This is a genomic window from Methanothermobacter sp. (genome assembly GCF_030055425.1).
In the GTDB taxonomy this organism is placed as follows: domain Archaea; phylum Methanobacteriota; class Methanobacteria; order Methanobacteriales; family Methanothermobacteraceae; genus Methanothermobacter.
The window spans coordinates 1-56,759 of record NZ_JASFYE010000002.1 but is presented as its reverse complement, the minus strand read 5'-3'; the positions used below and the strand labels follow the sequence as shown (position 1 = coordinate 56,759).

Genomic DNA, 56,759 nt, shown 5'->3' with positions numbered 1-56,759 from the left:
CAACCTCTTCAGTATGGACGTGAATGATCTGCCCCTCAGCATAGTCCTCAGCTGGATGGAGCAGAAGGCCGCTGCAATACTCTGGAGCCTCCTATCACTCAACCTCAGGGGCATGTACATAGGTCCCATACTGCCTGGATGGGCCAACGACGACATCATAAATGTGCTCGTTGATAACTATGAACTCACACCAATAGGTGACCCTGAAGAGGACATGAAGAAAATGATGGGGTGATGAAAAATGGAGATTAAGGGAAAGGTTCTGAAACTGAATGAGCTCATTGACTACCAGGACGATTCAGTTGTGAGCAGGGAGATCATCAGAAAGGACACCGGTACAGTGACCCTCTTTGCCTTTGACAGGGGGCAGGGCCTCAGTGAACACACTGCGCCCTTCGATGCCATGGTCCAGGTGATCGAGGGTGAGGCAGAAATTACAATAAGTGGAGAGAAGAACCTTGTGGCCGCAGGGGAGATGATAATAATGCCGGCCAACGAGCCACATGCAGTGATGGCGAGGGAACCCTTCAAGATGCTCCTCACCATGATAAGGTCATGAGTTTGTGGTGGATTCAAATTAAAAAAGGTGCCAACACCATCAAGCCTAACAAATCAAAAGTAACTAGATACCATAAGGCCAACCGCCACGAGGCCTGTGCCAACAATGACGAGGAAGAGGGTCCCCACCCTTTTCCCGAACATTCTTGTGCCAAGTGCAAAAGCCAGTCCGCCCTTTATAATTGTATTTGAGACTCCTGCAAGGGTTATGGCAGCTGCAGCTGTTGAAGAACTTAAAGAACCCCCTGCTGCCAGTAAAGACATGCTCACAGTTATGGCATCCACATCAGCAACCCCAGAAATCACAGCCGCAGCCAGGACACCCCCACTGCCAATGTAGACGTTCGCTGCCTTGGATAGGAATAGAATAGCCATGAAAAGCGCCCCGAATATGAGTGCAGGCTTAACAGAGAATGGGTTTTGAATTTTAATATCCTGATCAATCTTCGATGGTGACCTGATGAACAGAACACCCATGGCCATCCCGGTTACCCCCATTGCAAGCATTGGGGGTGCAACGTATCCCATAAGTGAGGGGTTTATAACGGAGACCTCCAGCAGGATCCTGAAAAACATCATTGAACTTGAAACGACCGATGCGAACACCGCAGGCCTTATGAGATCATCAGATTCCCTAACCCGACCTGCCATTGCCGTAACCACAGCTGTACTTGACACCAGTCCCCCTATTATTCCCGTGGCGCTAAGGCCCCTGTCTGGACCTGCTATCTTCATTGCAATGTAACCTGAATAGCTTATGGCTGATATGAACACCACCATCAGCCACACCTGATAGGGGTTGAAAACCCCCCACGGGCCAAGCGATGTATCCGGAAGAAGAGGGAGAATCACAAAGGCTATTACAAGGAATTTTATTGTATCTATCATCTCCCTCTCACTTATCCTCCTTACGGCAATGTGAATGTACCTTTTGAGGGCAAGGAGAGCCGTTACAATGATGGCAAGCATTGCTGCAAGCCTGTAATCACCTGAAAAACACATGGCCCCAAGCATGAAGGTTACAAACGCTGCAACCTCACCTGTTATCCCAATATCCCCATCATCCCTCGTGCTCACAATGTAACTCGCAGATACTATGGCAACCAGACCCAGAAAGGCAAGAGGAAGCATCAGAGGGAAAATCTCTGATAGATATGCTGAAAGGGCCCCCATGAGTGATATCAGGATGAAGGTCCTTATACCCGCAAATTCAGTCCCCTGGGTCCTCCGCTCCCTCTCAATACCCACCAGGGCTCCTATGGCAAGGGCTATCAAAAACTTAATTACAGGGAAATCCATGTTATAATATATGACAGTTAAATTAATATTATTTATTCCATGATAATTAATAATAATCAGGGTGATGATAATAACGGTGATTCCATGAAAAGTGATACCATAAAAAGGGGAATACAGAGGGCGCCCCACCGCTCCCTCCTCAGGGCATGTGGCCTGACAGACCATGACTTTGAAAAGCCATTCATAGGGATAGCCAACAGCTACACGGATATCGTGCCAGGCCACCTCCACCTTAGGGAACTTGCAGATGAGGTCAGGGCCGGAATCAACGCTGCAGGTGGAGTTGCATTTGAATTCAACACCATGGCCATATGCGACGGAATAGCCATGAACCATGAGGGCATGAAGTACTCCCTTGCATCAAGGGAGATAGTCGCAGATACCGTGGAGAGCATGGCAATGGCCCATGCCCTTGACGGACTTGTCCTTCTTCCAACGTGTGATAAGATAGTACCGGGTATGCTGATGGCCGCTGCAAGACTTGACATACCATCAATAGTGGTCACCGGTGGCCCCATGCTACCAGGAGAGTTCCAGGGAAGGAAGGTTGACCTCATAAATGTATATGAGGGTGTAGGCGCAGTGAGTGCAGGTGAAATGAGTGAGGATGAACTCGCCGAGCTCGAAAGATGCGCCTGTCCAGGTCCAGGTTCATGTGCAGGACTCTTCACAGCCAACACCATGGCCTGCCTCACAGAGGCATTGGGAATGAGCCTCCCTGGATGCGCAACTGCCCATGCTGTAAGCTCAAAAAAGAGGCAGATTGCAAGGCTCTCAGGTCACAGGATAGTGGAAATGGTGAAGGAAAACCTCAAACCCACAGATATAATGAGCAGGGAGGCCTTTGAAAACGCGGTGATGGTGGACCTTGCACTTGGGGGGTCAACCAACAGCGCACTCCACATCCCTGCCATAGCAGCTGAGATGGAGGGCCTTGGCATCAACCTTGACGTCTTTGATGAGCTGAGCCTCAGAATACCCCACATAGCATCAATATCACCGGCAGGTGATCATATGATGATAGACCTTGATAGGGCAGGGGGAATACCGGCCGTCATGAAAACCCTCATGGATCACCTCAACACCAGCTGCATAACCTGCACAGGAAAAACCGTCGCTGAGAACATGAGGGATGCCAGGGTGAGTGACACCACAGTTATAAGGCCCCTGGATGACCCGGTCCACCGGGAGGGTGGCCTCGCCATACTCAGGGGTAACCTGGCACCCAGGGGCTCCGTGGTGAAACAGGGGGCCGTTGCAGAGGATATGCTGGTCCATGAGGGCCCAGCCAGGGTATTTGAGAGTGAAGATGAGTGTGTTGAGGCAATATTCAGTGGAGATATAGCCGAGGGTGATGTCATCGTAATAAGGTACGAGGGCCCCAAGGGGGGCCCTGGTATGAGGGAGATGCTGAACCCCACCTCTGCAATTGCAGGTATGGGGCTTGAAAGGGTGGCCCTCATAACCGATGGAAGGTTTTCAGGTGGTACCAGGGGGCCATGCGTGGGACACGTCTCCCCCGAGGCAATGGAGGATGGTCCCATAGCGGCTGTGAGGGATGGGGACACAATAAGGATAGATATACCCTCAAGAAAGCTTGAGGTTGATCTGACAGAAGATGAGATCAGAAGAAGGATTGAATCTGCAGAAAAACCAGAGCGCCGCGTTAAGGGATGGCTTGCACGCTACAGGAAACTCGCAGGTTCAGCAGATACAGGTGCCATTCTGAGATAGGTGTGAGCATGAGTGATGATAAAAGGGAATTGATTGAAGCAGCAGCATACATTCTCCTCCTCTTACTCGCTGTTGTTGCATCACAGCACATGAACGTGGTTGTATCAGGAAGCATGGAGCCCGTATTCTACAGGGGCGACATAGTGATAATCGAGAAGAGCAACTTTTTTGGCATAAATGAACTGGACCCTGAAAACGTGCAGAAGGGTGACATAATAATCTATGACGCCACATGGTTCCCCGAACCGGTCATACACAGGGTTATAGCCGTCGAAAAGGATAAAGCAGGTCAAAAATACTACATCACAAAGGGTGACAACAACCCATCACCTGACCCCGCACCTGTGTACCCATCACAGGTTGAGGCAAGGGTTATAACGGTGGGTTCAAATCCGCTAATGATACCCAAGGTGGGCTACATAACACTCTGGCTTAAGGGACTCTGAAGGCAGGTGAGGAAATTGTTCAGATACATTGAAAACAGTGCAAGGGATTCAATAATTGAGGCGCTTGAGAAGCTCCAGCTACCAGTACCATCAGAGATCAAACTGGAGGAACCACCAAACCCCCAGCTGGGAGATCTTGCATGCACGGTGGCCTTTGAACTTGCAGGTGAACTCAAAAGACCGCCAATGGAGATAACCTCCGATATAATGTCGGTGATTGAAACTCCTGGGATCTTTGAGGCCGTTGAATCAAAGGGGCCCTACATAAACTTCTTTGTTGACTATGGAAAGCTTTCAGGAAAACTCCTTGAAATCATGGATGACGACTACGGGTCCCATCCAGAGAGGGGTGAGAGGATAATCCTTGAGCACACCTCTGCAAACCCCAACGGTCCCCTGCACATAGGGCATATAAGGAATGCCATCATCGGGGACTCACTTGCAAGGATACTCAGAATGGCAGGATACCAGGTTGAAACCCAGTACTACGTTAATGACATGGGGCGACAGATAGCCATGATTGTCTGGGGCCTTCTGAACCTCCAGAAAACCCTGGATGACTACCCCGGGGATAAGAGGGACCACAGGGTTGGAAGGCTCTACCTTGAGGTTAACCAGAAACTCAAAGAGGATCCTGGTATAAAAGATGAGGTGGATGAACTCCTGAGGAAATACGAGGCCGGTGAGAACGAGGACACCTTCAGGGAGGTTGTGGAGTACTGCCTTGATGGAATGAAGGAGACCATGCAAAGGCTACACGTCCACCACGACAGGTTCGTGTGGGAGGGGGAACTGGTAAGGGATGGGACGGTTGGTGAGGTTATAGAATCCCTCAGAAAAACGGGACTCACCAGGGAAAATGAGGTCCTCTACCTTGACCTTGAGGATTTCGGCATTGAAAAGGAACTTGTGCTCACCCGTTCAGATGGAACATCCCTCTACTCCACAAGGGACATAGCCTACCATCTCCAGAAATCCCGTGAAGGGGATATTCTCATTGACGTCCTTGGATCGGACCATAAACTTGCAGCGGAGCAGGTGGGAATCGCCGTGGATCTCCTTGGGGGTAAGAAACCAGAGGTCATATTCTACGAGTTCATAACACTCCCTGAGGGCTCAATGTCCACAAGGAGGGGCGTATTCATATCGGTGGATGAACTGATGGACGAGGCCCATAAAAGGGCCTTTGAGGAGGTTAAAAAGAGGAGAGAACTTCCAGATGACGTTGCAGACGATATCGCCGAGGCCATCGGCAACGGGGCCATAAGGTACTATATAGCGCGCCTTTCCCCCGAGAAGCACATTGTGTTCAGGTGGGATGAGGCCCTCAGCTTTGAACGTGGCTGTGCATCGATACAGTACGCCCATGCAAGGGCATGCAAACTCCTCAAGAAGGCATCCTTCAATGGCTATGAGGATATCGAAGACACCTGGGAACCTGAAAACGATGAAAAAGAACTTGTCCGTCTCCTTGCCCGTTTCCCTGTGGTTGTTGAGGAGGCCGCCATGGCAAGGAGGGTTCACCCTGTGGCACAGTACGTGCAGGACCTTGCAAATGCCTTCAACAGTTTCTACAGATCCACACCTGTCATCGGGTCTGAATTTGAGGGTGCAAGGCTGAGGCTCGTTGATTCTGTCAGGATCGTGATCAGAAATGCCCTTGGTCTTCTGGGTATACATGCCCCGGAGACCATGTAAATTAATTTTTGGTTAAACAGGAACTCAGAAAAATTCATGTGCACATAATGTATTGAAGTCTGACATTCAGTCGGCGTTGGATAAAAGAAGGATGCTGTGAACAGAGAAGCCCTCCCTGGACTCCTGTTCATGCCTGCCTGAGCAGTCCATCACCACAGGCAACACCCTCAATCATCCCATGAGCCAGTGCATTATCGCCTTCTGTGCATGTAGCCTGTTTTCTGCCTGATCCCAGACAACTGACTGCGGCCCGTCGATGACCTCAGAGGTCGTTTCCTGCCCCCTCACAGCAGGAAGACAGTGCATGAATATGGCGTCGGGGGATGCGAGTTTCATGAGCTCTGAGTTCACCTGGTATGGCCTGAATACCCTGAGGCGTTCATCCGCCTCTTCCTCATAGCCCATGCTGACCCAGACGTCGGTGTAGACAACATCCGCGCCATCAACAGCTTCCCTAGGGTCATGGAGCACCCTTATCTCCGAACCACTTTTTCTGGCGATTTTTTCTGCCATTCCAGTGATTTCCGTGTCGGGTTCATAGCCTGGTGGGCAGGCAATGTCCATGTCCATCCCCAGCATTGCTGTTATGAGGAGCAGTGAGTTGCAGACGTTGTTACCATCACCCACGAATACCAGTCTACCACTGAAGTCCCCCAGTTTCTCCCTTACAGTCTGCATGTCAGCCAGCGCCTGGCATGGGTGTTCAAGATCCGTGAGCCCATTTATAACAGGTACAGAAGACTCTGATGCAAGTTCAACCACATCTAAGTGCCTTATGGCCCTTATCATGATCCCATCAACGTATCTGCTGAGGGTCCTTGCGGTGTCTGCTATTGGCTCCCCCCTTCCAAGCTGCAGGTCTGATGCTGATAGATAGAGGGGCTGTGCACCCAGCTGGGATGCCCCAACCTCAAAGGAGACCCTGGTCCTTGTTGATGATTTCTCAAAGATCATGGCAAGGGTCCTGCCCTCAAGTACCTTTCCCGGGATTTTTCCTGCCTTGTAGTCATCTGCAAGGTCAAGGAGTGCCACCACGTCTTCCATGTCACATACAGATAGAAGATGCCTCATCTGCCCAACTCCTCAGGACCGGAGGTCCTCCATGTGCTTCACCCTCTTCTCAACAAGCTCCCTGGTACCTATATCTCTCCGGTGGTAGAGCCTTCCCTTCACGTGTCCTGTGGCGTTCTCACAGAGCTCCTCTGCAGAGTATATGTTCTCTGCAAGGGCCACCAGTGCAAGTGCCCTGGATGAGGAGGTGTATATGGTGCTGTTCTCCTGGTTAACCGCTGCATAGTACGTTATAACCCCCATGTCCTCTATTTTATCCTCTTCAACCCTTATTTCAGAGCCTGCAACCCCCTTATCAGGGTATCCCTCAGGTACAAGGTACTTGCAGACCGTTGCAAGGTTCCTGAACCTTGCCCCGCTGAGACTTCCGTCCACGATTCCCTCACAGATCTCAAGCATGCTGGACTCAAGTAGTGGGAGCACATTCATTGCCTCAGGGTCCCCGAAACGTGCATTGTACTCTATGAGTTTCGGTCCGTCGGCTGTGAGCATGAACTGACCATAGAGAACTCCCTTATAGGGCCCTGCCTCACTTTTAATTGCATCGATTGTCTTCTGCATTATCTCAACTGCTTCATCATAGTCCTTCTGTGTTAGAAACGGTAAAAGACCATCTGAGTCTGAGTAGGAACCCATCCCTCCTGTTATTGGGCCCTGGTCACCCTCATATGCGTGGGGGTGGTCCTGTACTGCGGGCATTGGTACGATACGGTCGCCGTCAGAGAAGGCCTGGACGGTGAATTCCTCCCCAACAACCCTTTCCTCTATAACAACACTTGCATGGCCGCCTATACGATTGTCTATTACCTCACAGGCGTATTCAATTGCCTCTGAGTTGTCCTGGAGGTGTTCGCCGACTATCTTAACACCCTTTCCGCCTGTGAGTCCCACCGGCTTTACCACAGCCTCGCCCTCAAAGTCATCCATGAACTCCCTGAGTTCCTCCCTGTCATCAAAGACACGGTAGGTTATTGACCCGGGGATACTGTAACTTTCAAAGAGTCTGCGCATGAATGACTTGTCTGTCTCAATTCTGGCAGCCTCCCTGGTGGGCCCCACCGATAGTATGCCTGCTTCCTCAAGGGCATTGACCAGCCCTGCCTCGAGGGGTGCCTCAGGACCTATGAATGCCAGGTCAACGCCCTTACTGAATGCGAAATTGACCACCCTTTCTGTGTCAACCTCAGGAGCAACCATGAATTCACTGGCAAGCCTTGATATACCTGGGTTCCTGTTACCCATCACAGAGTATATTGTTGCCTCATCTGCCAGTGCACTGCATATGGCATGTTCCCTTGCTCCTGTTCCCACAACAAGTATTTTCATCGGATAATCCTCCCTGAAATTGATAAACTTAAATCTCCCTATTGTTTTATATAACCTTACCACTTACCTTTATTATGTATTTATAAGAAATATGTCATTAATAATAATGATAGATTTTCAAGGTGTTTCCAATGAAAGGTGGCCAGGCAATAATCAGATCACTTCTGGATCAGGGAGCAGACACCGTATTCGGATACCCCGGTGGACAGTTACTGCCACTCTATGACATGCTCTATGATTCCGAACTCAAACACATCCTTGTAAGACATGAGCAGTGCGCAGCCCACGCCGCAGATGGATATGCAAGGGCCTCAGGCAGGGTGGGGGTCTGCATAGCAACCTCAGGGCCAGGGGCCACAAACCTTGTAACCGGTATCGCAACAGCCTACATGGACTCCTCACCCATAGTTGCAATTGCAGGTCAGGTCCCCACCCACCTCATCGGGAATGATGCCTTCCAGGAGGTGGACATGATAGGCATAACCATGCCCATCACAAAGCACAGCTTCCAGCCAGCTGATGCAAGTGAAATCCCTGCAATGGTAAGGGCAAGCTTTCACATAGCAAAGACAGGACGCCCTGGCCCCGTTGTCATAGACCTTCCAAAGGACATACAGGAACAGGAGGTCCAGGATCCCCTTGATGAGCTGGACCTTCAGGGTTACAGGCCGACCCTCCGGGGCCACCCGCTCCAGATAAAAAGGGCCGCAGAGCTCATAAAGAGGTCAGAAAAGCCAGTTATACTGGCAGGTGGTGGAGTGATAATATCAGGTGCCTCAAAGGAGATCATGGAGCTATCAGAACTCATAAAGGCCCCTGTGACCACCACACTCCTCGGTAAGGGTTCTTTCCCTGAGGACCATCCTTCGGCCATGGGTATGCTGGGTATGCACGGCCGCAAGGTTGCAAACCTAACAGTGGACGAGTGTGACTGCCTCATAGCGGTTGGATGCAGATTCTCAGACCGCACAACCGGTAATGTTGCAGAATTCGCCCCCAATGCCAGAATAATACACGTGGACATTGACCCCGCCGAGATAGGTAAAAACGTGGCCGTTGATGTTCCCATCGTCGGTGACGCCAGGAATGTCCTTGGGGAGCTTATAGCAAAACTCAAAAAACACGGTGAAAGGGATGATGAGTGGCTGAGGGGTGTTCAGAAGTTCAGATCGGACTGCATGCCAAGGATGAGTTATGAAGAAGTCCCCCTGAAACCCCAGCAGGTTATAAAGGAGATAAGCCAGGTCCTGGATGATGAAACCGTTGTCACAACAGACGTTGGACAGAACCAGATGTGGATGGCCCACTTCTACACATCAAGGGCCCCCAGAAAATTCATATCATCAGGTGGCCTTGGGACCATGGGTTTCGGTTTTCCTGCCGCCATAGGGGCAAAGGTTGCTCTTCCAGAGAATGACGTTGTGGCTGTCTGTGGCGACGGCGGATTTCTGATGGTCTGCCAGGACCTTGCAACCATAAGGGAATATGACATACCCGTTGTGATATGTGTCATGGACAACCGCCACCTTGGTATGGTTGCCCAGTGGCAGCGCCTCTTCTATGATGAGAGGATGTCCCATACACACCTCGGCGAGGTCCCGGATTTCGTTAAACTGGCTGAATCATTTGGAATTGAGGCTGAAAGGGTCGAAAAACCGGGTGAAACATCTGAAGCCCTTTCAAGGGCCATAAGATCAGGTGAACCAGCCCTTCTGGATATAGTTATAGACCCGGAGGAGATACTCCCAATGGTCCCACCAGGTTGCGGTCTGACCGAAATAGTGGGGGAGTACAGGGTTGAAAGGGAGGATCCCCAGGAAATAAGATACTCTGGAGTGAAGGCGGACGGTGATTAAGATGAAACCCGACACACACATCATCAGTGCCCTTGTTGAGCACAGACCCGGTGTCCTTCAGAGGGTTGCAGGACTCTTCACAAGGCGTGGATTCAACATCGAAAGCATCACTGTAGGGGAATCCGAAACACCTGGAATCGCCAGGATGACCATAATAGCCAGGGGCGACGACCGCGTGCTTGAACAGATAACCAAGCAGCTCAATAAGCTGATAGACGTTATAAAGGTCCGTGACCTTGAACCATCATCCACCGTTAAGAGGGAGCTATGCATGGTTAAGGTACACGCCCCATCAGAGAAGGAGAGGTCAGAGATAATACAGTACACCAACATCTTCAGGGGGAGGATAGTGGACGTGAGCAGTGAGGCACTTACAGTTGAGGTCACCGGGGACTCAGAGAAGATAGACGCCTTCCTTGAGCTCCTGAGGGTCTTTGGAATCAAGGAACTTGCAAGGACCGGGCCAACTGCAATGTCCCGTGGTGGGAGAACCATCTGAATCCAGATGAACACAAATTTTATTTTTAATGACCCTGTTAATTAGAGATGAGGAGGTTTTTCATGAAGATCTACTATGAAAATGACATTGACATGGAGATACTGGCAGATAAGAAGATAGCCGTGATAGGTTACGGCAGTCAGGGAGAAGCCCAGGCCAGGAACATGGCCGACAGCGGACTTGATGTTATAGTTGGGCTCAGAAGGGGTGGAGCCTCCTGGAAGAAGGCCCATGATGATGGTATGAACGTCATGACAGTTGAGGACGCCTCAAGGGAGGCCGACATCGTACACATACTCATACCCGACGAGATACAGGAGACAGTATTTGAGCAGTCCATAAAACCATACCTCAGGGAGGGCAACACCATATCCTTCTCACATGGCTACAACATACACTACGGCTACATAAGGGCCCCTGAGGGGGTAAACGTCACCATGGTGGCCCCCAAGGGTCCCGGTGCAATGGTGAGGAGAACCTACCTTGAGGGCTTTGGAATACCTGGTCTCGTGGCTGTTGAGGTGGATGCAACCGGAGACGCCCTTGAACAGGCCCTTGCCATGGCAAAGGCATGCGGACTTGCACGTGCAGGTGTCCTTGAGACCACCTTCAAGGAGGAAACAGAGACCGACCTCTTCGGTGAACAGGCCGTGCTCTGTGGTGGTGTAACAGAACTCATAAACACCGCATTCAGAACCCTTGTGAAGGCCGGTTATCAGCCAGAGATCGCCTACTTTGAGACATGCCATGAACTCAAACTGATAGTGGACCTCATCTACGAGAGGGGATTCCAGGGCATGTGGCACAATGTGAGTAACACAGCAGAGTTCGGGGGCCTTACAAGGAGAAAGAGGGTTATAACAGAGGAAACAGAGAAGGAAATGCATAAAATACTGGAAGAGATCCAGAACGGTAAATTCGCCAAGGAATGGGCCCTTGAAAACAGGGCCGGTGCCCCGATGCTTAAAAGGATGAGGGCCCTTGAGGGAGAACTGGAGATAGAGAAGGTGGGCTCAAAGCTCAGGAAACTCTGCGGCCTTGAAAAATAAACTCCGCCGATAAATCCCATATTTTTCTTTTAAAAGGTGATTGGCTTGGTATTTGTGGGTATGGACCATGGGACAACAGGAGTGTCCTTCACAATCCTTGGGGATAAGGTCGAGCACTTCAAGATAGGGAGGGAGGAACTCTCGGCGGGCAGGGTTTCCGCCCTTGAGGAGCTTGAAGGAAGGGTGTCCCCTGAAGAGATAGAACTCATGGCAATAACCTATGCAATGGGTGACGGTATAAACAGGATAAAGCCCATTGATCGGGTGAAGAACAGGGGTATCATCTCCATTGGAGGGGCCGGTAAGGTCACAGGTGGCGGGACAGCCGTTTACAGTGAAATAGAGTCCTCTGGAATACCCACTGTACTGATACCTGGCCTTCACCGCAACACCCCCTGTCTTGATGAGAGGTTCCGGGCAGCCTACTCCCACCACGCAAGTCCAGAGAAGGTGAGCATATGCTACAATGCATACCTGGATACCGGCTGGGAGAACATGATAGTTTCCGATATAAGCTCCAATACTGTGACCATGCTCATACAGGACGGGAAGATAAGAGGTGCGATGGATGCCTGTATAGGTGCCATGGGGGTTATACATGGGCCTCTTGACCTTGAAATGCTCAGGAAAATAGATGATGGTGAAAAAACAGCAAACGAGTGTTTTTCTCATGCGGGGGCTGTTAAGATAGCCGGCATAGATACGAGGGTATCCCGTGCAAGGGATGAACTCCTTGATATGTACCTTGAGGGAAGGAGGGAAGCGGCCCTTGCACTTGAGACCATGATAATGACCATAGCCATGGAGATATGGGGGCTTGCAGGCATCTCAGAGCGTGTTGATGGGATCGTTCTCACCGGATCCATGGGTGCCATGAGGGAACCCTACGATTTCCACGGAAAACTTGCAGATATGGTGAATGAACTGGCCCCTGTGAAGAGGCTGGATGCAACCTCCGGTTCCATGGGGAGTGCCCAGATAGCGCGTGATATACACGGGGGAAAAAGAGAGATTCTGGGAATAGAGGTTGATATCTAACTATTCCATTGCAATGAACGCTATCTTGGTTCCCTTAATGAACCTGATGCCCTCCTCAGTCTGAAGAACTGTGTTGAGGTAATTATCTATTGATATGAGTTTTCCCCTTGCCTCTTCATTGTTTTTGAGTGTTAGAAGAACATTCCTGTTTTTAAACTTCAGGAACTGCTTGTTAACCCTGAACTCCTTATCATCGCCTTTCATCAGAATCCCCTTAAAGATTTAGTAATGCTATAATGATTCGCCTATATATACTTCACATATCCTCCATCCTTCAGTTAAACTGCAGGGCTACTCCCAGGTTATCCTGAGGAGAACCAGAAGCGCGGCAAGCTGACAGAGGTTAACACTGAGAACAGGAAATCCCAGTCCATGTCCCCTGAAACCCTCCCGTATCAGCATGAAAATTATGAATATGATGTTCTGCAGGAGCAGCAGCATGGAAAACCCTATAAGTCCAAGTGTAAAACTGGACCGGATCTTCCTGTAGCCTGAAACATAGACCCCCAGAAGGATGAGGAGGACGAACACATTCAGAATCCCCACTACAACCGCCAGGAATGTGAGCCCGGGATCTGCCATGAAATTACGGGCATGAACTCCCCTCATACATCCACCCCCCTGATCCTATCCATTATATCCTCAAATAAGTCGTAATTCTCCTCCATTGCATCTGAAAGAAAGTACATCTTTCCGTACCTCTCACCTGATGATACTATGATTTTATTCTTCTCAAGAACCCTTAGGTGATGCTGAACAGTCTTATAGTCAAGTTTAAGCGCCTCTGCCAGCTGGTTGGTATTGTATGGCCTCTCATGCAGCATCCGGATTATCCTTGCACGGTTCACTCCCCCACGTGTCGCTGCAATAAGCCACCACAGGAGCCTCTTCATGGAACCACTCTTATACCTATGGGGGTAAACACTGATAATTTTTTGGCACTGACCCATTCAGTGATTTACCTTTGAATACCTGAGAGTCCACACATCATACTAATAAATGGAATTTTAAAGGTGGGGAGTGGGGATTCTGAAGCCCATCATGATTCTTCAGTGGTGATCTGCTTCACCATCAGGATGCGCCCCTCATCAGCTGGCTGAACATGCCCTTTAAAGGCTTCCAGTATATGTGGGCATGTATCAGGGTACCTGTAACCATCAGAATTGCAAGTTCAGCATGCCAGTAGGTCACAGATGGATTCATGGCCGTTTTTACACCAAGGCGTATGAATATGAGGAGGAGTATACCTGTAAGTCCTGTCCCGGCATATCCCACAGTTATTAGCATGTTCCACAGCCTTCTGTACACTGAACCCCTGATGTAGCCGCTGCGCATGAGGTAAAGCGTTAGGAGGTACGCCCCCACTATAATGAGGCTCACAGGTATTAAATGGTAATCTGTTTCATGGCCGCTGAACTCTCCAATGGTACCGTCTGAAACATCTCCACTCACGTTATGTTCAGGGGTGTGATTCTGTGTCCTGTTGATTTCAGAAGTTTCTGCTGGACTGTAATCATCGCTACCGCTGGATGAAGAAGCCCCCTGGTCAGATGAAGAAGCTTCCTTATCCTCAGATGCTGCGTAATCTGTTGTGGATGCTGTCTGTGAGAGGTCACATATGCCGTCACCGTTGAGATCCGTGAACCTTGGGCACTGTCCAGGGTAGGGGTCGTTCACAAGACCATAGGGGCATGAAGCGGCGCATGAAATGCCGGAAGTGGATATTGCGGCTGCGAATGGTAAAATTCCGGTCAGAAACTTAAATCCTTTCTTCAGGTTCATTTACCAACCCCCAGGATTCTGTTTAAGCTGCCTGTGTAGCAGTGGAAGTGAAAAACCGTTACAAGCACGAGGGCCAGGCCCGCCTCCACATGCCAGTAGAGAAGCTGTGAGTTCAGTGGAAACCTTATACCGTTCTCCACCAGGAGGAGAAGGACGAAACCTCCAATCCCTGATATCAGAAATGCGATGAGTATGATCAGGTTCCAGAGGTTCACATGAAAACTTCTTCGTATCCTACCATTCCTGTAAAGCGTATAGGTTAATATATAAAGCCCTATTAATGGAAGAGTCACGTTAAAAATAGTGTATTCCATTTAAGGTCCTCCAATCTTTTATTTTAAATTGGACCTTCTCTTAAAAGAAATTTTTCCGAATTTACACCCAGATCTCCACCAGATTATGGAGACCAAAGTAAAAAGAAATTCCTCCAAATAATTACATCTACACCAGAAAGCGACCAGAAAAGTAAAAAGAAATTCTTAGGCCAGAACTCAGGAGATATTCAGAGATCAGAAGCGTGGATGTATGGTCAAAGGGAGTTATCGATGATCTCGAGCCACTAATCAAGCCATCCCCTCATTGAATCAAGGGGTGCGGTGCAGTCAAGGGATACCGGTGTGAGGGTTGCAGTGTTTTCAGCCTTCAGGGTATGGACATCTGTTCCAGGGGCGTCCCTACCTGCAGGGTCACCATCAATCCAGTAGTAGGGCCTTCCCCTTGGATCCAGTCTCTTCTTGATGTGGACATTGTACATCCTGTCCCCAAGTCTTGTGATACGTATATCGTTTCCTGAGGGGTGTGATGGGATGTTAAGGTTGAGGAAATCAACACCATCAGGTAAGCCTTTCCTGAGTATCCTGGATGCAACCCGTTCCGTCAGCTCAGATGCCAGTGAAAAGTCCACATCCACATGGCCATCATGAAACTTGATGTCACCCCTCCTCACCTGGAGTGAAACTGCAAGGGACGGTACACCATGAACCGCCGCCTCCATTGCGGCACCTATTGTCCCTGATGTTGTGAGTTCAGATTTTCCGAGGTTTTCCCCCATATTTATACCAGATATTACAAGGTCAGGTTTCTCATCCATCAGCTCGAATATCCCTATTATCACGGCGTCTGTTGGTGTCCCTGAAACCGCGTAGGCCTCTGAACCGTCCCTGAGGGTGACCTCGCTAACCCTTATGGGTTCAAAGAGGGTGAGGGCATGACCTATGCCGCTCTGCTGGGTGGCTGGAGCCACTATAATGGTCTCTCCAAGGTTTTCAACAGCCTTCCTGGCCGCTAGAATCCCGGATGAGTTCACTCCGTCATCATTTGTTATGAGAATCTTCATCGGTAACCATCTCTATCCTTTTGCTAGCATTTATATCAAATTTTAAGTATATCTTATAACATAGCTCTATTAAGTCTAACCCCGGAGGGTGGAGGAATTGAAGAAGCAGAAACTCGTGGATTTCATCGCCAAAGTCATGGAGGATTCTGGTTTCAAGGTTTACAAGGATTTCAGAACCTCCCAGCACATAGTGGACATATATGGTATTCTCCCCACCACCCTCGGGGATATAGGGGTTGTGGTGGCCTGTAAAAACTATGATGAAAACTGGAAGGTTGGTATGGACGTTTTAAAGGAAATGGAAATGGCTGCAAAGACCCTGAAGGCCTCCAAGGTAGTTATTGTTACAACATCCGATTTCTCATCCCAGGCCAGAAACTATGCCGTCAAGAGAAACATGAAGCTGATAGACAGGAATGGCCTCATAAAAATTGCTGAGGAGTTTTCAAAGAAAATTCAGGTTCCTGAAGAAGGAGAGGAAGAGGATGAATACTACGAGGAGGAAGTTGAGGTATACGGTCCCCCATCAACCATATTTCACACAGGGCACACAGGGTCCCAGCGGGGACTTCTATCAAGGAGGGAAAGACGCCAGCCCCTTACCCCCATTATAAGGGGTCTTCTGCAGAACACCATCATACTCATAATAACCGTTGTGGTGGTTTCCTTCCTGATTGCAACCATACTGCAGATGGCCGCAGGCCTGGGGACAAGCATCACGGGTATCGTGAAGATAATGATTGCCGCCGCCCTCTCCTATGGTATACCCTACCTTGTTGAGGATGACGGTGCCGTTATAATGATAAAGGGGACAATAGTGTTCTTCAGTTCTCTCCTCCTCCTTGTCATACTGATACTGATCTAGTAATCTGAATAAGCGACCTCTGCAACTTAAAAACTGAATAATAAGATTAGCTGACTGATCCAAAAAATAAATGGTTATCTTCTTGAGATAACCAGCCCCGCGCCAAGGATGAATATCCCTGCCACGATTAATCCTGCGGATGCGCCTGTCTCCTGCATGGGAACCATTTTTGCTCCTGTTACCTGTTCAGGCCCTTCAGATGATTCAGTGACATCGATGGTTGCCGTATCCTGGTTATTGGTGGCATTTATATCAGGTAGAGCACCTGAGATGGTTGCAGTGAACTGCGCTGTTCCAGTTGCCACGGCCCTCTGGTGTACAACGAGTTTATAGACTGCACCGGCTGGCAGGTTCCCTATAGTCCACTCACTGGTTGATGGATTGTATGATGGGTCATTGTAGATCCATGTGACCCCATTGTCCCAGGATACCTCATGTTCAAGGTATTCAAAGGGATAATTGCTGCTCCTTGTGATGGTTACCTTCACTCCAGTTGCAGTTGATGGTAAATTGTTTGTGACTGCCACTCCCTCAAAGACCTCATCTCCAACAGAGGCGCTGTTTATAATGTTTTCATCAAGATCAAGGTATTCTGCATCCACTGCAAGATCCGTGGTGATCTGTACATTGTCCTCTGTTTCCTGGGCACTCACAGTCCCCAGTGCCATGAATAGCAGGGCAAGGACAAAAAATCTGTGCATTCTCACCCCCCCCTCAGTTCAGCATCGACAAGAAAAATTTCGACACTTTATTGAGTTTATGTTTTTCACCGGTGATAAATGTTCTGAAAAGTGGTAGGTCTTGATTGATGATCATTAAGAACTCATGAAAAATTAACTGCTGCATTCATGAAATAAATCCAGTGGGCCGGACGAGATTCGAACTCGTGACCACCTCGGTGTGAGCGAGGTATCATACCCCTAGACCACCGGCCCCCCAGGACCCTTCAATAATCAGATGGGCCGGACGAGATTCGAACTCGTGACCACCTCGTTGTAAGCGAGGTATCATACCCCTAGACCACCGGCCCTCAGTGTGACTTTAAAGTCTTACCATATATAAACTTTTCCGGTTATGGGGGCAATATATAAACCTTGGAGTATAACTAAGGTAGTGAATATCATTCTGAGGTTATTCTCATGTCATGCGAAGCCAGTGGAAAGATATGGTTCAACGGTGAAATGGTTGATTGGGAAGACGCCACTATACATGTACTTTCACATGTTGTGCATTATGGATCCTCAGTATTTGAGGGAATAAGGTGCTACAGGAACAGGAAAGGATCCGCCATTTTCCGTTTGCGGGAGCATGTAAGGAGGCTCTTTGATTCTGCAAAGATATACAGGATGGAGATACCCTACACAGAGGAACAGATATGCGATGCAATAATTGAGACCGTCAGGGAGAACGGACTCGATGAGTGCTACATAAGGCCAGTTGTCTACAGGGGGTACGGAGAGATGGGAGTTCACCCCGTTAACTGCCCTGTTGAGGTTGCCATAGCTGCCTGGGAATGGGGGGCCTACCTGGGGGCCGAGGCCCTTGAGGTGGGTGTGGACGTGGGTGTTTCAACCTGGCGGAGGATGGCCCCAAACACCATGCCAAACCTTGCAAAGGCCGGTGGAAACTACCTGAACTCCCAGCTGGCCAAGATGGAGGCTGTTAGACATGGCTATGACGAGGCAATAATGCTGGACTACCATGGCTATGTCAGTGAGGGCAGTGGCGAGAACATATTCATCGTAACCGACGGTGAACTTCAGACCCCACCTGTATCCTCATCCCTCCTTAAGGGTATAACAAGGGATTCTGTGATGAAGATAGCCAGGGCCGAGGGTGTCCCTGTACGTGAAGAACCTATTACAAGGGAGATGCTTTGCCTTGCAGATGAAATCTTCTTCACAGGTACAGCCGCAGAGATAACCCCTGTGAGGTCTGTTGATGGTATAGAGATAGGTTCAGGTCGAAGGGGGCCTGTGACAGAGATGCTGCAGAATGAGTTCTTCAGGATAATCAGGGCCGAATCAGAGGACAGCTTCGGCTGGTTAACCTACCTCTAGTATTTCAGCATTATAAGTGAAAACTTGGAAGTTATAAGTTAAAAGTTATAAGTGATTTCCATGGATGTTCTTCAGGCAATAATAATCGGAATTTTTCAGGGGCTCACAGAGTTCCTCCCGATAAGCAGCTCAGGCCACCTTGTGCTTGTACCTGAAATAATGGGTGTTAAATCCAGCCTTGCATTTGACACCCTGCTCCATGTGGGAACCCTGGTGGCTGTTGTCACCTACTTCTGGAGCGACATAATCCACATGATAAGGTCATTCATCTCAAGTCTTACAGATATTCCCAGGGGCAATTTCAGGCGTGGGATAGAGGAGGACCCATTTAAGAGGCTGGCCTGGATGGTCATCATAGGTACCATCCCCGCCGGCCTTGCAGGTGTACTGTTCAAGGACTTCTTCGAATCCCTGTTCAGCAGCATAACAGCCGTTGGATTTTTCCTTATAGTAACGGGTCTTCTCCTGTGGGGTTCGGAAAGGATCAGCGCAAGGATAAGGGAAAAACTTCCTGTTGAAAAACTTGGTGTCAGGGATTCCCTCATAATAGGGGGTGCCCAGGCACTGGCAATAGCCCCAGGTATATCCCGTTCCGGTGCAACCATATCTGCAGGTCTCTTCCTTGGATTTGAAAGGGAGCTTGCAGCAAGGTACAGCTTCCTTCTATCAATACCCGCCATACTTGGGGCCGCACTCATCCAGGTGAAGGATATCAGTGCAGGTATGGACCTCCTGGGTGCCAGTATGATTGCAGGTTTCGTGGCATCCGCTGTATCAGGTTACATTGCAATAAAGTTCCTGTTGAAGCTCATAAGGGAAAGGGATCTATATATTTTTGCCTACTACTGTTTTGTGCTGGGCATACTGATCATGGGGGCATCTATAATCTGAATTTACCATCTAAACTCCCATATTTTATTTTTGCTTATAAGCCGGGGCAACCAGCTCTTTCTCGTAATCTGTAATTAAACTCACAGCTCCACAGAGGCAACATGGCTGTGGAAATAGGTCCATGAAACCTGTCTCTCTGTGAATATATAGACCCACCAGGTGCTCCAGAAGACCTCAATAATGGCCGCAATTGCGAATATGATAGAGATCAGTACTATCAGGAACAGGAGCCTTTCTTTTACCGTAACTATCAGTGGTTCTGCCGAGCCTCCGGAGATGGACTTCAGAATTGAACCAATAAAAACCCTGGCGGCCTGCAGTGAGAACAGGCATCCCATAACCTCAAGGTGAAGGTGCACCGTACCTGCATAGATCAGAACTCCCCTCAAACCCCACGTGGATACGAGATTGTGGAGTAGCGCCCCGGATAGAACAATTAACTTCAAAACCTGAATGGTGGTTGCCAGTGTGAATATGAAAATCAGTACCTGGGTGATGTTCGATACGAATATCCAGAAAGCTGTTGCGCCCAGATAGTCAATGAACTGCTCCCTGAAGCCAGGGAAGGAGGAAAAATGGACCACCATATTCCCGTTGAGAAACCCATATGGTGGTGGCATGCCAGAAGCGTCCAGTAAAAAACCTGAAATATAAAGGAGCATTGCTACCATGAGGATTGGAGGGCCAGGTATCATGCCATCCAGACCCTTCCTGCCCATGGATAACAGAATATCACCCCTTAATCAGAGTATTGTGTTGCAGAGCTCCTCAACCCTCTCCCTTATGCTCTCAACAGGTATTCCATGAAGAAGTGCCAGGAGCATTGCACCCCCGGCACCCACGCCCTCCTTGACCGAACCATTGAGGTACTCGTGAAGACCCCTGTGGGATGCCCTCTCAAAGCCGGGGTCAACTGCGTAGATATCGATTTCACCTATCTGTTCAGCGATCCTGTTTATATCTGAGGTTTCATCCTCTGCAACGAATATGGTTGTTGCAATTGCCGTGTCTGAAAAGTCGAATGCAGGATCAATTGCCTTCATGAGGGCGCACACCGCGGTCATCTGGGTCCCCCCTGCAAGTGTTACAGGGACACTGCTTCCCATGCACATGCCTGCAACGGCGGGTATCATTGGGTCACCGACTGCAGCAACAGCCCTGAATGGATCTTCACGGCAATCGCCCTTCTTAAGGCCTGCGTTCCTTAGGCCCTCCATTACAACATCCCTCTTGAGGTTGTGGGGATTTTCAGGGAGACTTGCGCTGACCCTGAAATCAGCGTCGTAACCAAGGGCCGTCAGGACTCCCAGGGCGGTTGTTGTACCGGCCGGTGTGCTTTCGCCAACCACAAGGTGCTCTGTAAGTTTCGAGAGCGTCATCCCAACCATGAATCCCCCCTCATATATTCTCTCAGGATTATCCACGGCCCTTCCTGTTCTTATATCCCCCCCATGCCCTGAGTTGATGTTTATATAGGGCACGTCGGGTTTCACCGATGCCCCTGCATCCGCAACCATGAAGGGTACCTCAGCCAGTTCAAGGGAGGCCTTTGTTATAACCGCAGGTGTGGGTGCAGATTCACCCTCCACAATTGTCTGGGGTATCTCAGGAAGACACCTTGGGGCGTCATGTACTATTAGTTCAACATCAGCCGCGGGTGTGTACTCAGTCAGGTCTGGACCGGCCCCGGCCCCTGTTATTCCAGGAATCCTTGATGTCTCGGTTGTTGCAACTGCACATATGAAGAGGGATTCCCTGTCAAGAACCCCCTCCAGGTGGTCGCCTGATCCATAAATCCTAAGTCCATCAAACATTGCCATTCACCTTTTCACCGATACAATAGTTATAACCGTGAATAAATAAAGTAGTTACAGTTCTGGTGACCTTACGCACCTCAACCGGTGGTGATCAATAAAATGTTGTGTCTCGGTATAGAGGGAACCGCAGAGAAGACAGGTGTTGGTATCGTTGACGACAGTGGAAGGGTGCTCTCGCTTAGGGGCAGGCCACTCATACCTGAAAGGGGAGGCATACATCCCAGGGAGGCCGCTGAACACCACGCCAGGTGGATACCTGTGCTTGTGGAGGAAGCGCTGGAGGATGCCGGGGTGGATATGGATGAAATAGGACTCATATCATTCTCCAGGGGGCCTGGTCTGGGGCCGGCCCTCAGGACAGTTGCAACAGCCGCAAGAACCCTGGCAATTTCACTTAAAATACCAATAGTGGGTGTGAATCACTGTATAGGCCATATAGAGATAGGTAGGCTAACAACAGGTGCATCAGACCCTCTTTCACTCTATGTGAGTGGCGGGAATACTCAGGTCATCGCCTTCAACCAGGGCAGGTACAGGGTGTTCGGTGAAACCCTTGATATCGCTGTGGGAAACATGCTGGACCAGTTCGCAAGAGAGTCCGGCCTCGGCCACCCAGGGGGTCCCATCATTGAGGGACTTGCAGCCGAGGCATCAGAGTACGTGGAGCTTCCATACAGTGTCAAGGGGATGGACATCTCATTCTCAGGGCTTTTGACGGCGGCCATCAGGAAACTGGAGGCCGGTGAAAAGCTTGAGAACCTGGCGTACAGTCTGCAGGAGACAGCCTTCTCCATGCTCGTTGAGGTCAGTGAGCGTGCTCTTGCCTACACAGAAAAGGGCGAGGTCCTTCTCTGTGGAGGGGTTGCCGTCAACAGAAGGCTCCGTGAAATGATGGAGACCATGTGCAGGGAGCACGGTGTGGACTTCCATATGCCACCCCCTGAATACTGCGGGGACAACGGGGCCATGATAGCCTGGCTGGGACACCTTGTCCACAAACATCAGGGCCCCCAGAGGATAGAGGAAACATCTGTTGTGCAGCGCTACAGGACAGATGAGGTGGATGTCCCCTGGATGCGGGAGTCAGAACATGTGGTCAGACTTCAGGGAAACCTCAGGGCCAGGGGTGCCGAAGCCAATATTTACAGCGGTGAATGGATGGGAAGACCGTGTATTGTTAAGGAAAGAATATCAAAGGGTTACAGGATCCCTGAAATCGACCATAAACTCAGATCATCCAGGACAAGGAGGGAGGCCCGCCTTATCAACCAGGCAAAGAGCGCCGGTGTACGCACACCCATACTTTTTGACGTGGATACAGAAAAGGGAATCATCATCATGGAGGAGATTGATGGTACAAGGTTCAGGGACGCTGTTGAAAATAAGGAACTCTGTTCAAAAATCGGTGAGGCCGCTGGAAAACTGCACCGTGCAGGTATAATACATGGAGACCTCACAGGGTCCAACATAATCCTCAGGGGGGATGAGGTGGTCCTCATAGACTTTGGCCTGGGCATGTTCTCAGATGAAATTGAGGACATGGGGGTGGATCTCCTTGTGCTGAAAAAATCCCTGGAGAGCACACACTACCAGCTTGCATCAGACTGTTTCAGGAGCGTGCTTGAGGGCTACAGGAAGTTCACAGACGCTGATATCTCATCAAAGATAGATGAAATAGAGGCAAGGGGTAGATACACAACCAGAGAGAGGGATGGGTGAATCTTATAAAATGAGAGAAAACCCGAAGGTGATTCCCATTGAAGGTAACATTTATAACAGGCAATAAACACAAATTATCTGAGGCAGAAAAGATCTTCCATGATACCGGAATAGAACTTGAGCATGCTGATTTGGGCTACCCTGAACTTCAGGGAACCCTTGAAGAGGTGGCCCGGTACGGTGCAGAGCATGCGGCGCGGATCATGGACGGTCCTGTTATCGTAGAGGATGCAGGACTATTTATAAGGGCCCTTAAATGGTTTCCAGGACCCTATTCTGCCTATGTACAGGATACCATTGGAAACAGAGGTATCTTAAAGCTCATGGAAAATGTTGAAGACCGCTACGCTGAGTTCAGGTCGGCTGTTGGGTTCTGCACCCCCAGCTCCGAACCCGAGGTTTTTCTGGGCGTGGTGAAAGGACGTATAGGTACTGAGGAGCGTGGAACCAGGGGATTCGCATTTGACCCCCTGTTTTATCCTGAAGGTATGGATAGGAGCTTTGGAGAACTCAGTACCATTGAAAAGAACAGGTTTTCACACAGGAGCAGGGCCCTTAAGAAATTTGCACAGTGGTATACTGAAAATTATGAGGTGATTTAATGGCTCTAAAACCTGAATGGGTTGAATATTCAAACGAAGAAATCGAGGATCTCATAGTAAAGTTATACAGGGAGGGTAACTCCACAAGCAGGATAGGAATCATACTGAGGGACCAGCACGGCATACCAAGCGTTAAGGCCGTGACCGGACTCAAAATAACCCAGATACTGGAAAAGCATGGTATGAATCCTGAATACCCTGAGGATCTCATGAACCTCATAAGAAAGGCTGTTAACATAAGGGACCACCTCAAGGAGCACCCAAAGGACCTCCACACAAGAAGGGGTCTGCAGATTGTTGAATCAAAGATAAGGCGCCTTGTGAAGTACTATGTGAGAGAAGGTGTCCTGCCTGAAGGATGGAGATATGACCCACAGAAAGCAGCCCTACTCGTTAAGTAAACTCCCCGACTCAATCTTAAAGAGGGGGTCAGAGGCCTCAAAACTCCTCGAGGAGCACCTGGAGAAGGGGAGCATAATAAGGGTCATATCCCACAACGATGCCGACGGCCTGTCTGCTGCAGGAGTTGTTGCACGGGCCATTTCATCAAGAAACGGCCAGTTCCACATCTCCATCCTTTCAAGACTCAGGAAGGAGTTCATAAAAAAACTTGGAAGGGAGAAGTACTCCCTCTTCTTTTTCTGTGACATGGGAAGCGCCTACCTTGAGGAGATATCAAGGCTCAAGGCCGATATCATAGTTGCCGACCATCATCAGCCCTCTGAATTTGAGGCAGATTCCAACGTTGTACACGTCAATCCCCACCTTCATGGCCTTGATGGAAGCAGGGACCTCAGCGCCTCGGGGGCAGCCTACCTGGCAACCAGGAACATCAGCAGGAATACGGGGCAGCTGGCCCTTGTTGGAGCCCTGGGCGATATGCAGTACAGTGATGGGTTCACAGGTGCAAACCGTTTCATAATGGATGAGGCGATTGAAGCAGGGGTCCTGCAGGTTCACAGCGACCTCAAACTGGCATCACGATACACCGAGCCCCTTTACCGTTCCATTGCATACACATTCAATCCTCCCCTCCCCGGATTAACAGGAGACATTGAGGCTTCAAGGGGCTTTCTTGAGCGTATAGGAGTCTCCTATGGAATAAAATACGCTGACATCTCACCCGAGGAGAGGGACATCCTCAGGGATGAACTATCAAGGATAAACACTGATATATTCGGTGAGGTTTTTACTTCAAGGGAGTTTCAGCCAGCCGTTGGTGACCTGTCTGATTTTGCAGGGATTCTTGATGCCTGTGGAAAGAACCGTAAATACGGCATTGGAATAGGACTATGCCTTGGTGAGGGTGAAGGTGCCCTTGAAGTGGGCCTTGAACTTCAGAAAAACTACCGTGAAGAGCTCATAAGAGGTCTTGCATGGATCAGGAGGGAGGGCTCCACTGTAATGGAAAATATACAGTACATTTACAGTGAGGACAAGGTCTTTAAGGGGATAATGGGAACCATAGCAAGCATATCACTCTCCCTTAAACTGCTGAACCCTGATATTCCACTCCTTGGTCTTTCAAGGATGGACCAGCATGTGAAGGTATCTGCAAGGACCACCAGACCTGCTGTTGAGAGGGGTGTTAATCTGGGGGCTGCCCTCAGGGATGCAGCATCCAGTTTTGGAGGTACAGGTGGCGGGCATGATATAGCGGCCGGTGCCATGGTACCCTACAGGGATATGGAGAGTTTCCTGCAGCTGGTGGATGAAATAACCGGTGCACAGATTAAATCGTGAGTGCTGCCATTGGTGTTGATTATGTACCTTGATGGAATCGAAGAGAAGATGTATGACGGCGAATTCGGTGAAACCGTCCAGAAAAGTATGGAGATACTGGTGGCCCTGGGTGACATCTACGGGGCTGAGAGGATGGTTGAAATATCATCCGCCCAGATCTCAGGCGTGTCCTACAAGACCATAGGGGACGCAGGCCTTGAATACCTGGAGGACCTGAGTGATGGTGGTGCCAGGGTCAGGGTCCAGAGTACACTCAACCCTGCCGGCATGGACCTGGAGAGATGGAGGGAGATGGGTTTCTCAGAGGAATTTGCCAGGAGACAGCTCAGAATAGTGGAAGCCTACTCATCAATGGATGTTATGAACACCTGCACCTGCACCCCCTATCTCATAGGGAACGTGCCCCTCAGGGGGTCCCATATTGCATGGTCAGAGTCATCTGCGGTGTCCTATGCAAACTCGGTTCTCGGTGCCAGGACAAACAGGGAGGGCGGCCCGGGGGCGCTTGCAGCTGCAATATGCGGAAGGACACCTGAATACGGTTACCACCTTGATGAAAACAGAAAGGCCACCCTCCTGGTTGAGGTGGAGTGTGACCTTTCAGGTGCAGACTACGGTGCCCTCGGTTACATTGCAGGTCGAATTGCAGGGGAGGGTGTCCCGTACTTTAAAATAAGGGGTTTACCAGCGCCCGAGGATCTGAAGGCCCTTGGAGCTGCCATGGCGTCATCAGGTGCTGTTGCACTCTACCATGTTGATGGCATAACACCTGAGTACAGGGATGCTTCCATGGAGGATGCAGACGAGAGGATCAGTGTGAATGCTGATGACATATCAGAGGCCCGCGAAGAACTTTCCACAACCTCTGATAGTCCTGACTTAATCTGCCTTGGATGCCCCCACTGCTCCCTTGATGAGATAAGAAGGATAGCCTCCTTTGTGGGTAAAAGGGGCGCTGACTGTGATCTCTGGGTATGCACATCTGCAGCCATAAAAAGTGCCGCGGACCGTATGGGCTACACAGATGTGATAGAGGCTGCCGGGGGAATGGTTGTATCCGACACCTGCATGGTGGTGGCTCCTGTGGAGGAACTGGGCTATGAGGTCCTTGGTGTTGACTCTGCAAAGGCAGCCAACTATGTCCCGGGTATGTGCGGCCTTGATGCAGTCTATGATGACTGGATGAATCTCCTTAAATTGTAAACTGCCTGAAATAACTGCCCGGCACTCTAACCCTTTATTTTTCTGATGGCACTTCCAAGCTGAAGCCCGATGGATGAGATATTTTCAAGGCTTATCCTGTTATAGGGCTTCACACTGTAACTTGCAAGGTTCAGTATCCCGATTATTTTCCCTGAAAACCTGATTGGGATCATTAAGATAGTCCTTATATTATTTTTACGTATTGAATCGTGTATGATGCGGTATTCAGGGGATTCGGCGGTTATATATATTACCCGCTCATCCTCAATCGATCTGCTGAAGAGGTCCGTGAATACCCCTGCCATGCACATCCGGCTGAGGGTCTCGGGCAGGTTCCTCTGGACCCTGAGTTTGAGTTCCTTCTCCTCTTCCATGAGGTAGATGCATCCCATTTCGAATTCAAGGGTATCTATAACCGCTTCAATTGATTTCTCAAGTATCCTGTTCTCTTCCTCATTGCTGTTTATAATCTCAGAGACCTTGTTCATTGCAAGGAGTGTCCTTATAAATTCATCGTTCTCCCTTCTGAGCCTCTCAAGTTCAATGTACTCTGAGACCTCATCGGCAAACATTTCCATGATTTCAAGTGCCCTGGATGATATGGAGTCATCGGAGACCTCAAGTATCATTGCCCCCCTTGCCCTTTCCTCTGTTATGAGGGGAACCGACAACATGAGACCCTTATTCGAGCTCCATGAGACAGTTTCAAGTGTTTCGATGCTTCTGTATATGAAATAATCAAATTCTTCAAGTTTAATTGATGATGGATGGTCATAGACCCTGTTTAAACCTGATGCATCTCTCAGGACCACTGATATCTGTTTGATATCCAGAACTCCTGCCAGTTCCTCCCTTGCAGACCCAAGAAAGTCCTCCAGGCTATCGGATGATGTCCTGAGCCTTGTGATTGTGAGGAGGACTTCAAGTTCATTCTTTGAGAATGATGAGCTTGCCATATCCTTTGCGATAATCACCCAGAAGTTATTCACTGGGCTTATGAAGAGGCTGTAGGTTCTCCTTATACCATCCCTTCCCCTGAGATCCGCCTGTATTTTACCAGGGGCATGCATTTTGCTTTCAAGAAGTATTATACTTTCCCTGTCCATGATATCCTCAAGGTTTCTGGCGCCGGGGAATATTCTCCTGAATGATTCATTGGATACAACTATGTCAAGGAGTGTGTTCACTGTGAAAACCAGTTTATCAGGGTCATCTATTTTTCTTTCAAGTTCCAGGAGCCTGAGAAGTGTCTGGTGAATCTCCGAGGCATTCTTTATGATCTCCGGGTCCCTTGAGGTGTCATCCCGGTACTCCACTGACTTAACATCTGCATCCCTTGTTGGCATCCATAGTTTACTTCTCCCCACCATCCTGTAGGTCACAAGGCCCCTTGCCTCCAGGATGTGGAGGTATTTGAGTACGGTGGCCCTGCTGCGGTTTATTCCCCTGGTTATCTTATCCAGCATGCACTCCTCTGGCGGGTTCGATTCAAGGTAGGACATTATCAGCTTCTCGGTTTCAGAAAGTTTCTCCAAGACCTCACCCCATTTACCTATGGTATAACCATGAATTATAATTTTATAGAAATATTTAAATATAAGTTTTTTATACTTTATTGTATAGTTATACTATAATGTTGAGGTGGTTGTATGGATTACAAAAAAATCGCGGGTGAACTCAAAGAACTCCTGCAGATGGAGGGCAGCCCCGTGGCTGTCAAACTTGTTAAGGCAGATGAAGAAACATCAGGTCCCAGACTTGAAAAAAGGAGGCACTGCGAGTTCATACAGGAGGCCAGATTAAAGGGGATGAAGGGCCATGCGACAGCAGAGGAACACCTCTGTAAGGGTGGCGCCGCTGCCATGGGCCTCTGCAGCCTTCCAGCGCCTGTTGCAGATGGGAGCATGTACCACAAACTCGGAAACTACAGCACCCCTGAAGCGGCCCATGAAACCGTGAAGGCTGTGCCAATGCTAGATGAGGAATATTATGCCTCAGAGTACGCTCCACTTGAGGATGCTGACTTTGAACCCGACGTGGTTGTGCTGATACTCAAACCTGCCCAGGCACTGAGACTCAGCCAGGCATACCTCCATGAGAGGGGTGGCAGAATCACAGGGGACTACTCAGGTATACAGTCACTCTGTGCAGATGCAGTGGCTGCGGTCATCCAGAGGGGCCTTCCAAACATTACAATGGGATGCAACGGGTCAAGAAAATATGCCGGAATAAAGCCAGAGGAACTTGCAGTTGGAGTCCCTGCAGAGGAACTTGAGGGAATAGTGGATGCCCTCAGAAAATTCAGGGATAAATGGGGGTAAACATGAGGATCAACCTCAGAGGAGTAAACAGGTACGCTGCAGCCATAATCACAGACAACATCCTGAAGAATGGCCAGGAAAACCTCCAGCTGATACTCAGGGAGAACTATGAAGAGATTCAAAAGGTTGCAGCCAGGTACGGAATGAATTATTCTGCTAAAAAGGGACCTGATGGTGTGGTGGTTGATATTTCACGTGGAGAGATTGAAGAGGTGGACGTCACCGGTGAAACCTGTCCTGGACCCCTTATAATCGTAGGCGAAAAACTATCATCAATGAAACCGGGGATGAGGATAAAAATAAAGTCCGGAAGTGAGGACGTTATCGATGACCTTGCGGTTTCAGCCCCTGAAATGAACGCCAGGGTGATAGAAAAATCAAATACCAGCCTTATACTTGAAAAAATAGAAAAGACCGAGAAAAAGGAATTCAGAGGAAGGGACAGGGTCCTGGTTATTCAGAGCAATGGAACAGGTAATGCGGAGAGGGCCTACGCCACATTCATATTCTCAAAGGCCGCCCTGAGCATGGGTAAGGACGTCACTGTGTTCCTTCTGATGGATGGTGTGAGCCTTGCCAGGAGGGGCGCAGCAGCAAAGGTTAAACACCCTGCCTTCCCTGCCCTCAATGAACTCATGGAGGAGGTAATTGGAATGGGTGCTAAAGTCTATGTCTGCGAGATGAGCGCCCAGTTCAGGGGGCTCACAGAAGATAAAATAACAGAAGGATGTAAAATCGCTGGGGCCGCAACGTTCATAACACTCCTCAGCGACCCCAAGTACGCCGTAGTTAACTTCTAGAGGTGATAGGATGTATCAGGTTATTGTGCTTGCTCTGCTACTTGCAGGGATCCCCTCAGGTTTCATAACATTCCGTATAATGGGGATGAGGATGGCACCCCACTTCGGGGTCCTCATCCTTGCGCTCATTGCAACAGGACTGAATCTTGTGACGGGTGGTGGAAATTTCATTTATCCTGCTGTGGCCCTCCAGCTCCTGGCGGGTATATCAGCCTACACCCAGTTTTTCCCTGTACTCAGGGATAACTTCCAGACCTCTCCCCTATACGCATGCCACCTCAGCACCATGACCACAGCGGCGGTGCTTGCAGCCGCATCAGTCCTTGCATAATTTTAAGTCCCCTAATTTCTATTTTTTATTTCCCCTGTGGGTACCAGAAATTTAATTCTACTTTACATCTCGCTCCAGCATATGCATTAACAGCCGATGCCATGATTAAATCATTAAATAAATTGATCACCAGATAGAAGACCATGGCAAGGTACATAGAGCACCCACTGATAAAACCGGGGACAGTCGAGGCGAGGACCTACCAGCAGTTACTGGCAGCAGACGTCCTAAAGAAGGGTAACTCAATGATAGTGGCTCCCACGGCCCTTGGAAAAACCATTGTTGCCGTTCTGGTTGCTGCAGAGAGGCTGCAGAAATACAGGGGGTCCAGAGTACTCATTTTATCACCCAGCAAACCGCTGGCCATACAGCATGAGGAGAGCTTACGGGAGTTCCTTCTCGCACCATGCACGTCACTCACAGGGAGTATAAACCCTGAGGAAAGGGTGAGGCGCTGGAATGAGTCCAGGGTCATATCTGCAACACCCCAGACAATAGAATCAGATATCCTGGCCGGGAGGTACGACCTCAGCGACGTTTCACTCCTGGTATTTGATGAGTGCCACCGTGCCGTTGGTTCCTACTCCTACGTCTTCCTTGCATCCACTTATATGCAGACCGCGAAAAACCCCCTTATACTTGGATTGACAGCCTCCCCGGGTGCAGATGAGGACAAAATAAAAACCGTCTGCAGTAACCTCTTCCTCAACGAGGTGGTTGTGAAGACAGAAAAGGACCCGGATGTCAGGCCCTACCTCAAGCCCATCAGGATAGAATGGGTCAGGGTTAAGATGCAGCCTGAACTTGAGGAGATAAGGGACCTCCTGAAGAAGGTTTTAAAGACGCGTCTGAAGATGCTCAAGAACCTTGGAGTTATAGAGACTGTGAGTGTGGGTAAAAGGGACCTCCTGAAGGCCAGGGGCCGTGTTCAGAACAGGATCGCCCGCTCATCAAATCCTCCAAAATCATGTTACAGGGCCATATCACTCATAGCAGCCTCAATAAATGTTGAGCACGCCCTTGAACTCCTTGAAACCCAGGGGATCCATCCGCTTCTCAGATACCTCACCCGACTTAAAAAGAAGAACACAAGGGCTGCCAGAAGCCTCATTATGGACCCTGACTTCACAAGGGCCATGTACCTCACCAGGAAGGCCTCTGTTTCAGGGGTTGAACACCCGAAACTTGACAGACTCATTGAAATACTCAGAAAGGAACTTGAAGGCGGAGACTCAAGAATAATAGTTTTCACCCAGTTCCGTGACACCCTTGAGGAAATATACCAGCGCTGTGTACGTGAGGGAATAAACGCCGTTAAATTTTATGGTCAGAACAGTAGAAGCGGTGAAAAGGGTCTCACCCAGAAACAGCAGAGGGATATAATCAAGTCATTCAGGATGGGAAACCACGATGTTCTCATATCAACCAGCGTGGCAGAGGAGGGAATAGATATACCCTCAGTTGACCTCGTGGTCATGTACGAGCCTGTCCCATCAGAGATAAGGATGATACAGAGGAGGGGAAGGACAGGAAGAAGAAGATCAGGAAGAATGGTTGTCCTCATGACTGAGAAAACCCGGGACGAGGCCTACTATTACTCAAGTATAAGGAAGGAAAAAAACATGAAGGAAAGCCTCAGGGGGGGTTCCATGAAAATTGAACTGACGCCCCTTGGGTTTCCTGAAACTGATGGTGAAAGACCATTCATCTACGTGGATTCTCGTGAGGTTAACTCAAGGGTCCTCAGGGAGCTCAGGAAGATTGGGGTGGACTTTGAACTCAGAACACTCTCTGTGGGTGATTATCAGGTCAGCGATGACACTGTGATTGAAAGAAAAACCACCCAGGATTTCCTGGGGTCAATTATGGATAAGAGACTTTACAGACAGGCCAGGGAGATGGTGGAAAACTTCAAGCGCCCTGTGATGATAATAGAGGGTGATGACCTCTACTCGGGCTTCATGAACCCAGATGCTGTGAGGGGTGCCCTTGCATCCGTTGCGGTGGACTTTGGAATACCCATAATCCCCACAAGGTCCCCTGCAGATACAGCTGCAATGATAAGGAGGATAGCCCTGAGGGAACAGAGGGAGGGAAAACCTGACATGCGTATCAGGACAGATAAGAAACCCCTCACCCTCCAGGAAAAGCAGCTTTTCATTGTGGAGTCACTTCCCTACATTGGATCCAAGTATGCCAGAAGGCTCCTTGAAAGTTTCGGTTCGGTTGAAGCTGTTATGAACGCATCAGAGAAGGAGCTCATGGAAGTGGAGGGAATCGGTAAAAGGATAGCATCCGAGATCAGAAAGGTTATTGAAGCAGAATTCAGAGATTCAGAAAAAAATTAGAGGGTGATCAATTGCGTATACTCATGGATGAAAGGGGTAAAAAGTACCTCCTGAAGACAGGGGAGGACTTTCAGAGTGACATGGGAATCATCCAGTCCCGGATGATAGAGGAGGCCAGACCAGGAGATGTGCTCAGAACCCACCTTGGAAGGGAGGTGTATGTCCTTAAACCCAGCCTTTCAGATTACCTTGAACTCATGGAGAGGAGGTGCTCCATCCTCCTTCCCAAGGACATAGGGATGATCTGTGCATACACAGGGATAGTGAACGGCTCAAGGGTTGTTGATGCAGGTACAGGGGCAGGTACAGTTGCAATGTACCTGGCAAATGTGGTGGGTGAATCAGGGCATGTTACAACCTATGAGATACGGGAGGACTTTGCAGAGGTTGCAGAAAGGAACATCAGGGACTTCGGATTTAAGAATATTGTGGTCAAAAACAGGGACATAAAGGAGGGTATAGATGAGGATGACCTGGACCTGGTCTTCCTGGATCTTCCCCAGCCATGGGAGCTTATGGAGGATCTGCATGAATCCCTTATTAGAGGGGGTTGGGCAGTTTTCTACAACCCCTACATTGAACAGGTTAAAATTCTGCACAGGGTCGGCTCAAAGCTGGGATTTGCAGATATGAGGACATCCGAGATAATTGAACGTGAAATTGAGGTCAGGAGGAAGGGTACACGCCCCAGGACCAGAATGGTCGGACACACAGGATACCTCACATTCATGAGAAAGGTCTAGAGGGATTTGATGTTTGAAAATGTTATCTCAATAAAGGACTTTGGAAAGGATGATATAGAGTTCATTCTGAGGGAAGCAGAAAAGATGGAGCCAGTTGCATCTGGAGAAAGGTCCTCCAGTGTTCTTACAGGAAAGATACTTGGGATGATGTTCTATGAACCATCAACAAGGACACGACTTTCATTTGAAACTGCAATGAAGAGGCTGGGGGGCAGTGTGGTTGGATTTGCAGATACAGGCGCAACATCCGCTACCAAGGGCGAAAGTCTGACCGACACCGCAATGATGCTTTCAGGCTACTCCGATGCAATTGTGATAAGGCACAGTCTTGAGGGGGCTGCCCGTTACATCTCAGACATTGTGGATGTTCCGGTTATCAATGCCGGTGATGGGGCAGGTCAGCACCCCACCCAGACCCTCCTTGACCTCTACACAATGAAGAGGTTCTTTGGTAAAATAGGATCCCTCAATGTTGCACTTGTGGGGGACCTGAAGTATGGCCGGACAGTGCACTCACTGGCCTATGCACTTGCTGTTTTCGGTGTGAGAATGAGTTTTGTATCGCCCCCTGAGCTCAGAATGCCTGACAGTGTCATACATGACCTTGAAGGTAGTGGTGTAGAGGTTACAGAGACCGAGAGGCTGGATGATGTTATAGATGATGTGGACGTCCTCTATGTTACAAGAATACAGAAGGAACGCTTTCCAGACCCAGAGGAATATTCAAGGATCAGAGGGGCCTATCATATAGACAGAGACATGGTCACCGATAGGGACCTCATCGTAATGCACCCGCTTCCAAGGATAGATGAAATATCCCCTGAGGTTGATTCGCTTCCACAGGCGATGTATTTCAGGCAGGCATTCTACGGTGTGCCTGTGAGAATGGCTCTTCTCAAGATGCTGATAAGAGAAAGATCAGACTCCCCAGAGTGAGTCCTCCAGGAGTGAAGTTTCGCACTGGAGGTCTATGATATTGGTGCGTCCCTTTCCCCTTCCCCTAGAGACCGTGTTGGTTGATATGAGTCCAAGCATTTCGAGTTCATTTATGAAGTCAAATATTCTTCTGTATGAAACTGAATCACCCTTTGATATCTCCTTGTAGACCTCATAGAGCCTTCCTGAGGTTATCTCCTCCTTTCTCTTTGTGAGGTAGAGTATCGCCTCAAGGACCCTCTGCTGCTGGCTGGGTAGAGTCAGTATGATGTCTGTGATCTTGTTGTGCTCTATGTAGTCCTTGGCTTCCCTCACAAAGTCCCCCTTAACCATATCTGAATCCCTTTCATCTGCAATTTCACCTGCGGTCCTGAGAAGGTCAAGGGCATACCTTGCGTCACCCTCCTCCTTGGCTGCAAGTGCTGCGCAGAGGGGTATTACATCGTCATCAAGTGCACCCTCCTTGAAGGACAGTTTGGATCTTTCCTCGAGTATATCAACAAGCTGCTGGGCGCCGTAGGGTGGGAAGACTATCTCCCTGTCCCTCAGACTGCTCCTTACTCGTGGTTTTATGAATTTTTTAAATTCAACGTAGTTACTTATGGATAGTATGGAGACATTATCTGTCCTTGTGAGGGTGTAGAGCAGGCCGTCACCATCGTTCCTCAGGAGTATATCTATCTCGTCAAGGACAACAAGGAGTATCATGTCCTGGCCAAAGGCATTTTTCTTGAACATGTTCCTGAATGTGTTGACTATCTCAGCCTTTGTCCAGCCACGGTAGGGGACATCACGACCAAGCTGCTGGCAGAGCCTTGCTATGACCTGATACTCTGTTGTGTAATCTGTGCAGCGAATGTACTCCGTCCTTATGTTAACATCACAGTCCCTTGATGCTTCCTTGAGCTGTTTCATGGCGAATTTGGCAACCGCAGTTTTCCCTGTACCTGTTTTTCCATATATTGTTATGTCCGGTGGTGTGACTCCATTCAGTGCTTCAACCCAGTACTTGGCTATTGAACGTATCTGTTCCTCCCTGTGAGGCAGCCTGTCAGGTAGAAACCTGTGGTCGAGATATTTCTTATCCTTAAAAACAGATTCTTTGTCCCCTATCTCATCAAAAATATTCATAGTACCACTTCAAATAAAGTTTTAGAGAAAACTGCTGCTTGAATTTATTTTAAGGGCCTCAAAACTGGAATGACAGTCCCTAGGGTTTTGAGGTTTTCCTTTTAATACTGGCAGTGCCCCTTCAGATCACCCAATAAGCGAGGTGATAAGTTTCAAGTGTAAATTTTCTTATTCTAACTCTTAGATAAAAGTTTTTATTAATATCAACCCTTTTCATAATAAGGCCAGTGAGACATGCATTTCAAGTGTAAATTTGCTCTGGCAGTCTGCCTGAATGTGAATGGGAGACATGCATTTCAAGTGTAACGATTATCTGTCCATCTATCCATGAATGGGAGACATGCATTTCAAGTGTAACGATTCCTGAAATGCTGGGATACTGAAAGGGAGACATGCATTTCAAGTGTAAATACAGGATCTGGTTACTGTTATGTTGAAGACATGCATTTTTGAATGTAGCCAATGTAAGGGATAGGATTTCCCAGGTGTGTCTGACCAGGAACATCCAACAATTTTACAGTTGAAATCAATGTCACGTGTTAATTCTAAAATTTAATATTGTAACAAAGATTTCACTTGAAACTCACCTCTCTCTCACTTTCCATCAGTATTATGTGTAAATTACAGTTGAAATGCACCTCTCACTCATGCCCCATAAATGTACTGGAACAGATTTACACTTGAAATAGATGTCCCTCAAACCAGATTCATGGTGCAAAAAACAAATTTACAGTTGAAATCTATCTCTCCCAGATGCTCAGAAGCACTTCATAGATATTTTTCACTGGAAATGAACCTCACACATACATGCTGTCGTGTTCAGGTTTATCCTCACCAAAGCGTTCCTGTATCATCCACATGACATGAAGTTTAGCCCTGAAAACATTTTTTATACTTGAAATCAACCTGTCCTTTGAGAGGCCATCAGAGAATATCTCAGAGGTTACAAGATAACTGTTCAGAACGTTCTCTGGATGATCAAGCTGGAAATCAACTCCAAACCTGTTCAGGGTAAAACGAACCTTCCATATGAATTCAGTCCTTTTCTCCATGCTGAGGGCCCGTATACCTGACTGGTGCTCCGGACTGACACTGGTTGCACAGGCTATGAGAATCATGTCGTTCTTTCCAGTGGGCTGAATGATATCAATGACATGATCCTCTGGATAGTTTATCACATAATGGAACGAGGCGTTTTCGTCAGGGACCTCCATCCTCAGAAAACCCTCCTCCTCAAGCCATTTCTTTATCTTCTTCTCTGGCATGGTATCACACAACTAATTATATCTATCCATGAATATATAACATGGTGAAATTATTACATGTCACTGGTATATAATGAATCACAACAAAAAGGGAAAACATGAATGAAATCCCTGTCCTGTTACTCGCAGTTTTAATTGACATTATACTCGGAGAACCCCCAACCATACTTCACCCTGTTGTACACATGGGCTCAATCATAACATGGATGAAAGGAATACTCAATAAAACGCGTCTATCAGGAATAATAATGACTCTGGTGGTTGTCTCGGTATTCACAGCACCGGCCCTACTCATAGGGTACCTGAATGAACCCCTATACACTCTGATAGCTGCAGTGCTCCTGTCAACGGTAATATCCATAAGGATGCTCTTTACATCTGCCCTGGATATTGGAAGATCACTGGATAACAGCATTGATGAGGCAAGGGAGAAACTTTCCTATCTTGTGAGTAGAGACACCACCACACTCACAGATGAGCAGATAATCTCAGCAACCATTGAAACACTCACAGAAAACCTCACAGACTCTGTTACAGCGCCTCTTTTTTACTTCATCCTACTTGGACTTCCAGGAGCATTCCTTTACAGGGCCGTTAATACACTTGATGCAATGGTTGGATACCTTGATGACGAAAACAGGGACCTGGGATGGTTCCCTGCCAGACTTGATGACATACTTAACTACATACCATCCAGAGTTACAGGTTTTATGATTGTTCTTGCAGCGTTTTTCCTGTCCATGAACTGGAAGAATTCACTGAGGATACTCCTCAGGGACGCCAGACACACTCCCAGTCCAAACTCAGGATTCACAATGGCCGCAGCGGCCGGAGCACTATCTGTTCAGCTGGAAAAACCAGGAGTATATGTTCTGGGGGATCCCAGAGAGTTACTTTCAACTGAAAAGCTTAAAGATGCGCTGAAACTGAGTTCAATATCTCTTGTCCTGTTCATCGTGTCTGCAACAGGAATAATAATACTGGTGATACCATGAGAGTGAGTATACTGACACTCACAGAAAATGGCAGGAAACTTGGTGAGAGCCTGAAGACAGGTCTTAAGGATGATCCCACAATTCTTTCAGTTGAAATAATCCACAGGGATATAGACTTCAGGGAGGTGTTTTCCAGAAGCGACATGATAATCGGTATAATGGCAGCAGGTATAATGGTGAGAAAGATCGCCCCGCTCCTTAAAAACAAATTCTCTGATCCAGGAGTTATTGTTGTTGATGAAATGGGGCAGAATGTCATAAGTCTCCTTTCGGGACATGCAGGAGGTGCAAACGATTTTGCAGTCAAAATTGCAGACATAATCAACGCAAACCCCATTATAACAACATCAACTGATGTTAATGGTCTTGTGGGAATTGACAGCTTCGCAGCAAGATACTTTTATGTGATACTTGACAGGCACCTCGTGAAGCACTTCAATTCCTCAATTGTGAATGGGCACACTGTGGAACTGCACTCATCAAGGAACCTGGAACCCCTAATTGATGGTGAACTGTCCAGAACCTACAGGTACCTGAGGGATGGAGATGAGATTGTAAGGGCCCACTGTAACTCTGAGGTCATGAAACTGGCTCCCCTCAAGGTTTCAGTGGGTATAGGGACAAGGAGGGGAGTTGAATCCGCCAGGGTAACCGGTGCAATTGTGGAAGCACTTGGTCTCTTGAAGCTACCCCCCGAGAGGATCGATGCACTGGCAACAGGTTACATGAAGAAAGATGAAAGGGGGATAATTGATGCAGCAGAGGATCTGGGGGTCCCCCTGGAAATCATACCCCTCAAGGAGCTCAGATCACAGGATACGCACTCATTTTCAGATTTTGTCAACGAAAAATTTGGTGTTGGAAGTGTATGTGAAGCCGCGGCTCTTAAAAGTGCAGGAACCGGATCAAAACTCGTTATAAGAAAAACAAAATCATCAGGAGTTGCGGTTGCAGTGGCGGTTTCAGGGACACCAAAAACTTTTTAACCCAAATGATATAAACCAGATTGAATATAAACATCATTCTGCATTCTTCAGGAATTCAGCAGGGAGGACCCAACATGAGTAACGAAACATTTGATCGCGTTTCTGAAATTTTAAAACACATTATGGAAGATAATAGTGTTCCAAGGAACATCAGAAGGGCTGCCGAGGAATCAAAGGAGATTCTCAACAACCCGGATGAGGACAGCACCGTGAGGGCCAGCACGGTCATATCAATTCTGGATGAGATAAGCAACGACCCCAACATCCCGATACATGCAAGGACACTGGTATGGGAAATACTCAGTGAACTTGAATCCATAAGGGAATAACTTTCTGTTTTTTATATCCTATTTTGTCTGATTTAAAGTGTTTCTACTGAATAAATCTCTGTTTTTTATATCCTATTTAAACAGTTAATTTAACTATTTCATGAATTTCAGGACCTCAGCGATGAACCGGGTTTTTGCCAGCTCCTCAATGAACTCTGCAAGCAGGAGGGCTTCCTTAACAGTTTCACCTGCACATACCACACCATGGTTTTCAAGGACGGTCGCATTTTCATTCACCATACTATCTGCACAGGCAGCTGCAAGTTCTCTGCTTCCAGGGGGATAATATGGTACCACAGGGATCTTCCCATGCCCCAGTCCCCTGAAGCCCTCCATTTTCTCAATCTCAATCCCGGCAACTGAAAATGCCCTGGCATATGGTGAGTGGGTGTGCACCACACCATTGACATCAGGCCTCCTCCTGTAGACCTCAAGATGGAGTTCCAGCTCCGAGGATGGGCCTTCCCCACGCAAGACATTCCCTTCAAGGTCAACCATTGCAACATTCTTAAGCGTCACCTGGTCAAGGGGGACCATTGTGGGTGTTATGAAAACCCTATCATCCACCCTTGCACTCACGTTCCCTCCAATTCCAGATACAAGGCCCCTCCTGTAGAGGTGGACCGAAACATCAACAACATCCCTCAATGGATTCAAGTAATCACCTGCTTTGACTAATTGAACTCCAGAAGCTTCATAACCCCCCTGTTGAGCACCGGGACCTGACCACATGTTGGGACAATGTTGTATATCTTCTGAAACTCCGTCTGTGACTGGAATGTGCCTGAATTTATAAGGTGAATACCCTTGTATTTTTTGTATGCGTTTATATGTACATGTCCGGTATGAAGGACATGGGGGACATCATCAATCACAAGGTGGTCCTCTATCTCAGATGCAAGGGGTGTCCTCTCACCGTATATGGGTGCAAGGTGTCTCTTCTCAAGGAGTTCCTCCATTATGAGATCTGATCTTTCATGGGAAAGCCCGTTCACGCTCATGGCCATGTCGTCGAAGCTTCTGCCATGATATATGAGGGTTTTTACACCGTCAAGACTCACCATGGACGGGTTACTCAAAAATTCAACATTTTTGAGGCTGTAAAGTGGCTTCGCATATTCCTCGGGTATTGCAGGCTGGGGCTCAGCGATCCTTGATGCATCGTGGTTTCCAGGGATCATCACAATCTTTATGTCATCCCTTATATCTCCAAAAAGCCTTGCAGCCTCCTCATACTGCTCATGAATATCTTTTATAATGAGTTCCTTTTCCTGTCCAGGGTATATCCCGATACCATCAACGATGTCACCTGCAACCACCAGGTACTTAATGTCAGCAGCGATATTCATATGGTCCTCCGTTCCAAAGTCCCCGTTTATCCATTTAATGAACCTGGTGAATGCATCTTCAAGGAATGTCTGACTTCCTATGTGGACATCAGATATGAAGGCAACTGAAAAGTCCATTTCCTTCTCCTGTATTCGGGGGACACCCGGATGGAAGATCTCAGAGGCCACCACAAACCTCCCCTTTTTCGCGCCCTGAACACCTATGACCTCATCCCTCACGAGCTTCTCAGACTTTTCAAACAGTTTATGGTTTTCATTGTGCACAACCACTGTTATTTCCCCTGTTTCATCCTCCAGTTCAAGCATTCTGTGGTTGTTCTTTGTGGTTCGTATCTCATTGATGATCCCTATGATGCTCACAGCGTCGTCCCCGCCGCGAAGATCCGCAATGGGTACATGGCTCTTAAGTTCAGGGCGTCTTTTGAGAAGATCCCTAAGGCAGCTGAATCTGCTGTTGAAGTAGGAGATCATGTCACCTATCTCTCCACTGGTGTATGATCTCTTACTGGTGTCTGTGATGACCCTGAAGTCAAATTCCCTTGGCCCTGGAACATTGATTGGACCCCTCGCCTTTATTTCCATGGGGTTATCTATTTCCTCAGTCGCCTCAAAGAGGTCATCAAGCATCTCAGAGGTCAGAAGAGTGAATTTACCTCCACCATTCTTCTTTATCTTAACTATAATCTCTGAGGAGGCTGTTGCAGGATCATCCATTTCTTTTAGCCTGAAATATGCGTTATCCTCTATTAAAATTCCTTCCCTTGCAAATTTTCCTATTATTTCATTCATTTCAATCATACTGCATGAACTGGTTAGGGGAATTCAGAAATCTTTAAAATGGGTTCACGGTTAAATATTTCATTGAGTTCATATATTCTTTATCGAAATGGTAGTTTACCCTTTGGGTCCATTCACAGAAAAAAGGTGATGCATTGCCAAGGATCATTAAATTATTCATGTTCCTCATAATATTCCTGGCCTTCTTCGAGGCGGGGCTCATAAGTTCATACACACTTGTAACGTCCAAACCACCGGATGTGGAAAAACTTATTGAAATGCAGATAGACACAGTGTCCTCATTTTTGGATTCAGGTAAGAATATAACCTCCACAATCACTGGAGGGCCTGAAGAGATCCGGATAATAAACAATGCAGATGTTGCAGATGCCCTTAAATCCCGCACGGGCCTTGATGGAATAAACATCCGCTCCCTCAATGCGACAACAACAGAGGACACATCACTTGAGAACATAAATATCAACATAACAGCGACCGGTTACCGTGAAAACCAGACAGGAAGCGGTCAGATAGTCATAAGGCCAACCGAGCAGTTCACTGTAACTGCGGCTGCAAGGGCCGAAACCAGGTCATCAGGGGTATGGGTCGATGTCAGGACCCTTAGAATCATTTCAGTAACCAGGATTTACTGAGTATCAATTGGGAGGGTAAATTCATACAGTTTGGAAATCCGCTGCAGTGGCTTCACATCTAAGCCCCCGATCCACTGAAGGTGTTTTCATGATAAGGATAATAGGACTTGGACCCACAAGGGATGATATAACAGTGAGGGCCCTCCGGGCTCTTGAAGAATCCGATGTCGTCATAGGATATGCAAGGTACATAAAACAGATAGAGGACCTCCTTGAGGGCAAGGAGATAATAAAAAGCGGAATGGGATCTGAAATTGAGAGGGTGGAAAAGGCCATCGAGAAACACCTTGAAGGTTTCAACGTCGCACTGGTGAGTTCAGGAGACCCCGGTGTCTATGGGATGGCCAATGTCTTCTTCCAGATATTTGATAAGTATTCTGGGGTTGAATTTGAGGTTATACCTGGCGTTACCGCGGTCAACTATGCAGCATCTCACCTGGGGGCACCCCTCCATGACTTTGCGGTTATAAGTCTAAGCGACATCCTTACACCCCTATCCGAGATAAGAAGAAAGATCAGGGCAGCTGCAGGGGCCGGACTTGTAATAGCCCTCTACAACCCCCTGGGAAAGAGGAGGAAGAAACCCTTCAGGGAGGCGCTTGAAATACTAAGATCTGAACTTGAACCAGAAACTCCGGTGGGTGTGGTGAGGACCGAAAATGGAAGTCCACAGGTGAGTATTGTGGCTCTTGGAGACCTGGATGAATCCCTTGTGGACATGTCCACCATCATCATAGTCGGCAACGTTACAACCTACACAAGGGATGGATACATGATCACACCCCGCGGATACGCGGTTGAGGCCCCACTCCATGAACTTGCAAGGAAGTTCTATGAGGAGAATCCTTATGGCAAAGATTCAGGCCCTGATGAGAAATGTGAATTTTACCCCTGCCACTTTGAGGGTCAGAACTGTGCATTCTGTTACTGCCCATTCTATCCATGCGGTGAGGGGTCCACAGGGGGCTACTGGATACGGGATAAGGGCGTATGGAGCTGCCAGGACTGCAAATGGATACACACCGATGAGGCTGTTGAGTGCGTCAGGAGGGGCCTCAGGCGGCTGATTTCAGAACCAGATGATCTAACCGATAGGAAGAAGGAACTTCTCAAGCTTCGAAGGGAGTGCCTCATGGCTTCAGGAGGGGACTCCAGTAAATAACTGATTTCACCGCAGCAAGATATTTATTTTAAATCACCCAATATCATTTCAGCAGCCCAGGAGGATGAAAGTTGTCCAAAAGTGTTAAGGATATTCTCATCGAAATGAAGAACCTCTCGGAGTTGATGGTGGATCTTGCATACTCTGCCCTCCTGTTTAACAGCAGGGACGCTGCAGAGGAGGTCATAAAACTTGAAAACAAGGTTAACAGGCTTAACTATGAGATAAAAAAGGAGTCACTTCTTGCTGCAAGATCTGTTGAGGACGCCGAAAAACTGACAGCCCTCCTAGAGGTGGGTGAGGCAGCTGAAAGCATTGCGAACTCCGCCAAGGATATCGCTGATCTGGTGCTGAAGGGCATCAAACCACACCCTGTCTTCAAGATGGTCATGGAGGAGTCCGATGAGATAATAGTCAGGGTGACAATTGATGAGGGATCAGAGCTGGCAGGAAAATCACTGGGAGACCTTTTACTTGCAACCAGAACAGGCATGAGGATTATAGCCATCAGAAGAGGAGAATCCTGGATTTATGGACCTGACAGGAACACGGTACTTGCAGAGAACGATACCCTCATCGCCAAGGGAAACGAAGCAGGTTCAGAACTCTTATTCGCACTTGCAAAGGGTGAGATGACCCTTGAGGATATAGGGTGCAGCATAGAATAGTCCCAGAGATGATGTAAATGTTAGCAGGTGAGGTCAATGAGGATAACAGGAAGATTACTGAGGACGACTCGGCTCATACTTCAGTCCCTGCTAACATTTACCGTGAATTTATCCATAGCGGCCTCAAGGGGATGGGTAAGGGCTTTTAACCTATTCAAGAGTTTTGGAAGCTTTTTCAGGGGTTCTAAAAGGGTTATAGGGGAAAGCTTCGTCGCACTCTTCATATGTGCCCTGGGGGACCTTGTTGCAGGTATATTTCTGGGTAAGATGTCTCCCCTACTGGAGTCATATCCCGGGCTCCTTGTACTGATACCCGGCGCCATAGGCATGAGGGGTAATATCTTCGGGGCCCTGGGCTCACGCCTAGGTTCAGGTCTGCATATAGGTACCCTTTCACCGGAACTTCGAAAATCAGATGTCCTTACAGAGAACATTGAGGCGACCATAATACTGACCGTGGTCATGTCAATTTTCCTTGGATTCATGGCCTGGATATTCTGCCATATCTTCGGATTTCGAAGTATGGGAATAATGGATTTCATTGTTATCTCTGTGGCCGGCGGAATAATATCAGGTGCCGTTCTTCTCCCGGCAACAGTCCTCATATCCCTCAAGAGCTATGAGAACGGCTGGGACCCTGATAACATCACAACACCCCTCATAGCAGCTTCAGGCGACCTTTTCACCCTCCCATCAATATTCGCGGCACTTGCCATCCTTGAAACTGTAAGGAACGGCATTTTTGAATGGGTGCTCTTTTTCCTGTTTATTCTGATGGGTATTATGGGTCTTGCAATGGGAATTAAGGGCAGATATAACCTCAGAAGGATAATAAGACAGAGCGTGCCCGTACTTCTTCTCTGCTCAGCCCTGGGAACCACTGCGGGTATAGTCCTAAACAGTAAACTGTCATTTATACTTGACAACCCTGCAATACTCGCACTGGTGCCGCTGTTTTCAGGTGAAAGCGGAGGCCTTGTGAGCATACTCGGAGCAAGGCTTTCCTCCGGGCTCCACTCAGGTATAGTCCCCGCAACCCTCAGACCCCATGGGGAGGCCCTCAGAAACTTTGGAATAATATCCATACTGTCACTGATCATATATCCAACAATCGGGCTTCTAGCCCATTTTGTGAGTGTTTCCCTTGGTATAGGGTCCCTTGGACTTGAGAGGATGCTTCTTATAAGTTCACTTGCAGGGTACCTCCTGACCCCGTTCCTTCTACTGGTGGGCTTTTATCTGAGCTCAGCATCCTACAGACTTGAACTGGACCCTGACAACATAGTTATCCCACTGTCGACCAGCATGACCGACTCCGTGGCAAACACGTGTCTTGTAATAGCCATAATAGCAGTTATGGGACTCTGAATCACCATTAGACCTCAGAACCATGTAATTATGGTGGTGGGCTCTGGGTCAGCATGGGGATATGAGAATCTGGAGGGAGCATGGCTGGACCTCAAAGTAATCAGGTTTCAGAGGGCAATCCATTCCAGAGCGGGGAAGCCCGGCAATTATTACCCCCCTTCCACATCCATGTAAATGGATCCATACCACACTCTGCCCTGTTAAATTCAGTTTTAAACTTCCTGAACGGATTTTTATCTCTTCATGGCTTCTGTTGCAGTCCGTGTCAAGGATGAATGATCCGCTGCAGCCCTCTGATATGAGGTAGTAATCAAGTGAGTCATTAACGCGGAAATTCATGCATGTCCAGTTTTCACCATGACCTGAGGGACACAGGCATTCCTCTCGCCTGATAACATAATCAGACAGGAAGTTGCAGTTCACGGTTCTTCTAAATACATGTATTTCATTCCCCTTCAATTCATCCCCAATGATTATGGGGCTTATTCTGTCGTTGAGGGGACTTAGCACAATCCTCACATGAAGTCCCCTGAATGCCCTTTCAAGTAATTCCGGTTTTGAGCGAAGTTTCATTATTTTTTCATAGGATATGACCCCTCTTTTCCCCGGGACGGCAAGTCCAGGATACCTGCAGGTGCTTACAGGAAGTTTTTCCCAGTTAACAGGATCTCCAGGAGTATTTATGAGAACATCCGCTGCCGTGGCACCTTTATCCCTCGTGTATGTTTCTCTGAATCTTTCATTCATTCGGGTCTCCTGCACCTCCATCAGTTCTGCAGATATGCCCACGATAATGGCCACGATTATGAGGGAGAGCAGAAAATCTGTTGAGAATATCACTGTATAACACCGTACTTTTTTCTGTGGGCCCCGTCAAGGTATATGATGAATCCTGATACGTTGTGGGGTTCGCCAGTGTATGCTGTCGTGAATAGAACATGGTCAACAGATACCGGGGCCTCCTCAAAATTTCCTGAGGTTATTATGAAGGTTTCAAGACCCAGGTGGGGACAGGAGGTTTTTCCCTCCAGTCTACAGAGGTAGCAGGACCCATCATGACTCTCATGGTAGTATCCATTTATTAGGCAGGCGTAGAGGACACCGCCGGATCCATGGGTGGTGTAGGGTTCATAGGGGCACCTTCTTATCAGGAAAGGACCGGAAGCCCCCTCATAGGCCTCCCTGTTCTCTGAAGAAATGTATTCCATGAGGGCCCTGCCATACTCTATTGACGTTTCATTGTGCTGCAACCTTCCCAGAACCATGAAGGGCAGGGGATCAGGCAGATCCTCAACAGGTACCCTTACCGAAATGTTCTCAGTGTGGTGGATTTTTCCTGCCCTAATATCAACAGTGGAGTTAACCTCAATACAGAAGGGGTCGTCGGATGCCCCCTCAACTGAATTCACCCTGCAGCTTAGATTCATGTTTCTGTGGACGGCGCATAACCTGTCAATACGCCCCTGTACCCCTGCTCTTACATGGGCCCTGGCATCCAGGTCTGGAGGAAGTGTACCGTTTATGGCCTCCTGTGCAGTTTCATTTAGTACTTCCCTTGTTATCACCGGGATGCTGTCCCTGATATTCCACAGGGCCCCTGTCATACTCTCAGATAGGGACCTATCAGCGCTCCTTTTCACTGCTGAATCATCGATGCTGAGTATCATCAGGGCGAGTATCATGGCCGGCACCATGAGAAGAAGACTGAAACCTGCCATCACATAGCCTCCATCATCCATCGTATCACCCGATTAAAATTAAGTATTACCGACATAAAAATATTACTGAAATGATATTAAGTTAATATTAAACGTTCTGGGGCTTCAATGGCGATCTAAACCATTAGAAATAGAAAAAAGGCCAGATTATCCCATGGATCAACTCAGGGGGTAATAAGAATCTTTATTACTCCAATGCAAGCACAAGGGATTTAAATATCCTCTGACCATATGATTTAATTATAATGAATCAAGATAGATAATGAAAACTGATTACATTTATGGAGGTCACATCATGACAGAAACCGTTAGGACATGGCGCCATATACCCCAGCGCTACAATCTTACAGGTTCAAAATGTCTCCAGTGCGGGAATGTTTTCTTCCCTAGCAGAATAATATGCCCTGAATGCAGGCGTAAAGGTAAGCTTGAGGACCTGAAGTTCAGCGGGAGGGGAAAGATACACAGTTACTCCGTGATAAACACCCCAACCGACGAGTTCAAGGATATAGCCCCCTACGTGGTGGCCATCGTTGAACTGGAGGAGGGTGCTAAGATAACAAGCCAGATTGTTGACTGCGACCCTGATTCAATAGAGATAGGCGACGAGGTCGAAATGGTATTCCGCAAGGTGAGAGAAGAGGGTGAAGATGGAGTGATATCATATGGATTCAAATTCAGGCCAAAAAACTAAGATAGGTGTTCTTCTTGTGGGGCATGGAAGCCGCCTCCCCTACGGTGAGGAGGTCATAAATGGCATAGCAGATATCTACAGGAAAGAGGTTGACCATCCTGTTGCAGTGGGATTCATGAACATATCCAGGCCCTCAATACCAGAGGCCATAAACGAACTCGCAGCAATGGGCGTTGAAAAGATCATAGTGACACCTGTCTTCCTGGCCCATGGAGTCCACACCAAACACGACATACCACACATTCTGGGTCTTGATAATGGCACTGAACATCACCATCACCATGAACATGAGCACGAGGAATTTGAATTCGACGGTGAAATAGTATACACCGAGCCCCTTGGGGCAGATCCACGAATTGCTGAGATAATCCGGGACAGGGTCAAATCAGCTATTTAAGGATAACCCCCCATTTATTTTTGATAAAATGCCCCCTGATAGAATATCATCCTTTGGCGAGAAGAAACTCATCTCAAGGATAATATCAAGATCAGCCTCATTTTTCAGACCCTCAGAGCTTATCGGTCTTGGAGATGATGCAGCACTTCTTGATATGGGGAATGATTACCTTGCAGTGACCTCAGACCTTCTAATTGAAAGCAGGCACTTCCCCCCTAAAATGAGCCATCACGATATGGGATGGAAGACGGTTACAGTGAACATGAGCGACCTGGCTGCAATGGGGGCTGCACCGGAGGGTTTCATACTCTCCATGGCCCTCCCTGACCTTGATCTGGAATCCTTTGACTCCCTCATAAGCGGCGTCCTGGAGGCCTGCAGTTATTACGGCGCACCCCTCATCGGGGGGGATACCAATGAGGGGGATGAGATAATAATGGGGGGCACAGCCATTGGAAGGGTCAGGAGGGACCTTGTGATGATGAAGTCCGGTGCCAGGCCAGGGGACCTCATTGCAGTTACGGGGCCCCTTGGACTTGGAGCTGCAGGCACAGAGCTTCTTCTATCGGGAACAGATACTGCTGGATTTGAGGCTGCGGTTGAAAAATCCCTGAAACCCATTGCAAGGGTTGAGGAGGCATCAAGAATGGCGAAGTCTGGGCTTGTGTCTTCGGCCACGGACATAACCGATGGCCTCATAAGTGAACTTGGTGAGCTGAGGGATGCCAGCGGTGTGGGGATGAGGATCCACGAGGTGAAGTTACCTGTACCTCCTCAGGTATCAGAGGCGGCATCCGTCCTTGGAGGGGATCCACTGGAACTCGCCCTGTACTATGGGGAGGATTTTGAACTTGTTTTCACTGCACCACCCGATGCAATGGATGAACTCTCCAGAATAATGGAAGTACACATCATAGGTGAGGTCATAGAGTCACCCTCCATTGAAATGGTTGATAAGCATGGAGATACATATAAACTTCATGTGAGGGGCTATGAACATCTGCGCCCCTGAACTGCAGGGGGGATACCATGAGGAAGGAATCCATACTCTATGAGAAGGCCGATGATAGGTTAAGGTGCCTGGTGTGCAGTAGAAAATGCCTTATACCTGAAGGGGGAAGGGGATACTGTCTCACACGTGAAAATAGCGATGGTAAAATCTATTCTCTCACCTATGGGGAGGTATCCTCAGAGGCGGTTGACCCGATAGAGAAGAAGCCACTCTTCCATTTTCATCCTGGCAGCCTTGTCTATTCCCTTGGCAGTGTTGGATGTAACTTCAGGTGCAGGTACTGCCAGAACTGGAGCATATCACAGGCACGCATAGATGGCTTCCCCACAAAGTACATCCCACCGGAGGAGGCGGTTGAAAATGCACTCAGAAGTAACTGCACCTCCATAGCCTGGACCTACAATGAGCCCACCATGTGGCTTGAATACACCCTGGACTCTGCAGAACTTGCAAGGGCAGAGGGCCTCAAAACGGTTTATGTTACAAATGGCTACATGAGTGAGGAGGCCCTTAACATTATAGGACCCCTACTGGACGCTGCCAACATTGACCTCAAGGGAATGTCTGAGAGATTTTATCGTGAATTATGCGATGCGAAGCCAGAACCCGTACTCGAGAACATCATAAGGATGCATGAGATGGGTATCCATATAGAGGTCACCAACCTGCTTATACCCGGTTACAATGACTCTGATGATGATATAGTGGCCCTTGTGAACTTCATGGTATCTGAGGTCGGGGTTGAGGTTCCACTCCACTTCACAAGGTTCTTTCCACATTACAGGATGCAGGATGTGCCTCCAACCGGGGTTGAGAGACTGATGAGGGCCAGGGAGCTTGCCCTTGAGGCGGGCATGAAGTATGTGTACGTGGGGAACCTTCCAGGGACCGATGCTGAGAACACCCACTGTCCGGTTTGTGGAGAGCTACTCATAAAGAGGGATGGCTACCTCACAAGAACAGTGGGTATCAGTGATGGTAAGTGCAGAGCCTGCAGAGCCGCTGTTGACGTTGTAACAGATTAGTTAACATGATTCTGAGCCTCAGGGTTTGAAGATTTTTTGAGGATGGAAGATGTTATTTATTCTGTAAATCTGATTCGGGCCCTCAGATTCCTGTGACCAGAAAAGTAGAAAAATGAGCCATTATCCAAAAATAAATTCTTAATGGTGCCCTTTCACTCGGACCTGCTGACCCTCTGGAATTTTTCTGCTCCAGCGAGGGGCACCGTTGCATCAACACCAACCTTGGTTGTTGTACCATCGGGAAGTGCTGCAGGGTCCAGGGATGAGCCCCTTGCGCCGGGGACTATGAGGATATCATCATCGCCCTTCACCCTTGTTGCAACAGCATATTCGATTTCCTCAGGGTCAAAAACGTCTATATCCTCGTCCACGACAACCACATGTTTGAGGGATGGATGGGCTGCAAGGGCAGCCATTATAACATTCTTGCCGTCCCCCTGACTCTGCTTTTTAATTGATATGGCTGCATGGAGCCAGCAGCACCCCCCCTCTGTTAGAACAACATTCCTGACCGTGGGCACCGTATTCTTAACTGCCCTGTATATCCTTGGCTCCTGGGGCAACCCCTGAAGCAGTCTGTGTTCAAATCCTGCCGGCAGAATCGCATGGTACATGGCATCTTCCTTTATATGCATCCTCTCAAGGGCTATGACAGGTTCCTCCCTTACAACGTCATAGGTGTCTGTGAGGTCAACAAAGGGGCCCTCACTTTCCCTTTCACCGCAGAGTATCCTGCCCTCAAGTATTATCTCCGCAGGCGGAACCTCAAGGTCAACTCCACTGCACCTCACAAGTTCCAGTTTTCCGTCGTGGAAGCTGTTTGCGACCTCCATTTCATCGGCATCTATCGCTATGGATGTGGTTGTCGCAAGGAGGGTGGCGGGGTCCATACCTATGGCCACTGCTATCTCAAGGTCCTCACCCATCTCCTCGGCCCGCTGGTGGTATGTGTAAAGGTGCCTTGGAACTATGCGGACCGCCATCCTGTCACTGGACATGACCATCATCCTGTGGATGGAGGCGTTCCTGACGCCGGTTTCAGGGTCTCTGGCAAATATGACCCCTGCTGTTATGTAGGGGCCTCCATCCCTCTGGTAGTGGGTTAGAACCGGGAGCCTTGAGAGGTCGGCATCCTCTGAAGTGTAACCCTCAAGGCCCCTAAAGTTTCTGATGGGGGTCGGGTTTTCCATTGCATGGACAATGCGCTGGGTTATCTCATTGACCTGGCAGTTCAGGGAGAGGGCAATCTTTTCCCTGGTATTGCAGAGGCCGGATATGACCGGCATATCTGATTCCCGTACATTCCTCAGTATCACAACATCCCTGGGATGCCTCCTCAGTATACCTGCAGCCTCAAATCGTGTCGAAACCTCATCCTCAATTATCACAGGTTCTTCTTTGAGCCTATCAAGGAATTCTCTCATTGAATCACCATCAGAACTTGACTGAACGGCTTTTTATCCTCTTTATCCTGGACTCGATTTTATCGTCATATATTCCAAGCATTTCAGCCGCCAGTATTGCGGCGTTACCACCGTTACCGATTCCAACGGTCCCAACAGGGACACCCGGTGGCATGTTAATCATGGAAAGGAGTGAATCCCAGCCGTTCATTTTGAGGGGGCATGGAACACCAATCACAGGCCTGTCACTGAGGGCGACCACGGCACCTGTAACATGGGCGGAGAGTCCGCTTATCGCTATGAAGAGCTTAACATTCTCCATCCGCTCAAGGTACCTCTCGAACCTGTCGGGGTACCTTATGGGTGATATGACGTTGAGGTCATAGCTTATACCCATCCGCTCAAGGAACATTGTTGTCTTCTTGGCGATTTTCATGTCCGAGTAGCTACCCGGGATCACAGATACCATGGGGGCTTCTTCTTCACCAGATTTTTCCTTATCCTGCACCTCTGGCAGTTCAACATCGAGGGGGGTGTAGTATGACCCCTCTATGCTGTTTAGGACCTGGCACTCATCCCGGCGGACCTTCTCATAGAAACCCCTTCTGAGTTCAGAGACCCGTTCCCTCACCTCCGGGTCACCTATCCCTATTATCTGGGCAGCCAGTATCGCGGCGTTTTCTCCCCTGTCAACACCAACCGTTGCAACCGGGGCAGGGAAGGGCATCTGTGAGCATGCAAAAAGGGCGTCAAGTCCTCCGAGTTTAACATCAACCGGGACACCTATCACCGGGCGGTGGGTGTTAGCTGATATCATGCCTGGAAGGTGGGCTGAAAGTCCCGCTATACCTATGAAGACCTCAACACCCTCCTTTATGGACTCAGCGACTATAGCCTTCACCTTTTCATGGGTCCTGTGGGCCGAGGCAACCCTGAGGTCATAGGGTATCCTGAGTTCTTCAAGGATCTCCATGGCCTTTTCAGCTATTCTGAAATCTGATGCGCTTCCAAGGAGTATCATCACTCTGGGCTTCATTTAGAGATTCACCTTTACATTTATGGATAGATATTTATTTCAATTCATATTTAATAGAATCTCCCGACGCGTCTTAATAGCTTAATATTTAAGGGTTTTCAACCAATAGAACTTCATAGGTAGGAGAAGGTGTAGGGATGTCATGGCTTATTCTGATCCTGGTCTTCCTTTTATGTGCCCTCAGGACAGTGAGAGAAGATGAACAGACAGTTTCAGTGGTTATACCAGCGTTCAATGAGGAAAAGACCGTTGCACTGGTTGTTGAGGCAGCTAAAGGTTCTAAAATGGTGAGTGAGGTCATAGTGGTGGATGATGGGTCCACAGACAACACTTCAGGGGTTGCAGAGGCTGCAGGTGCAAGGGTCATAAGACATGCCAGTAACCGCGGAAAGGGTGCTGCACTGAGGACAGGATTCAAGCATTCCAGTGGAGACATAGTGGTTTTTGTTGACGCTGACCTTGAAAATATGACAACAGAGAAAATTGAGAGGATGATAAGGCCCATCCTCAGGGGAAGGGCGGACCTCACAAAAACACGCTTCAGGAGAAAGGCTGGGAGGGTTACCGAGTTAACTGCAAAGCCACTCCTGAATTTCTTCTTCCCTGAGATAAAATTTGAGCAGCCACTAAGCGGACAGTTTGCAGCCAGGAGATCCGCCATTGAGAAGATGAAATTTGAGGAGGATTATGGGGTCGATGTTGGCATAGTCCTTGATGCGGATGTCCTTGGCCTCACGGTTAAGGAGGTGGATATAGGGACAATACACCATGACATGGCAAGCCTCAGGGACCTTAACCTGGTTGCCAACGAGGTTGTAAGGACCATAGTTGACAGGGCACTTGAGTACGGCAGAATAACCATGATGGACACCATGGGAAAGTCCATAAGAATGTGCATACTGGGCCTCTCACTTACAACCCTTGGAATATTCAGCATATTCTTTATAAGGACAATACCAGCAACAGCAGGGATCATAATTGCGGTTTCAGGATCCATAGTTGCTTTTTATTACTTTATAAGCTTAATAAGAAGATCCATATACGTTTTCAGGCGCTCCCGGGGCAAGCTTCAGACGGCTAGATCATTCGTATACATGCACTTTCCCATCCTGGTTTCGGGCCTTATCCTTCTTGCAATGATCTCGACACTGCTGGGTGCAGTCAAGGTGGACGATGGTAAAATATCAATTGAACCAACATCAGGTAACCTCATAATATGGAAGAAGAACAATGAAAACAGAACATTCGATGTCAGGGGACCCTACAGGGTTGACAGCGCACTTGAAAATGAGAATAACTCCATAAGAATTCCTGAAGAGGCGATAAATACCCTTGGGCTTGGTTATGGTGACACCATATTTCTGAATGGTGAGGCATACACCCTCAACAGGACCCGTGACGGTGAGGGTAACATAATAAGGATCCCAACCAGTGCAAGGGAGGCCCTCGGGGTTAACGTGGGGGACGTTATCCAGGATGGAAATCTTCGAAAGATATTCAGCAACGTCTATGCAATTAGGAACATATCCAGCTCAAACATAACGGTATATAACGGTATCATAATTCAGTACGATGAGTCCCAGGCGTCGGAGGTCATGGTTTACGTTGACAATCGGCTGGTTGCAGAGGCCAGTGGGGTCATGAAGAATGGTTCATACACTGTATCCGTTAATGGGGAGTTTATAAGAAATATAAGGTTCAGGGGAGAGGACTCCAGCTACATGATCTATCATGGAGGCCATATAATAAAAATTGATATCAGAAAAGGGGGTTCATCTGACATGAGGTTTGCAACTGCATCTGAGGGGAAATTCCTCAACATATGGTTCTCAGGTCAGTAGTATACCCTTGCAGCTTCTTCTGGATCATCATAGAGGCCGATGGCTGCAAGGGCCCCTATCTTACCCTGTGAACCTGTTACCTCGATGAGGTCTATTCCAAGGGACTCTGCAACTTCTTCGGCATCCTCAACTTCCATAAAACTCTTTTTGGCCATCATTGAATACTTTTTAAGCTCTTCTGGAACCTTTATTCCCCTGAAAACTGCAATTGAAGTTTTATCGGAAAGGGTGTTCTCTTCAAGAAAACCTGCAGCAAGATCGACCAGTTCATTGCTCTTCCCAGGCTGCACCGCGAAGGCAAGGGCAACCGACACACAGTTCTGTGTCTTATGGGGGTTGTGGGGGTAGAGCTGAACCGTCACATGGTCGATGTACTCAAATCCCCTCCTGGAAATCTCCATACCCATATTGTTGGCAAGGGTCCAGGTCGCACCGCTTTCAGGGGTGTCTGTGTCATCTATACCCAGGACAACCTTTTCGAGGCGGGGTGTTATCACGGCCGCCCTCCCGGGCTTTGAGCCCCCTCCCACCTCATAGAGTTCGATTCTCTTCACACCCTCTGCCATGCCCCGGCACATGGCAGCACCAACCCCGGCACCTGCAAGGCCTGCATGCACAACACGGACCTCGTCACCCTCAACAGCCACCTCCTCTATTCCAGCGGCGTTGAGACTCGCCCTGAGTTCTATTGGAGCCTTACCGGTATGTGCAAGGTAGGTGTGCCGGTTACCATCCCTACGGGCCCTCTCTATCAGCCTGCTTGACCTGCTGTACTGGTATATCATCCACTCTGACCCTGAGATGCAGGGGTGGTATTCCACTATCTCAACGAGATCCCCGTCCACCATGGTGAGGACCTTGGTGTAGGGTGATATCCATGGGTCCCTGAACCTTTCCTTCAGGTCTGATGGTCTGAGTATTTCCATGGAGGTTCTCCAGAAACATCAAATTTCGTTGAGTCTTCTGTACATTTTAACGGCTGCCTCAACGGCCCTCTTCGCATAGTCAACACGCTGGTGGGCCTCAAGCCTCGTCATACCGGGACCTGATATTCCAAGGGCCACGGGCTTATCGTATTCGAGTGAAAGGTCCGCTATCTTACGTGAGGCGTGCTGGACCACTATCTGGTCATGGTCCGTTGCCCCCTCAATAACAGCCCCCAGCGTGATAACGGCGTCGATTTCATCATCCAGGAGAAGCTTCTTAACCGCGAGGGGCATATCGAATACTCCTGGAACGGCTATAACCCTTGTTATTTCGGATTCAAGAAATTTAGCATGTTCTTTTGCGAGTTCAAGCATCATATGTGTTATGTCATAGTTGAATTCGGCTACCACAGCCCCTATTCTGACACCTGCCATTTAATACCTCCTTTAGAGCACAAGTGCGCCTGCAATGGTACTTAATACCATTATGATTACTATGAGCAATGCTATTGCCTGTGCCTTATTCATCCCATCACCCCATCATTGCTATTTCCCTCAGGGTTTCTGCAAGGACCTCAATGTCCTCATCTGTATTGTAGTAGTGTATGGATGCCCTCACGGTGCCACCGGATTCATGAACTCCCAGGTGCCTCATGGCTGGTATCGCGCAGTGGTGGCCGCTTCTAACACAGACACCGGCGGTTTCATCCAGCAGCTTTGCAACGTCATGGGGGTCCATATTATCTATGTTGAAGGAAAGGATACCATAAATATTTTGGGGGTCACCATAGCACTGGATTTTATCAATGGATGAAACCTCACTGTGGAGCTTTTCTGTCATTTTCAGGCCATGCTTTCTGATTTTATGGATTCCTATCCTGTTGATGTAGTCTATGGATGCCCCCAGGCCTATGAAACCTGCTATGTTGAGGGTTCCTGCCTCGAACCTTGAGGGAAACTCTTCCAGAACGTAGTCATCCTCTGAGACATCAATGACGGTACCCCCACCCAGCATGAATGGTTCAAGTTCATCCTGGCATTCCCTCCTGCAGTAGAGGAAACCAGTCCCCACGGGACCCAGGGTCCCCTTGTGCCCAGGGAAGGCTGCAAAGTCTGCCCCCAGCTCCCTAACATCGATCTCCATATGTCCAATGGACTGGGCCCCGTCAATCATGTAGAGGGCACCGTTTTCATGAGCGATCATCCCCACCTCATTCACATCCTGCACCGTACCAAGGGCATTGGAGATGTGGGTTATGGTTACAAGCCGTGTGGTCTCATCGATCACCTCCTCAACCATTGCGGGGTCCACAACACCATTTTCGTCTGCCCTCACTATCCTTACATCAACACCCCTTTCACGGAGCCTGAGCCAGGGAAGGAAGTTGGAGTGGTGCTCGATGTTGGGTACAACCACCGAGTCCCCCTTCCTGAATTCAAGGCCGCCTGCCACAATGTTTATGGCCTCGGAGGTGTTCTTTGTGAATACTATTTCGTCCTCAGAGGCATTTATAAATCCTGCAACCTTTCCACGGGCTTCCTGGAGTTTCATGGTTGCTTCAACTGCAAGTGAATACGCCCCGCGTCCTGTATTGGCGTTGTATCCTTCAAAGTACTCTGTCATTGCCCTCACAATTGGGAGGGGGGTCGGGGTTGTGCTTGCAGCATCAAGGTACACCTTCTCCCTGAGGAGTGGTATGTCGGCCCTGACGTCCTCTGTACGCACAGCATCACCCTAGATTCTTTTTGCTATTTCAGCAGCCATTTCCATTGTACCGAGGCTTCCGCCCAGGTCCGGTGTAACCAGACCCTCTTCAAGGGTTTTTTCCAGTGCTTCCTGTATTTTCTGTGCTTCCTGTGTTTTGTTGAGGTGTTTTAGCATGAGTGTTGCTGTTAGTATCATGGCTGTGGGGTTTGCTATGTTTTTTCCGGCTATCTGTGGTGCTGATCCGT

The 56,759-nt window shown here is 48.5% G+C and carries 60 protein-coding genes and 2 tRNA genes (1 of these 62 running past the window's edge); 35 read left to right on the top strand and 27 right to left on the bottom strand.

Annotated features, from left to right (window positions below; translation table 11 throughout):
• Both hcp and QFX39_RS02665 read left to right on the top strand, forming a co-directional pair.
• Positions 1-235 carry the 3' end of a hydroxylamine reductase gene (gene hcp / locus QFX39_RS02670; protein WP_300477275.1) on the top strand. It extends 1,241 nt beyond the left edge of the window, so the window shows 235 of its 1,476 coding nt (coding positions 1,242-1,476); the start codon falls outside the window, past its left edge; its stop codon occupies positions 233-235.
• 6 nt (positions 236-241) lie between these two features.
• Positions 242-559, top strand: a complete 318-nt coding sequence (locus tag QFX39_RS02665; RefSeq protein WP_300477274.1) for a cupin domain-containing protein — start codon at positions 242-244, stop codon at positions 557-559.
• 53 nt (positions 560-612) lie between these two features.
• Here the strand turns inward: QFX39_RS02665 and QFX39_RS02660 are convergent, their stop codons facing one another.
• On the bottom strand, positions 613-1,833 hold the full coding sequence (locus tag QFX39_RS02660) for an MgtC/SapB family protein (RefSeq protein WP_300477273.1): 1,221 nt from the start codon (positions 1,831-1,833) through the stop codon (positions 613-615).
• A 108-nt stretch (positions 1,834-1,941) separates the two neighbouring features.
• Between QFX39_RS02660 and ilvD the strand changes: the two genes are divergently transcribed.
• Genes ilvD through argS form a run of 3 tightly spaced genes read left to right on the top strand, consistent with a single transcriptional unit; the run spans position 1,942 to position 5,735 of the window.
• Positions 1,942-3,591, top strand: a complete 1,650-nt coding sequence (ilvD, locus tag QFX39_RS02655; RefSeq protein ID WP_300477271.1) for a dihydroxy-acid dehydratase — start codon at positions 1,942-1,944, stop codon at positions 3,589-3,591.
• 8 nt (positions 3,592-3,599) lie between these two features.
• Positions 3,600-4,037 (top strand): signal peptidase I, encoded by a 438-nt coding sequence (locus tag QFX39_RS02650; RefSeq protein WP_300477269.1) that lies wholly within the window; start codon positions 3,600-3,602, stop codon positions 4,035-4,037.
• Positions 4,038-4,052: 15 nt separating this feature from the next.
• A complete protein-coding gene (gene argS / locus QFX39_RS02645) occupies positions 4,053-5,735 on the top strand; it encodes an arginine--tRNA ligase (RefSeq protein WP_300477268.1) in 1,683 nt (560 codons plus the stop codon).
• Positions 5,736-5,906: 171 nt separating this feature from the next.
• Here the strand turns inward: argS and argF are convergent, their stop codons facing one another.
• Positions 5,907-6,806, bottom strand: a complete 900-nt coding sequence (gene argF / locus QFX39_RS02640; protein WP_300477267.1) for an ornithine carbamoyltransferase — start codon at positions 6,804-6,806, stop codon at positions 5,907-5,909.
• Positions 6,807-6,818: 12 nt separating this feature from the next.
• Positions 6,819-8,132 carry a phosphoribosylamine--glycine ligase gene (purD, locus tag QFX39_RS02635; RefSeq protein WP_300477266.1) on the bottom strand — a complete coding sequence of 438 codons (1,314 nt, stop codon included), beginning with the start codon at positions 8,130-8,132 and terminating at the stop codon, positions 6,819-6,821.
• Between the two features lie 131 nt (positions 8,133-8,263).
• Between purD and QFX39_RS02630 the strand changes: the two genes are divergently transcribed.
• From QFX39_RS02630 to QFX39_RS02615, 4 genes are all read left to right on the top strand, one after another.
• The gene (locus tag QFX39_RS02630) at positions 8,264-9,988 is read left to right on the top strand and encodes an acetolactate synthase large subunit (RefSeq protein ID WP_300477265.1); all 1,725 of its coding nucleotides are present in this window, start codon (positions 8,264-8,266) and stop codon (positions 9,986-9,988) included.
• A 1-nt stretch (position 9,989) separates the two neighbouring features.
• The gene (ilvN, locus tag QFX39_RS02625; RefSeq protein WP_013294869.1) at positions 9,990-10,487 is read left to right on the top strand and encodes an acetolactate synthase small subunit; all 498 of its coding nucleotides are present in this window, start codon (positions 9,990-9,992) and stop codon (positions 10,485-10,487) included.
• A 62-nt stretch (positions 10,488-10,549) separates the two neighbouring features.
• A complete protein-coding gene (gene ilvC, locus QFX39_RS02620; protein ID WP_300477263.1) occupies positions 10,550-11,536 on the top strand; it encodes a ketol-acid reductoisomerase in 987 nt (328 codons plus the stop codon).
• Positions 11,537-11,581: 45 nt separating this feature from the next.
• Positions 11,582-12,574 (top strand): methanogenesis marker 12 protein, encoded by a 993-nt coding sequence (locus QFX39_RS02615; protein ID WP_300477262.1) that lies wholly within the window; start codon positions 11,582-11,584, stop codon positions 12,572-12,574.
• Here the strand turns inward: QFX39_RS02615 and QFX39_RS02610 are convergent, their stop codons facing one another.
• The 6 genes from QFX39_RS02610 to surE form a co-directional block, all read right to left on the bottom strand.
• Complete coding sequence (locus QFX39_RS02610; RefSeq protein WP_237779089.1) at positions 12,575-12,778, bottom strand: LSM domain-containing protein; 204 nt, start codon at positions 12,776-12,778, stop codon at positions 12,575-12,577. It abuts the gene before it with no gap.
• Between the two features lie 87 nt (positions 12,779-12,865).
• Positions 12,866-13,183 carry a hypothetical protein gene (locus QFX39_RS02605; protein ID WP_300477261.1) on the bottom strand — a complete coding sequence of 106 codons (318 nt, stop codon included), beginning with the start codon at positions 13,181-13,183 and terminating at the stop codon, positions 12,866-12,868.
• Positions 13,180-13,467: a winged helix-turn-helix domain-containing protein gene (locus QFX39_RS02600; RefSeq protein ID WP_300477260.1), complete on the bottom strand. Its 288-nt coding sequence runs from the start codon at positions 13,465-13,467 to the stop codon at positions 13,180-13,182. Before QFX39_RS02600 ends, QFX39_RS02605 begins: the two co-directional genes overlap by 4 nt.
• Before the next feature lie 178 nt (positions 13,468-13,645).
• On the bottom strand, positions 13,646-14,356 hold the full coding sequence (locus QFX39_RS02595; RefSeq protein WP_300477259.1) for a hypothetical protein: 711 nt from the start codon (positions 14,354-14,356) through the stop codon (positions 13,646-13,648).
• Positions 14,353-14,670, bottom strand: coding sequence for a hypothetical protein (locus QFX39_RS02590; RefSeq protein WP_300477258.1), 318 nt, complete (start codon positions 14,668-14,670; stop codon positions 14,353-14,355). Before QFX39_RS02590 ends, QFX39_RS02595 begins: the two co-directional genes overlap by 4 nt.
• A gap of 245 nt (positions 14,671-14,915) precedes the next feature.
• Positions 14,916-15,692, bottom strand: a complete 777-nt coding sequence (gene surE, locus QFX39_RS02585; protein WP_300477256.1) for a 5'/3'-nucleotidase SurE — start codon at positions 15,690-15,692, stop codon at positions 14,916-14,918.
• Positions 15,693-15,789: 97 nt separating this feature from the next.
• Here surE and QFX39_RS02580 point away from each other — a divergent pair, with 97 nt between their 5' ends.
• Complete coding sequence (locus tag QFX39_RS02580; protein WP_300477254.1) at positions 15,790-16,557, top strand: restriction endonuclease; 768 nt, start codon at positions 15,790-15,792, stop codon at positions 16,555-16,557.
• 74 nt (positions 16,558-16,631) lie between these two features.
• Here QFX39_RS02580 and QFX39_RS02575 read toward each other — a convergent pair whose 3' ends face one another.
• The 3 genes from QFX39_RS02575 to QFX39_RS02565 form a co-directional block, all read right to left on the bottom strand.
• Complete coding sequence (locus QFX39_RS02575; RefSeq protein WP_300477253.1) at positions 16,632-17,258, bottom strand: DUF11 domain-containing protein; 627 nt, start codon at positions 17,256-17,258, stop codon at positions 16,632-16,634.
• A gap of 162 nt (positions 17,259-17,420) precedes the next feature.
• Positions 17,421-17,492, bottom strand: a tRNA-Val gene (locus tag QFX39_RS02570).
• Positions 17,493-17,515: 23 nt separating this feature from the next.
• A tRNA-Val gene (locus QFX39_RS02565) sits at positions 17,516-17,587 on the bottom strand.
• A 109-nt stretch (positions 17,588-17,696) separates the two neighbouring features.
• Between QFX39_RS02565 and ilvE the strand changes: the two genes are divergently transcribed.
• Both ilvE and uppP read left to right on the top strand, forming a co-directional pair.
• On the top strand, positions 17,697-18,617 hold the full coding sequence (ilvE, locus tag QFX39_RS02560; RefSeq protein WP_300477252.1) for a branched-chain-amino-acid transaminase: 921 nt from the start codon (positions 17,697-17,699) through the stop codon (positions 18,615-18,617).
• Positions 18,618-18,677: 60 nt separating this feature from the next.
• Positions 18,678-19,508: an undecaprenyl-diphosphatase UppP gene (uppP, locus tag QFX39_RS02555; RefSeq protein ID WP_300477251.1), complete on the top strand. Its 831-nt coding sequence runs from the start codon at positions 18,678-18,680 to the stop codon at positions 19,506-19,508.
• Between the two features lie 80 nt (positions 19,509-19,588).
• Here uppP and QFX39_RS02550 read toward each other — a convergent pair whose 3' ends face one another.
• Together QFX39_RS02550 and cobT are read right to left on the bottom strand one after the other, a co-directional pair.
• The gene (locus QFX39_RS02550) at positions 19,589-20,227 is read right to left on the bottom strand and encodes a hypothetical protein (RefSeq protein ID WP_300477250.1); all 639 of its coding nucleotides are present in this window, start codon (positions 20,225-20,227) and stop codon (positions 19,589-19,591) included.
• Positions 20,228-20,251: 24 nt separating this feature from the next.
• Complete coding sequence (gene cobT / locus QFX39_RS02545) at positions 20,252-21,322, bottom strand: nicotinate mononucleotide-dependent phosphoribosyltransferase CobT (protein ID WP_300477249.1); 1,071 nt, start codon at positions 21,320-21,322, stop codon at positions 20,252-20,254.
• 102 nt (positions 21,323-21,424) lie between these two features.
• Between cobT and QFX39_RS02540 the strand changes: the two genes are divergently transcribed.
• From QFX39_RS02540 to QFX39_RS02520, 5 genes are read left to right on the top strand one after another with little or no spacing between them, the layout of a single operon-like run.
• Positions 21,425-23,044 (top strand): bifunctional N(6)-L-threonylcarbamoyladenine synthase/serine/threonine protein kinase, encoded by a 1,620-nt coding sequence (locus QFX39_RS02540; protein ID WP_300477248.1) that lies wholly within the window; start codon positions 21,425-21,427, stop codon positions 23,042-23,044.
• A 38-nt stretch (positions 23,045-23,082) separates the two neighbouring features.
• A complete protein-coding gene (locus QFX39_RS02535; RefSeq protein ID WP_300477247.1) occupies positions 23,083-23,646 on the top strand; it encodes an XTP/dITP diphosphatase in 564 nt (187 codons plus the stop codon).
• Positions 23,646-24,047, top strand: a complete 402-nt coding sequence (locus tag QFX39_RS02530) for a 30S ribosomal protein S15 (protein WP_013294852.1) — start codon at positions 23,646-23,648, stop codon at positions 24,045-24,047. Before QFX39_RS02535 ends, QFX39_RS02530 begins: the two co-directional genes overlap by 1 nt.
• Complete coding sequence (locus QFX39_RS02525) at positions 24,013-25,389, top strand: DHH family phosphoesterase (RefSeq protein WP_300477245.1); 1,377 nt, start codon at positions 24,013-24,015, stop codon at positions 25,387-25,389. Before QFX39_RS02530 ends, QFX39_RS02525 begins: the two co-directional genes overlap by 35 nt.
• Before the next feature lie 21 nt (positions 25,390-25,410).
• Positions 25,411-26,592, top strand: coding sequence for an aconitase X catalytic domain-containing protein (locus QFX39_RS02520; RefSeq protein WP_300477243.1), 1,182 nt, complete (start codon positions 25,411-25,413; stop codon positions 26,590-26,592).
• A gap of 26 nt (positions 26,593-26,618) precedes the next feature.
• On the opposite strand, the gene QFX39_RS02515 is transcribed toward QFX39_RS02520, so the two are convergent.
• A complete protein-coding gene (locus QFX39_RS02515) occupies positions 26,619-28,127 on the bottom strand; it encodes a GAF domain-containing protein (protein ID WP_300477242.1) in 1,509 nt (502 codons plus the stop codon).
• A gap of 114 nt (positions 28,128-28,241) precedes the next feature.
• Between QFX39_RS02515 and QFX39_RS02510 the strand changes: the two genes are divergently transcribed.
• The 6 genes from QFX39_RS02510 to pyrB all read left to right on the top strand — a co-directional run bounded on the left by QFX39_RS02510 (position 28,242) and on the right by pyrB (position 34,071).
• On the top strand, positions 28,242-28,913 hold the full coding sequence (locus QFX39_RS02510) for a DUF169 domain-containing protein (RefSeq protein WP_300477241.1): 672 nt from the start codon (positions 28,242-28,244) through the stop codon (positions 28,911-28,913).
• Between the two features lie 2 nt (positions 28,914-28,915).
• Positions 28,916-29,713, top strand: a complete 798-nt coding sequence (locus tag QFX39_RS02505) for a DsrE family protein (protein ID WP_300477240.1) — start codon at positions 28,916-28,918, stop codon at positions 29,711-29,713.
• 10 nt (positions 29,714-29,723) lie between these two features.
• A complete protein-coding gene (locus QFX39_RS02500; protein WP_300477239.1) occupies positions 29,724-30,044 on the top strand; it encodes a DUF5400 domain-containing protein in 321 nt (106 codons plus the stop codon).
• 143 nt (positions 30,045-30,187) lie between these two features.
• On the top strand, positions 30,188-32,392 hold the full coding sequence (locus QFX39_RS02495) for a DEAD/DEAH box helicase (RefSeq protein WP_300477238.1): 2,205 nt from the start codon (positions 30,188-30,190) through the stop codon (positions 32,390-32,392).
• Between the two features lie 11 nt (positions 32,393-32,403).
• Entirely contained in the window at positions 32,404-33,135 is a 732-nt protein-coding gene (locus QFX39_RS02490) for a tRNA (adenine-N1)-methyltransferase (protein WP_300477237.1), read from the top strand.
• A gap of 9 nt (positions 33,136-33,144) precedes the next feature.
• A complete protein-coding gene (gene pyrB, locus QFX39_RS02485; RefSeq protein WP_300477234.1) occupies positions 33,145-34,071 on the top strand; it encodes an aspartate carbamoyltransferase in 927 nt (308 codons plus the stop codon).
• On the opposite strand, the gene cdc6-1 is transcribed toward pyrB, so the two are convergent.
• Both cdc6-1 and QFX39_RS02475 read right to left on the bottom strand, forming a co-directional pair.
• Positions 34,054-35,202 (bottom strand): ORC1-type DNA replication protein Cdc6-1, encoded by a 1,149-nt coding sequence (gene cdc6-1 / locus QFX39_RS02480; protein ID WP_300477232.1) that lies wholly within the window; start codon positions 35,200-35,202, stop codon positions 34,054-34,056. The two genes, pyrB and cdc6-1, sit on opposite strands and share 18 nt — an antisense overlap.
• A gap of 797 nt (positions 35,203-35,999) precedes the next feature.
• Complete coding sequence (locus QFX39_RS02475) at positions 36,000-36,467, bottom strand: DUF2299 domain-containing protein (RefSeq protein WP_300477230.1); 468 nt, start codon at positions 36,465-36,467, stop codon at positions 36,000-36,002.
• A 98-nt stretch (positions 36,468-36,565) separates the two neighbouring features.
• Between QFX39_RS02475 and QFX39_RS02470 the strand changes: the two genes are divergently transcribed.
• The 3 genes from QFX39_RS02470 (at position 36,566) to QFX39_RS02460 (ending at position 38,777) form a co-directional block, all read left to right on the top strand.
• Entirely contained in the window at positions 36,566-37,462 is an 897-nt protein-coding gene (locus tag QFX39_RS02470) for a cobalamin biosynthesis protein (protein WP_300477228.1), read from the top strand.
• A complete protein-coding gene (locus QFX39_RS02465) occupies positions 37,459-38,448 on the top strand; it encodes a cobalt-precorrin 5A hydrolase (protein ID WP_300477227.1) in 990 nt (329 codons plus the stop codon). Before QFX39_RS02470 ends, QFX39_RS02465 begins: the two co-directional genes overlap by 4 nt.
• Positions 38,449-38,522: 74 nt before the next feature.
• Positions 38,523-38,777, top strand: a complete 255-nt coding sequence (locus tag QFX39_RS02460; protein WP_013296572.1) for a UPF0147 family protein — start codon at positions 38,523-38,525, stop codon at positions 38,775-38,777.
• A 93-nt stretch (positions 38,778-38,870) separates the two neighbouring features.
• On the opposite strand, the gene QFX39_RS02455 is transcribed toward QFX39_RS02460, so the two are convergent.
• Both QFX39_RS02455 and QFX39_RS02450 read right to left on the bottom strand, forming a co-directional pair.
• Complete coding sequence (locus tag QFX39_RS02455) at positions 38,871-39,434, bottom strand: class II aldolase/adducin family protein (RefSeq protein WP_300477225.1); 564 nt, start codon at positions 39,432-39,434, stop codon at positions 38,871-38,873.
• A 17-nt stretch (positions 39,435-39,451) separates the two neighbouring features.
• The gene (locus QFX39_RS02450) at positions 39,452-40,915 is read right to left on the bottom strand and encodes a DNA-directed DNA polymerase II small subunit (RefSeq protein WP_300477569.1); all 1,464 of its coding nucleotides are present in this window, start codon (positions 40,913-40,915) and stop codon (positions 39,452-39,454) included.
• Positions 40,916-41,058: 143 nt separating this feature from the next.
• On the opposite strand from QFX39_RS02450, the gene QFX39_RS02445 reads away from it, so the two are divergent.
• The 4 genes from QFX39_RS02445 (at position 41,059) to QFX39_RS02430 (ending at position 44,754) form a co-directional block, all read left to right on the top strand.
• Complete coding sequence (locus QFX39_RS02445) at positions 41,059-41,556, top strand: hypothetical protein (RefSeq protein WP_300477223.1); 498 nt, start codon at positions 41,059-41,061, stop codon at positions 41,554-41,556.
• Positions 41,557-41,644: 88 nt separating this feature from the next.
• Positions 41,645-42,718, top strand: coding sequence for a precorrin-3B C(17)-methyltransferase (gene cobJ, locus QFX39_RS02440; RefSeq protein ID WP_300477221.1), 1,074 nt, complete (start codon positions 41,645-41,647; stop codon positions 42,716-42,718).
• Between the two features lie 104 nt (positions 42,719-42,822).
• Positions 42,823-43,386 (top strand): potassium channel family protein, encoded by a 564-nt coding sequence (locus QFX39_RS02435; protein WP_171770417.1) that lies wholly within the window; start codon positions 42,823-42,825, stop codon positions 43,384-43,386.
• Positions 43,387-43,422: 36 nt separating this feature from the next.
• Complete coding sequence (locus QFX39_RS02430; RefSeq protein ID WP_300477220.1) at positions 43,423-44,754, top strand: magnesium transporter; 1,332 nt, start codon at positions 43,423-43,425, stop codon at positions 44,752-44,754.
• A gap of 48 nt (positions 44,755-44,802) precedes the next feature.
• On the opposite strand, the gene QFX39_RS02425 is transcribed toward QFX39_RS02430, so the two are convergent.
• Positions 44,803-45,594 carry a hypothetical protein gene (locus QFX39_RS02425; protein WP_300477218.1) on the bottom strand — a complete coding sequence of 264 codons (792 nt, stop codon included), beginning with the start codon at positions 45,592-45,594 and terminating at the stop codon, positions 44,803-44,805.
• On the bottom strand, positions 45,591-46,493 hold the full coding sequence (locus QFX39_RS02420) for a hypothetical protein (protein ID WP_300477215.1): 903 nt from the start codon (positions 46,491-46,493) through the stop codon (positions 45,591-45,593). The genes QFX39_RS02425 and QFX39_RS02420 overlap by 4 nt, the downstream gene beginning before the upstream one ends.
• Before the next feature lie 274 nt (positions 46,494-46,767).
• On the opposite strand from QFX39_RS02420, the gene QFX39_RS02415 reads away from it, so the two are divergent.
• Genes QFX39_RS02415 through amrS form a run of 4 tightly spaced genes read left to right on the top strand, consistent with a single transcriptional unit; the run spans position 46,768 to position 49,600 of the window.
• Positions 46,768-47,166: a Zn-ribbon domain-containing OB-fold protein gene (locus QFX39_RS02415; RefSeq protein ID WP_013296562.1), complete on the top strand. Its 399-nt coding sequence runs from the start codon at positions 46,768-46,770 to the stop codon at positions 47,164-47,166.
• Entirely contained in the window at positions 47,138-47,563 is a 426-nt protein-coding gene (gene cfbA / locus QFX39_RS02410) for a sirohydrochlorin nickelochelatase (protein ID WP_013296561.1), read from the top strand. The genes QFX39_RS02415 and cfbA overlap by 29 nt, the downstream gene beginning before the upstream one ends.
• A gap of 28 nt (positions 47,564-47,591) precedes the next feature.
• On the top strand, positions 47,592-48,575 hold the full coding sequence (thiL, locus tag QFX39_RS02405) for a thiamine-phosphate kinase (protein ID WP_300477205.1): 984 nt from the start codon (positions 47,592-47,594) through the stop codon (positions 48,573-48,575).
• Positions 48,576-48,592: 17 nt separating this feature from the next.
• Positions 48,593-49,600, top strand: a complete 1,008-nt coding sequence (gene amrS / locus QFX39_RS02400; protein WP_300477202.1) for an AmmeMemoRadiSam system radical SAM enzyme — start codon at positions 48,593-48,595, stop codon at positions 49,598-49,600.
• Positions 49,601-49,752: 152 nt separating this feature from the next.
• Here the strand turns inward: amrS and QFX39_RS02395 are convergent, their stop codons facing one another.
• Both QFX39_RS02395 and purE read right to left on the bottom strand, forming a co-directional pair.
• Positions 49,753-51,024: a UbiD family decarboxylase gene (locus QFX39_RS02395; RefSeq protein ID WP_300477199.1), complete on the bottom strand. Its 1,272-nt coding sequence runs from the start codon at positions 51,022-51,024 to the stop codon at positions 49,753-49,755.
• 10 nt (positions 51,025-51,034) lie between these two features.
• Complete coding sequence (purE, locus tag QFX39_RS02390) at positions 51,035-52,039, bottom strand: 5-(carboxyamino)imidazole ribonucleotide mutase (RefSeq protein WP_300477196.1); 1,005 nt, start codon at positions 52,037-52,039, stop codon at positions 51,035-51,037.
• A 137-nt stretch (positions 52,040-52,176) separates the two neighbouring features.
• Between purE and QFX39_RS02385 the strand changes: the two genes are divergently transcribed.
• A complete protein-coding gene (locus tag QFX39_RS02385) occupies positions 52,177-53,880 on the top strand; it encodes a glycosyltransferase (RefSeq protein WP_300477194.1) in 1,704 nt (567 codons plus the stop codon).
• Here the strand turns inward: QFX39_RS02385 and mmp11 are convergent.
• The 4 genes from mmp11 to QFX39_RS02365 all read right to left on the bottom strand — a co-directional run.
• Complete coding sequence (gene mmp11 / locus QFX39_RS02380; protein ID WP_300477192.1) at positions 53,874-54,806, bottom strand: methanogenesis marker protein 11; 933 nt, start codon at positions 54,804-54,806, stop codon at positions 53,874-53,876. The two genes, QFX39_RS02385 and mmp11, sit on opposite strands and share 7 nt — an antisense overlap.
• Positions 54,807-54,824: 18 nt before the next feature.
• Positions 54,825-55,241 (bottom strand): 6,7-dimethyl-8-ribityllumazine synthase, encoded by a 417-nt coding sequence (gene ribH / locus QFX39_RS02375; protein WP_300477190.1) that lies wholly within the window; start codon positions 55,239-55,241, stop codon positions 54,825-54,827.
• A gap of 97 nt (positions 55,242-55,338) precedes the next feature.
• On the bottom strand, positions 55,339-56,532 hold the full coding sequence (locus QFX39_RS02370) for a cysteine desulfurase (RefSeq protein ID WP_300477187.1): 1,194 nt from the start codon (positions 56,530-56,532) through the stop codon (positions 55,339-55,341).
• 9 nt (positions 56,533-56,541) lie between these two features.
• On the bottom strand, positions 56,542-56,759 hold a 218-nt coding region (locus tag QFX39_RS02365; RefSeq protein ID WP_300477184.1), incomplete at its 5' end, for an isocitrate/isopropylmalate family dehydrogenase.

Bases quoted from the DNA above. Each gene is read 5' to 3' on its own strand.
- pyrB (WP_300477234.1), top strand. From the start codon at position 33,145: ATGTTTGAAAATGTTATCTCAATAAAGGACTTTGGAAAGGATGATATA.
- QFX39_RS02450 (WP_300477569.1), bottom strand. From the start codon at position 40,915: ATGAATGAAATAATAGGAAAATTTGCAAGGGAAGGAATTTTAATAGAG.
- ilvC (WP_300477263.1), top strand. From the start codon at position 10,550: ATGAAGATCTACTATGAAAATGACATTGACATGGAGATACTGGCAGAT.
- ribH (WP_300477190.1), bottom strand. From the start codon at position 55,241: ATGGCAGGTGTCAGAATAGGGGCTGTGGTAGCCGAATTCAACTATGAC.
- purE (WP_300477196.1), bottom strand. From the start codon at position 52,039: ATGAAGCCCAGAGTGATGATACTCCTTGGAAGCGCATCAGATTTCAGA.
- QFX39_RS02595 (WP_300477259.1), bottom strand. From the start codon at position 14,356: ATGAACCTGAAGAAAGGATTTAAGTTTCTGACCGGAATTTTACCATTC.
- cfbA (WP_013296561.1), top strand. From the start codon at position 47,138: ATGGATTCAAATTCAGGCCAAAAAACTAAGATAGGTGTTCTTCTTGTG.
- QFX39_RS02505 (WP_300477240.1), top strand. From the start codon at position 28,916: ATGAGGATCAACCTCAGAGGAGTAAACAGGTACGCTGCAGCCATAATC.
- QFX39_RS02575 (WP_300477253.1), bottom strand. From the start codon at position 17,258: ATGCACAGATTTTTTGTCCTTGCCCTGCTATTCATGGCACTGGGGACT.
- QFX39_RS02550 (WP_300477250.1), bottom strand. From the start codon at position 20,227: ATGGGCAGGAAGGGTCTGGATGGCATGATACCTGGCCCTCCAATCCTC.
- QFX39_RS02460 (WP_013296572.1), top strand. From the start codon at position 38,523: ATGAGTAACGAAACATTTGATCGCGTTTCTGAAATTTTAAAACACATT.
- QFX39_RS02495 (WP_300477238.1), top strand. From the start codon at position 30,188: ATGGCAAGGTACATAGAGCACCCACTGATAAAACCGGGGACAGTCGAG.
- QFX39_RS02630 (WP_300477265.1), top strand. From the start codon at position 8,264: ATGAAAGGTGGCCAGGCAATAATCAGATCACTTCTGGATCAGGGAGCA.
- QFX39_RS02385 (WP_300477194.1), top strand. From the start codon at position 52,177: ATGTCATGGCTTATTCTGATCCTGGTCTTCCTTTTATGTGCCCTCAGG.
- QFX39_RS02470 (WP_300477228.1), top strand. From the start codon at position 36,566: ATGAATGAAATCCCTGTCCTGTTACTCGCAGTTTTAATTGACATTATA.
- surE (WP_300477256.1), bottom strand. From the start codon at position 15,692: ATGAAGATTCTCATAACAAATGATGACGGAGTGAACTCATCCGGGATT.
- mmp11 (WP_300477192.1), bottom strand. From the start codon at position 54,806: ATGGAAATACTCAGACCATCAGACCTGAAGGAAAGGTTCAGGGACCCA.
- QFX39_RS02610 (WP_237779089.1), bottom strand. From the start codon at position 12,778: ATGAAAGGCGATGATAAGGAGTTCAGGGTTAACAAGCAGTTCCTGAAG.
- QFX39_RS02530 (WP_013294852.1), top strand. From the start codon at position 23,646: ATGGCTCTAAAACCTGAATGGGTTGAATATTCAAACGAAGAAATCGAG.
- cobJ (WP_300477221.1), top strand. From the start codon at position 41,645: ATGATAAGGATAATAGGACTTGGACCCACAAGGGATGATATAACAGTG.
- QFX39_RS02650 (WP_300477269.1), top strand. From the start codon at position 3,600: ATGAGTGATGATAAAAGGGAATTGATTGAAGCAGCAGCATACATTCTC.
- QFX39_RS02605 (WP_300477261.1), bottom strand. From the start codon at position 13,183: ATGAGGGGAGTTCATGCCCGTAATTTCATGGCAGATCCCGGGCTCACA.
- ilvE (WP_300477252.1), top strand. From the start codon at position 17,697: ATGTCATGCGAAGCCAGTGGAAAGATATGGTTCAACGGTGAAATGGTT.
- QFX39_RS02590 (WP_300477258.1), bottom strand. From the start codon at position 14,670: ATGGAATACACTATTTTTAACGTGACTCTTCCATTAATAGGGCTTTAT.
- QFX39_RS02525 (WP_300477245.1), top strand. From the start codon at position 24,013: ATGACCCACAGAAAGCAGCCCTACTCGTTAAGTAAACTCCCCGACTCA.
- uppP (WP_300477251.1), top strand. From the start codon at position 18,678: ATGGATGTTCTTCAGGCAATAATAATCGGAATTTTTCAGGGGCTCACA.
- ilvD (WP_300477271.1), top strand. From the start codon at position 1,942: ATGAAAAGTGATACCATAAAAAGGGGAATACAGAGGGCGCCCCACCGC.
- ilvN (WP_013294869.1), top strand. From the start codon at position 9,990: ATGAAACCCGACACACACATCATCAGTGCCCTTGTTGAGCACAGACCC.
- cdc6-1 (WP_300477232.1), bottom strand. From the start codon at position 35,202: ATGAATATTTTTGATGAGATAGGGGACAAAGAATCTGTTTTTAAGGAT.
- cobT (WP_300477249.1), bottom strand. From the start codon at position 21,322: ATGTTTGATGGACTTAGGATTTATGGATCAGGCGACCACCTGGAGGGG.
- QFX39_RS02600 (WP_300477260.1), bottom strand. From the start codon at position 13,467: ATGAAGAGGCTCCTGTGGTGGCTTATTGCAGCGACACGTGGGGGAGTG.
- QFX39_RS02510 (WP_300477241.1), top strand. From the start codon at position 28,242: ATGGATTACAAAAAAATCGCGGGTGAACTCAAAGAACTCCTGCAGATG.
- QFX39_RS02540 (WP_300477248.1), top strand. From the start codon at position 21,425: ATGTTGTGTCTCGGTATAGAGGGAACCGCAGAGAAGACAGGTGTTGGT.
- purD (WP_300477266.1), bottom strand. From the start codon at position 8,132: ATGAAAATACTTGTTGTGGGAACAGGAGCAAGGGAACATGCCATATGC.
- QFX39_RS02520 (WP_300477243.1), top strand. From the start codon at position 25,411: ATGTACCTTGATGGAATCGAAGAGAAGATGTATGACGGCGAATTCGGT.
- QFX39_RS02415 (WP_013296562.1), top strand. From the start codon at position 46,768: ATGACAGAAACCGTTAGGACATGGCGCCATATACCCCAGCGCTACAAT.
- thiL (WP_300477205.1), top strand. From the start codon at position 47,592: ATGCCCCCTGATAGAATATCATCCTTTGGCGAGAAGAAACTCATCTCA.
- QFX39_RS02465 (WP_300477227.1), top strand. From the start codon at position 37,459: ATGAGAGTGAGTATACTGACACTCACAGAAAATGGCAGGAAACTTGGT.
- QFX39_RS02395 (WP_300477199.1), bottom strand. From the start codon at position 51,024: ATGAGAGAATTCCTTGATAGGCTCAAAGAAGAACCTGTGATAATTGAG.
- QFX39_RS02420 (WP_300477215.1), bottom strand. From the start codon at position 46,493: ATGGATGATGGAGGCTATGTGATGGCAGGTTTCAGTCTTCTTCTCATG.
- QFX39_RS02665 (WP_300477274.1), top strand. From the start codon at position 242: ATGGAGATTAAGGGAAAGGTTCTGAAACTGAATGAGCTCATTGACTAC.
- QFX39_RS02435 (WP_171770417.1), top strand. From the start codon at position 42,823: ATGAAGAACCTCTCGGAGTTGATGGTGGATCTTGCATACTCTGCCCTC.
- amrS (WP_300477202.1), top strand. From the start codon at position 48,593: ATGAGGAAGGAATCCATACTCTATGAGAAGGCCGATGATAGGTTAAGG.
- QFX39_RS02500 (WP_300477239.1), top strand. From the start codon at position 29,724: ATGTATCAGGTTATTGTGCTTGCTCTGCTACTTGCAGGGATCCCCTCA.
- argF (WP_300477267.1), bottom strand. From the start codon at position 6,806: ATGAGGCATCTTCTATCTGTATGTGACATGGAAGACGTGGTGGCACTC.
- QFX39_RS02430 (WP_300477220.1), top strand. From the start codon at position 43,423: ATGAGGATAACAGGAAGATTACTGAGGACGACTCGGCTCATACTTCAG.
- QFX39_RS02475 (WP_300477230.1), bottom strand. From the start codon at position 36,467: ATGCCAGAGAAGAAGATAAAGAAATGGCTTGAGGAGGAGGGTTTTCTG.